The 56410-nt window shown below is 71.9% G+C and carries 52 protein-coding genes and 1 pseudogene (1 of these 53 cut by a window edge); 31 read left to right on the forward strand and 22 right to left on the reverse strand.

Translation table 11 applies throughout. From position 1 onward, the window contains the following. Nucleotides 1-579: 579 nt before the first annotated feature. From FYX01_RS23365 to FYX01_RS23385, 5 genes are all read left to right on the forward strand, one after another. Nucleotides 580-3261 carry a glycoside hydrolase family 48 protein gene (locus FYX01_RS23365; protein ID WP_150245087.1) on the forward strand — a complete coding sequence of 894 codons (2682 nt, stop codon included), beginning with the start codon at nt 580-582 and terminating at the stop codon, nt 3259-3261. Nucleotides 3262-3332: 71 nt separating this feature from the next. Continuing rightward, entirely contained in the window at nt 3333-4793 is a 1461-nt protein-coding gene (locus FYX01_RS23370) for an endo-1,4-beta-xylanase (protein ID WP_150245090.1), read from the forward strand. 198 nt (nt 4794-4991) lie between these two features. Beyond that, nucleotides 4992-6353, forward strand: coding sequence for a cellulase family glycosylhydrolase (locus tag FYX01_RS23375; RefSeq protein ID WP_150245093.1), 1362 nt, complete (start codon nt 4992-4994; stop codon nt 6351-6353). Nucleotides 6354-6470: 117 nt separating this feature from the next. After that, on the forward strand, nt 6471-7559 hold the full coding sequence (locus FYX01_RS23380) for a lytic polysaccharide monooxygenase (RefSeq protein WP_150245096.1): 1089 nt from the start codon (nt 6471-6473) through the stop codon (nt 7557-7559). Nucleotides 7560-7669: 110 nt separating this feature from the next. Beyond that, complete coding sequence (locus tag FYX01_RS23385) at nt 7670-8338, forward strand: DinB family protein (RefSeq protein WP_150245099.1); 669 nt, start codon at nt 7670-7672, stop codon at nt 8336-8338. 33 nt (nt 8339-8371) lie between these two features. Here the strand turns inward: FYX01_RS23385 and FYX01_RS23390 are convergent, their stop codons facing one another. Further along, nucleotides 8372-8965 (reverse strand): flavin reductase family protein, encoded by a 594-nt coding sequence (locus FYX01_RS23390; RefSeq protein WP_150245102.1) that lies wholly within the window; start codon nt 8963-8965, stop codon nt 8372-8374. Between the two features lie 156 nt (nt 8966-9121). Next, nucleotides 9122-9586: a DUF1801 domain-containing protein gene (locus FYX01_RS23395; protein ID WP_150245105.1), complete on the reverse strand. Its 465-nt coding sequence runs from the start codon at nt 9584-9586 to the stop codon at nt 9122-9124. Nucleotides 9587-9978: 392 nt separating this feature from the next. On the opposite strand from FYX01_RS23395, the gene FYX01_RS26885 reads away from it, so the two are divergent. Next, complete coding sequence (locus tag FYX01_RS26885; RefSeq protein WP_223830618.1) at nt 9979-10176, forward strand: carboxymuconolactone decarboxylase family protein; 198 nt, start codon at nt 9979-9981, stop codon at nt 10174-10176. Between the two features lie 36 nt (nt 10177-10212). On the opposite strand, the gene FYX01_RS23405 is transcribed toward FYX01_RS26885, so the two are convergent. Together FYX01_RS23405 and FYX01_RS23410 are read right to left on the reverse strand one after the other, a co-directional pair. After that, nucleotides 10213-10665, reverse strand: a complete 453-nt coding sequence (locus tag FYX01_RS23405) for a PPC domain-containing DNA-binding protein (RefSeq protein WP_150245108.1) — start codon at nt 10663-10665, stop codon at nt 10213-10215. Nucleotides 10666-10852: 187 nt separating this feature from the next. Beyond that, nucleotides 10853-11038, reverse strand: a complete 186-nt coding sequence (locus tag FYX01_RS23410) for a hypothetical protein (RefSeq protein ID WP_150245111.1) — start codon at nt 11036-11038, stop codon at nt 10853-10855. An 880-nt stretch (nt 11039-11918) separates the two neighbouring features. Between FYX01_RS23410 and FYX01_RS23415 the strand changes: the two genes are divergently transcribed. Continuing rightward, nucleotides 11919-13046: a DNRLRE domain-containing protein gene (locus FYX01_RS23415; RefSeq protein ID WP_223830611.1), complete on the forward strand. Its 1128-nt coding sequence runs from the start codon at nt 11919-11921 to the stop codon at nt 13044-13046. A gap of 544 nt (nt 13047-13590) precedes the next feature. Further along, nucleotides 13591-14811 carry a DUF3500 domain-containing protein gene (locus FYX01_RS23420; protein ID WP_150245114.1) on the forward strand — a complete coding sequence of 407 codons (1221 nt, stop codon included), beginning with the start codon at nt 13591-13593 and terminating at the stop codon, nt 14809-14811. Between the two features lie 153 nt (nt 14812-14964). Here the strand turns inward: FYX01_RS23420 and FYX01_RS23425 are convergent, their stop codons facing one another. From FYX01_RS23425 to FYX01_RS23435, 3 genes are read right to left on the reverse strand one after another with little or no spacing between them, the layout of a single operon-like run. Further along, nucleotides 14965-17277 (reverse strand): FtsX-like permease family protein, encoded by a 2313-nt coding sequence (locus tag FYX01_RS23425; RefSeq protein WP_150245118.1) that lies wholly within the window; start codon nt 17275-17277, stop codon nt 14965-14967. Next, nucleotides 17274-17990, reverse strand: a complete 717-nt coding sequence (locus FYX01_RS23430; protein ID WP_150245121.1) for an ABC transporter ATP-binding protein — start codon at nt 17988-17990, stop codon at nt 17274-17276. The genes FYX01_RS23425 and FYX01_RS23430 overlap by 4 nt, the downstream gene beginning before the upstream one ends. Continuing rightward, the gene (locus FYX01_RS23435) at nt 17987-18508 is read right to left on the reverse strand and encodes a PadR family transcriptional regulator (protein WP_150245124.1); all 522 of its coding nucleotides are present in this window, start codon (nt 18506-18508) and stop codon (nt 17987-17989) included. The genes FYX01_RS23430 and FYX01_RS23435 overlap by 4 nt, the downstream gene beginning before the upstream one ends. A gap of 187 nt (nt 18509-18695) precedes the next feature. Here FYX01_RS23435 and FYX01_RS23440 point away from each other — a divergent pair, with 187 nt between their 5' ends. Continuing rightward, nucleotides 18696-19652, forward strand: a complete 957-nt coding sequence (locus FYX01_RS23440) for a threonine ammonia-lyase (RefSeq protein ID WP_150245128.1) — start codon at nt 18696-18698, stop codon at nt 19650-19652. 121 nt (nt 19653-19773) lie between these two features. Beyond that, complete coding sequence (locus FYX01_RS23445; RefSeq protein WP_150245131.1) at nt 19774-20553, forward strand: SDR family oxidoreductase; 780 nt, start codon at nt 19774-19776, stop codon at nt 20551-20553. A 42-nt stretch (nt 20554-20595) separates the two neighbouring features. Here the strand turns inward: FYX01_RS23445 and FYX01_RS26890 are convergent, their stop codons facing one another. Together FYX01_RS26890 and purB are read right to left on the reverse strand one after the other, a co-directional pair. Next, nucleotides 20596-20856 carry a histidine kinase gene (locus FYX01_RS26890; protein WP_223830612.1) on the reverse strand — a complete coding sequence of 87 codons (261 nt, stop codon included), beginning with the start codon at nt 20854-20856 and terminating at the stop codon, nt 20596-20598. 199 nt (nt 20857-21055) lie between these two features. Further along, complete coding sequence (gene purB, locus FYX01_RS23455; protein WP_150245134.1) at nt 21056-22486, reverse strand: adenylosuccinate lyase; 1431 nt, start codon at nt 22484-22486, stop codon at nt 21056-21058. A gap of 183 nt (nt 22487-22669) precedes the next feature. On the opposite strand from purB, the pseudogene FYX01_RS26895 reads away from it, so the two are divergent. Beyond that, nucleotides 22670-22899 (forward strand): annotated as a pseudogene (locus tag FYX01_RS26895) (LuxR C-terminal-related transcriptional regulator); the annotation flags it as partial. 59 nt (nt 22900-22958) lie between these two features. Here FYX01_RS26895 and FYX01_RS23465 read toward each other — a convergent pair. Next, nucleotides 22959-23681, reverse strand: a complete 723-nt coding sequence (locus tag FYX01_RS23465) for a nuclear transport factor 2 family protein (RefSeq protein ID WP_150245137.1) — start codon at nt 23679-23681, stop codon at nt 22959-22961. Nucleotides 23682-23888: 207 nt separating this feature from the next. On the opposite strand from FYX01_RS23465, the gene FYX01_RS23470 reads away from it, so the two are divergent. The 4 genes from FYX01_RS23470 to FYX01_RS23485 all read left to right on the forward strand — a co-directional run bounded on the left by FYX01_RS23470 (nt 23889) and on the right by FYX01_RS23485 (nt 27601). Then, complete coding sequence (locus FYX01_RS23470; protein ID WP_150245140.1) at nt 23889-24818, forward strand: oxygenase MpaB family protein; 930 nt, start codon at nt 23889-23891, stop codon at nt 24816-24818. A 237-nt stretch (nt 24819-25055) separates the two neighbouring features. Further along, nucleotides 25056-25274 carry a DUF3099 domain-containing protein gene (locus FYX01_RS23475; protein WP_150245143.1) on the forward strand — a complete coding sequence of 73 codons (219 nt, stop codon included), beginning with the start codon at nt 25056-25058 and terminating at the stop codon, nt 25272-25274. A 150-nt stretch (nt 25275-25424) separates the two neighbouring features. Continuing rightward, nucleotides 25425-25961, forward strand: coding sequence for a GNAT family N-acetyltransferase (locus FYX01_RS23480; protein ID WP_394350504.1), 537 nt, complete (start codon nt 25425-25427; stop codon nt 25959-25961). A 149-nt stretch (nt 25962-26110) separates the two neighbouring features. Next, nucleotides 26111-27601, forward strand: a complete 1491-nt coding sequence (locus tag FYX01_RS23485; protein ID WP_150245146.1) for an aminopeptidase P family protein — start codon at nt 26111-26113, stop codon at nt 27599-27601. A 164-nt stretch (nt 27602-27765) separates the two neighbouring features. Here the strand turns inward: FYX01_RS23485 and FYX01_RS23490 are convergent, their stop codons facing one another. Next, complete coding sequence (locus tag FYX01_RS23490) at nt 27766-28176, reverse strand: RidA family protein (protein WP_150245149.1); 411 nt, start codon at nt 28174-28176, stop codon at nt 27766-27768. A gap of 81 nt (nt 28177-28257) precedes the next feature. On the opposite strand from FYX01_RS23490, the gene FYX01_RS23495 reads away from it, so the two are divergent. Beyond that, nucleotides 28258-28629 carry a winged helix-turn-helix transcriptional regulator gene (locus tag FYX01_RS23495; RefSeq protein ID WP_150245152.1) on the forward strand — a complete coding sequence of 124 codons (372 nt, stop codon included), beginning with the start codon at nt 28258-28260 and terminating at the stop codon, nt 28627-28629. A gap of 194 nt (nt 28630-28823) precedes the next feature. On the opposite strand, the gene FYX01_RS23500 is transcribed toward FYX01_RS23495, so the two are convergent. Next, nucleotides 28824-29849 (reverse strand): phosphotransferase family protein, encoded by a 1026-nt coding sequence (locus tag FYX01_RS23500; RefSeq protein WP_150245155.1) that lies wholly within the window; start codon nt 29847-29849, stop codon nt 28824-28826. Between the two features lie 191 nt (nt 29850-30040). Here FYX01_RS23500 and FYX01_RS23505 point away from each other — a divergent pair, with 191 nt between their 5' ends. The 7 genes from FYX01_RS23505 (at nt 30041) to FYX01_RS23535 (ending at nt 37800) form a co-directional block, all read left to right on the forward strand. Next, on the forward strand, nt 30041-30496 hold the full coding sequence (locus FYX01_RS23505; RefSeq protein ID WP_150245158.1) for a hypothetical protein: 456 nt from the start codon (nt 30041-30043) through the stop codon (nt 30494-30496). 181 nt (nt 30497-30677) lie between these two features. Continuing rightward, nucleotides 30678-32159, forward strand: a complete 1482-nt coding sequence (locus FYX01_RS23510) for an MDR family MFS transporter (RefSeq protein WP_223830613.1) — start codon at nt 30678-30680, stop codon at nt 32157-32159. 148 nt (nt 32160-32307) lie between these two features. Continuing rightward, nucleotides 32308-32868 (forward strand): TIGR03086 family metal-binding protein, encoded by a 561-nt coding sequence (locus FYX01_RS23515; RefSeq protein WP_150245162.1) that lies wholly within the window; start codon nt 32308-32310, stop codon nt 32866-32868. A gap of 168 nt (nt 32869-33036) precedes the next feature. Continuing rightward, a complete protein-coding gene (locus FYX01_RS23520) occupies nt 33037-34074 on the forward strand; it encodes an NAD(P)-dependent alcohol dehydrogenase (protein ID WP_150245165.1) in 1038 nt (345 codons plus the stop codon). Between the two features lie 149 nt (nt 34075-34223). Beyond that, nucleotides 34224-34727 (forward strand): 2Fe-2S iron-sulfur cluster-binding protein, encoded by a 504-nt coding sequence (locus FYX01_RS23525; RefSeq protein ID WP_150245168.1) that lies wholly within the window; start codon nt 34224-34226, stop codon nt 34725-34727. Next, the gene (locus FYX01_RS23530) at nt 34724-35716 is read left to right on the forward strand and encodes an FAD binding domain-containing protein (RefSeq protein ID WP_150245172.1); all 993 of its coding nucleotides are present in this window, start codon (nt 34724-34726) and stop codon (nt 35714-35716) included. The genes FYX01_RS23525 and FYX01_RS23530 overlap by 4 nt, the downstream gene beginning before the upstream one ends. Continuing rightward, nucleotides 35713-37800 carry a xanthine dehydrogenase family protein molybdopterin-binding subunit gene (locus FYX01_RS23535; protein WP_150245175.1) on the forward strand — a complete coding sequence of 696 codons (2088 nt, stop codon included), beginning with the start codon at nt 35713-35715 and terminating at the stop codon, nt 37798-37800. Before FYX01_RS23530 ends, FYX01_RS23535 begins: the two co-directional genes overlap by 4 nt. Nucleotides 37801-37821: 21 nt before the next feature. Here the strand turns inward: FYX01_RS23535 and FYX01_RS23540 are convergent, their stop codons facing one another. Both FYX01_RS23540 and FYX01_RS23545 read right to left on the reverse strand, forming a co-directional pair. After that, complete coding sequence (locus FYX01_RS23540) at nt 37822-38574, reverse strand: YqjF family protein (protein WP_223830614.1); 753 nt, start codon at nt 38572-38574, stop codon at nt 37822-37824. 154 nt (nt 38575-38728) lie between these two features. Next, nucleotides 38729-39634, reverse strand: a complete 906-nt coding sequence (locus tag FYX01_RS23545; RefSeq protein ID WP_150245179.1) for a manganese catalase — start codon at nt 39632-39634, stop codon at nt 38729-38731. A 193-nt stretch (nt 39635-39827) separates the two neighbouring features. On the opposite strand from FYX01_RS23545, the gene FYX01_RS23550 reads away from it, so the two are divergent. Continuing rightward, on the forward strand, nt 39828-40883 hold the full coding sequence (locus tag FYX01_RS23550) for a sodium:calcium antiporter (RefSeq protein ID WP_150245183.1): 1056 nt from the start codon (nt 39828-39830) through the stop codon (nt 40881-40883). A gap of 24 nt (nt 40884-40907) precedes the next feature. Here FYX01_RS23550 and FYX01_RS23555 read toward each other — a convergent pair whose 3' ends face one another. From FYX01_RS23555 to FYX01_RS23565, 3 genes are all read right to left on the reverse strand, one after another. Then, on the reverse strand, nt 40908-41402 hold the full coding sequence (locus FYX01_RS23555; RefSeq protein ID WP_150245186.1) for a metallophosphoesterase family protein: 495 nt from the start codon (nt 41400-41402) through the stop codon (nt 40908-40910). A gap of 59 nt (nt 41403-41461) precedes the next feature. After that, a complete protein-coding gene (locus tag FYX01_RS23560; RefSeq protein WP_150245189.1) occupies nt 41462-42133 on the reverse strand; it encodes a lysophospholipid acyltransferase family protein in 672 nt (223 codons plus the stop codon). A gap of 192 nt (nt 42134-42325) precedes the next feature. Beyond that, the gene (locus FYX01_RS23565; protein WP_150245192.1) at nt 42326-43249 is read right to left on the reverse strand and encodes a threonine/serine dehydratase; all 924 of its coding nucleotides are present in this window, start codon (nt 43247-43249) and stop codon (nt 42326-42328) included. A 103-nt stretch (nt 43250-43352) separates the two neighbouring features. Between FYX01_RS23565 and FYX01_RS23570 the strand changes: the two genes are divergently transcribed. Beyond that, nucleotides 43353-44273, forward strand: a complete 921-nt coding sequence (locus FYX01_RS23570; RefSeq protein ID WP_150245291.1) for a LysR family transcriptional regulator — start codon at nt 43353-43355, stop codon at nt 44271-44273. A gap of 74 nt (nt 44274-44347) precedes the next feature. Here the strand turns inward: FYX01_RS23570 and FYX01_RS23575 are convergent, their stop codons facing one another. Continuing rightward, nucleotides 44348-44980, reverse strand: a complete 633-nt coding sequence (locus FYX01_RS23575) for a trimeric intracellular cation channel family protein (protein ID WP_150245194.1) — start codon at nt 44978-44980, stop codon at nt 44348-44350. 274 nt (nt 44981-45254) lie between these two features. On the opposite strand from FYX01_RS23575, the gene FYX01_RS23580 reads away from it, so the two are divergent. Next, the gene (locus tag FYX01_RS23580; protein WP_150245196.1) at nt 45255-46619 is read left to right on the forward strand and encodes a dihydrolipoyl dehydrogenase family protein; all 1365 of its coding nucleotides are present in this window, start codon (nt 45255-45257) and stop codon (nt 46617-46619) included. A 12-nt stretch (nt 46620-46631) separates the two neighbouring features. On the opposite strand, the gene FYX01_RS23585 is transcribed toward FYX01_RS23580, so the two are convergent. After that, nucleotides 46632-47486 (reverse strand): siderophore-interacting protein, encoded by an 855-nt coding sequence (locus tag FYX01_RS23585; RefSeq protein ID WP_150245198.1) that lies wholly within the window; start codon nt 47484-47486, stop codon nt 46632-46634. 88 nt (nt 47487-47574) lie between these two features. Continuing rightward, nucleotides 47575-48618 (reverse strand): N-acetylglucosamine kinase, encoded by a 1044-nt coding sequence (locus FYX01_RS23590; protein ID WP_150245294.1) that lies wholly within the window; start codon nt 48616-48618, stop codon nt 47575-47577. Nucleotides 48619-49198: 580 nt separating this feature from the next. Here FYX01_RS23590 and FYX01_RS23595 point away from each other — a divergent pair. The 3 genes from FYX01_RS23595 (at nt 49199) to FYX01_RS23605 (ending at nt 52867) form a co-directional block, all read left to right on the forward strand. Then, entirely contained in the window at nt 49199-50134 is a 936-nt protein-coding gene (locus FYX01_RS23595; RefSeq protein WP_150245201.1) for a TauD/TfdA dioxygenase family protein, read from the forward strand. A 132-nt stretch (nt 50135-50266) separates the two neighbouring features. Next, on the forward strand, nt 50267-51532 hold the full coding sequence (locus FYX01_RS23600) for a GNAT family N-acetyltransferase (protein WP_150245204.1): 1266 nt from the start codon (nt 50267-50269) through the stop codon (nt 51530-51532). A 72-nt stretch (nt 51533-51604) separates the two neighbouring features. Further along, the gene (locus FYX01_RS23605; RefSeq protein WP_150245207.1) at nt 51605-52867 is read left to right on the forward strand and encodes a GNAT family N-acetyltransferase; all 1263 of its coding nucleotides are present in this window, start codon (nt 51605-51607) and stop codon (nt 52865-52867) included. A 52-nt stretch (nt 52868-52919) separates the two neighbouring features. Here FYX01_RS23605 and FYX01_RS23610 read toward each other — a convergent pair whose 3' ends face one another. Continuing rightward, on the reverse strand, nt 52920-53978 hold the full coding sequence (locus tag FYX01_RS23610; RefSeq protein WP_150245212.1) for an aminotransferase class V-fold PLP-dependent enzyme: 1059 nt from the start codon (nt 53976-53978) through the stop codon (nt 52920-52922). A gap of 94 nt (nt 53979-54072) precedes the next feature. Continuing rightward, on the reverse strand, nt 54073-54612 hold the full coding sequence (locus FYX01_RS23615; RefSeq protein WP_150245215.1) for a MarR family winged helix-turn-helix transcriptional regulator: 540 nt from the start codon (nt 54610-54612) through the stop codon (nt 54073-54075). Nucleotides 54613-54970: 358 nt separating this feature from the next. Between FYX01_RS23615 and FYX01_RS23620 the strand changes: the two genes are divergently transcribed. Both FYX01_RS23620 and FYX01_RS23625 read left to right on the forward strand, forming a co-directional pair. Continuing rightward, nucleotides 54971-55933, forward strand: coding sequence for an MBL fold metallo-hydrolase (locus tag FYX01_RS23620; RefSeq protein ID WP_150245218.1), 963 nt, complete (start codon nt 54971-54973; stop codon nt 55931-55933). A gap of 71 nt (nt 55934-56004) precedes the next feature. Continuing rightward, on the forward strand, nt 56005-56410 hold the 5' portion of the coding sequence (locus FYX01_RS23625; RefSeq protein WP_150245221.1) for an FAD-dependent monooxygenase. Its footprint extends 1349 nt past the window's final position; the window shows 406 of its 1755 coding nt (coding positions 1-406); the start codon lies at nt 56005-56007; its stop codon lies beyond the right edge, outside the window.

The raw sequence follows: 56410 nt of genomic DNA on the forward strand, positions 1-56410 counted from the left end.
CCTATGAGGGCAACCCGCGTAACGGCAACAACCTGAGCGGGGCGCTGGCCAACGCTCCGGTGTCGGGTCACTGGTTCTCCGAGCAGTTCCAGGAGCTGCTGGCCAACGCCCACCCGCCCATCCAGTAGGCAACCGAAGGCCCACACGAGGGCCACGTGGAAGGGGTGCCCGCCCCACGGCGGGCGGGCACCTCCGTCCCGTGCTGCCCTCCGGGCCCGCCGGGGCGAGTCCGGCCCGCCCCGGTCGCCCCGGAAATTTCCGGAAACTTAACGAGAAGTAACTTGGTGCACACCCATTGTCTCCGCGTGACGTCGGTGTTAATTTCGGCCCACACGCAATGGGAGCGCTCCCGGAGGCGTGTGTGAAAGCAGGCATGCGCTTTCCGGGACCCACCGAGACGACACGTAAGGCCCATCCCGGGCCCTGAGCCCCCGAGTGGCAGCGCCGCCACCGGCTCCCTCCGCAACACCCGCACTCCGACCCGGCCGCTCCCCAAGCAGCCCCCGCTCCCGGTGACGCCTCCTCCGGTGTCCACGCGGCGGGACGGCACGGGAAGGAGAACCTGTCCAAGGAGGACACGTGATCACCCCCCGCCCCGATCCGAGCCGCATACGCTGGCGCAGATCCTCGTCCGCACTCTTCGGCGCGGCGCTCGTCGCCGCACTCCTTCCGGCCAGCCCCGCACAGGCGGCGCCGATTTGCTCGGTCGACTACCAGACCAACGACTGGGGCTCGGGCTTCACCGCCGAGGTCTCGGTCACCAACGAGGCCGAGTCCCTCTCCAGCTGGGAGCTGGGCTGGGAGTTCCCGGGCGACCAGCAGATCACCAACTCCTGGAGCGCCGAGGTCTCCCAGAGCGGCAGTTCCGTGACCGCCCAGGGCCCGGCCTGGTCGTCGGGTCTGGCCAGCGGGCAGACCGCGACGTTCGGCTTCCAGGCCACCTACTCCGGAAGCAACTCCGCCCCCACCGGGTTCACCCTCAACGGCCGCGACTGCGCGGGCGACGGGGAGGAGCCCGGGCCCGAGGACGCGACCCTGGTCGTGGACCCCGACTCGGTCAGCCTGGACCCCGGCGGTGAGACCGCCTTCGACGTCGCGCTGTCCGAGGCCCCCGGCGGCGACGTCTCCGTCAGCGTGGAGCGCACGTCCGGCAGCGAGGCCCTGTCCGTGGCCTCCGGCGGCTCCCTGACCTTCGGCGACGCCGACTGGGACACCCCCCAGGAGGTGACCGTCGCCTCCTCCAGCGACGGCTCGGGCGAGCCCGCCCAGGCCGAGTTCACCGTCTCCGCCGAGGGCTATGACCCCGTGGTCGTCACCGCGCGCGAACTGACGGGCGCGGCCACCGAGTACGAGGAGGAGTTCCTCGCCCAGTACGAGAAGATCAAGGACCCCGGGAGCGGTTACTTCCGCGAGGTCGACGGACTCCTCGTGCCGTACCACTCGGTGGAGACCCTGATCGTGGAGGCGCCCGACTACGGCCACGCCACCACCTCCGAGGCCTACAGCTACTACCTGTGGCTGGAGGCGACCTTCGGCAGGATCACCGGCGACTGGCAGCCCTTCAACGACGCGTGGGCGTCCATGGAGGCGTTCATCATCCCGGGCACCGCCGACCAGCCCACGAACGGCTCCTACGACCCGGCGGAACCGGCGACCTACATCCCCGAGTCGCTCGACCCGAGTGACTACCCGCAGCCGCTGAACCCCGACGCCCAGGCCGGCCAGGACCCGCTCGCCCAGGAGCTGAGCAGCGCCTACGGCACCGACGAGGTCTACGGCATGCACTGGCTGCTGGACGTGGACAACAAGTACGGCTACGGATTCTGCGGAGACGGAAGCGACGACGTCCCCGCCTACGTCAACACCTTCCAGCGCGGCTCCAACGAGTCGGTCTGGGAGACCGTTCCGCATCCGTCCTGCGAGACCTTCGAGCACGGAGGCGAGAACGGGTTCCTCGACCTGTTCACCGACGACGACGGCTACTCCGAGCAGTGGCGCTACACCAACGCCCCCGACGCCGACGCGCGCGCCGTCCAGGTGGCCTACCTCGCGCACGAGTGGGCCTCCCAGCAGGGCAACGAGGGCGCCATCGCCGAGAACGTCTCCAACGCGGCGATGATGGGCGACTACCTGCGCTACGCCATGTTCGACAAGTACTTCAAGGAGATCGGCGACTGCGTCGGCGCCGAGTCCTGCCCGCCCGGATCGGGCAAGGACTCCGCGCACTACCTCATGGCCTGGTACTACTCCTGGGGCGGTGCGCTGGAGAGCGCCGAGTACCCCTGGGCCTGGCGCATCGGCGGATCCTCCGCCCACCAGGGCTACCAGAACGTGATGGCGGCCTACGCGCTCTCGGAGGTGGACGCGCTCCAGCCGGAGTCGGCCACCGGCACCGAGGACTGGGGCAACAGCCTCGACCGCCAGCTGGAGTTCCTCGAATGGCTGCAGTCCTCCGACGGCGGTATCGCCGGCGGCGCGACCAACAGCTGGGAGGGCACCTACGCCGAGCCGCCCGCGGGCACGTCGACCTTCCACGGCCTGTACTACGACGAGAAGCCCGTCTGGCACGACCCGCCCTCGAACCGCTGGTTCGGGTTCCAGGTCTGGGACATCGAGCGGGTGGCCGAGTACTACCGCATCACCGGTGACGAGCGCGCCGGGGGAATCCTGGACGACTGGGTGCCCTGGGCCATCGAGAACACCACCGTCGGTGAGAACGGCGAGTTCGCCATCCCCGCCGACATGGAGTGGAGCGGCCAGCCCGACGACTGGACGGGCGAGTCCACGGGCAATCCCGGCCTGAACGTCGAGGTCGTCTCGCACGGCCAGGACGTCGGTATCGCCGCGGGCCTGGCCAAGACCCTCATGCACTACTCCGCGGCCACCGGCGACGCCGAGTCCCGCGAGGTGGCCGAGGGCCTGCTGGACGCCCTGATGGCGAACCAGGACGAGCTGGGGGTGGCCGTCCCCGAGGAGCGGGCCGACTACGAGCGCTTCGACGACCAGTTCGACTCCCCGGACGGCGGGCTCTACATCCCCGAGGGATGGACCGGCCAGATGGCCAACGGTGACCCGATCGACTCCGACTCCACGTTCCTGTCCATCCGGTCCTTCTACGAGGACGACCCGAACTGGCCCCAGGTCGAGTCATACCTCGACGGCGGCCCGGTGCCCGAGTTCACCTACCACAGGTTCTGGGCGCAGGTCGACGTGGCCACGGCTCTCGCCACCCACGGCGAGTTGTTCGGCGACGGCTCCTAGCGGGCCGTAGCCGCGAGGGGCGGGCGCCCCGGGGCGCCCGCCCCCACCCTCCGCAGAACGAAAGGAAGAGCATGTCGTTCACCAAGGGGCGAAGACGGCTCCGGGGCAGGACCGTCGGCGCGGTCGCCCTCGCCGTCACCCTCGTCACGGGCGGTCTCGCCGCCGCCGCACACGGCCAGGAAGGCACCCGGGTCTCGGCCGAGGACGCCGTCCAGGCACAGGCGGCCAGCCTGCGGGACCTGGCCGACCAGCAGGGCGTGCGCATGGGCACCGCGGTCGCCTCCCATCTGCTGGACCAGTCCGACTACCGGCAGACGGCCGCCACGGAGTTCAACTCCGTCACCCACGAGAACGACCTCAAGTGGGAGACGGTCCAGCCCCAGCAGGGGCAGTTCAGCTGGTCCAACGCAGACCGGGTCGTGGACTTCGCCGAGCAGAACAACCAGATGATCCACGGCCACACGCTGGTGTGGCACAGCCAGCTGCCCTCCTGGGTGGAGAACGGGAACTTCAGCCAGGACCAGCTGCGGGGCGTCATGCAGGACCACATCAGCACCACGATGGGCCGCTACCGCGGGCAGATCGGCACCTGGGACGTGGTCAACGAGCCCATCGACGACAACGCCCAGTTCCGCGACTCGGTCTTCTACCAGACGCTGGGACAGGACTTCATCGCCGAGGCCTTCCGCATGGCCGACCAGGCCGACCCCAGCGCCCGCCTGTTCATCAACGACTACAACATCGACGGGATCAACGCCAAGAGCGACGCCTACTACGAACTGGTCCGGGACCTGCTGGCGCAGGGTGTGCCGATCGACGGCATCGGCTTCCAGGGCCACCTGATCTCCGGTCAGGTCCCCTCCGACATCCAGCAGAACATCCAGCGCTTCGCCGACCTGGGGCTGGAGGTGATGATCACCGAGCTCGACATCCGCATCCAGATGCCCGCCACCGAGCAGAAGCTGGAGCAGCAGGCCAGGGACTACGAGGGGGTGGTCAACGCCTGCTACGCGGTCAGCGGGTGCTCGGGCGTGATCGTGTGGGGCGTCACCGACGCCCACTCCTGGGTCCCCGACCACTTCGACGGCCAGGGAGCCGCCCTGCCCATCGACAGCGACTACCAGCAGAAGCCCGCCTACTGGGCGATCCACGAGGCGCTCGGGGGAGACCCCGCGGACCCGACCGATCCGCCCACCGAGGACCCCACGGATCCGCCGACCGACCCGCCGAGCGGCGACTGCGAGGCCGACTACAGGGTCACCAACGAGTGGAACAGCGGTTTCCAGGCCGAGGTGACCGTCACCGCCGGAGACAGTCTCACCGGATGGACGGTGACGTGGAACCTGGGCAGCGGTGAGAGCGTCTCGCACGCCTGGAACGCCTCGGTGAGCAGCAGCGGTTCGGCCGTCACCGCGACCGACGTCGGCTACAACGGCACCCTCTCCGCCGGGCAGTCGACCGCGTTCGGCTTCGTCGGCAACCACGGCGGGAGCGTATCGACACCACAACTGACCTGCACCAGCGGGTCCTGACCGCGGCTGACTCCGGCCGAGGAGAGAACGATGTCCAGTACGCGGACGTGACCGCCCCGGAACAGGCCACGCCTGCGTCATGACCGGGCGCCGGGGGACCGTAGCCGCCTCCCCCGGCGCCCACACACCCGCTGTCACAGGACAGCGGTGCCCCCGTAAGTCGACAACGTTGTCATCACTCTCGTCTGGAGTTCCGCGATGGTCAAACGCCTACTGATCGCCCTGGGGTCGGTCCTGACCCTGGTGGTGGCGCTGTTCGCGTACACGTTGCCCGCACAAGCCGACTCAGGCTTCCGAGTCGACGACGGCCGCCTGGTCGACGCCGCCGGAAACGACTTCGTCATCCGCGGTGTCAGCCACCCGCACGCCTGGTACACGCAGGAGACCCAGTCGTTCGCGGACATCAAGTCACTGGGCGCCAACGCCGTCCGCGTCGTCCTCAGCAGCGGTGACCGCTGGACGGAGAACGATGCCGGCGACGTGGCGAACATCGTCGCCGAGTGCAAGGCCAACGGGCTCATCTGCCTCCTGGAGGTGCACGACACCACCGGTTACGGAGAGCAGGACGGCGCCGCCACGCTCGACCAGGCCGTGGACTACTGGCTGCGCGTCCAGGACGCACTGGAGGGCGAGGAGGACTACATCCTCGTCAACATCGGCAACGAGCCCTACGGCAACGACGCGGCGACCAACCAGGACTGGGCCGGCGACACCAGCGCCGCCGTCGACCGCCTGCGCGACGCCGGCTTCGAGCACACCCTGGTCGTGGACGCGCCCAACTGGGGCCAGGACTGGCAGGGCACGATGCGCGACAACGCCCAGTCGGTCTTCGACTCCGACCCGCACGCCAACACGGTCTTCTCCATCCACATGTACGGCGTCTACGAGCAGGAGTCGACGATCGTCTCCTACATGGAGCACTTCGTCGACGCGGGCCTGCCCCTGATCGTCGGCGAGTTCGGCCACGACCACTCCGACGGCGACCCCGACGAGGACGCCATCATGTCCCACGCCGAGCGCCTCGGACTGGGCTACGTCGGCTGGTCCTGGAGCGGCAACGGCAGTCCCGTGGAGTACCTGGACATGGTCGAGGGCTTCGACGTCAACCGCCTGAGCTCCTGGGGCGAGCGCATCTTCAACGGTCCCGACGGGATCGCCTCGACCGCGGTCGAGGCGCCGGTCTACGGCGGCGGTGGCGAGCCGACCGACCCGCCGACCGAGGACCCCACGGACCCTCCGACCGAGGAGCCCACGGACCCGCCGAGCGGTGACTGCGAGGCCGACTACAGGGTCACCAACGAGTGGGGCAGCGGTTTCCAGGCCGAGGTGACCGTCACCGCCGGAGCCGATGTCACCGGTTGGACGGTGACGTGGAGCTTCGGCAGCGGTGAGAGCGTCTCGCACGCCTGGAACGCCTCGGTGAGCAGCAGCGGTTCGGCCGTCACCGCGACCGACGTCGGCTACAACGGCACCCTCTCCGCCGGGCAGTCGACCGCGTTCGGCTTCGTCGGCGACCACGGCGGGAGCCTCTCCACACCCACACTCTCCTGCACCGCCTGATCCACCCCGTACCGCCTGGTTCAAGCCGCACGGTCTGATTCCCACCGAGGAAACAGATCCCACCCCGGCCGCACCGACCGGTGCGGCCGGGTTCCCCCACACAGATTGGAGTGGTCCATGAGGTCACGCAACGCCATCGCCCTGACCGTGGCGCTCGGCGGGCTCGCCGTCAGCACCGCTATCGTCGCGCTGCCCGACAAGGCCGAGGCCCACGGTGCGTTCACCTACCCGGCCAGCCGTACCTACGCCTGTTTCCAGGACGCCACCGGCGGCAGCTCCGGCGGTGCGCTCCAGCCCACCAACGACGCCTGCGCCGACGCCCTGGCCGAGGGCGGGAACTACCCGTTCTGGAACTGGTTCGGCAACCTCATCAGCGACTCCGCCGGCCGTCACCAGCAGTTCGTGGCCGACGGTGAGCTGTGCGGGCCCACCGACGACTTCTCGGCGTTCAACGCGGTCCGCGCGGACTGGCCGACCACCCGGCTGGAGCCGGGTACCACGGTGGAGTTCCACCACAACGCCTGGGCGGCGCACCCGGGCACCTTCTCCACCTACGTCACCGAGGACGGGTTCGACCCCGCCACGGACGCTCTGACCTGGAGCGACCTGGAGCTCATCGACGAGGTGACCAACCCGCCCCAGCGCAGCGGCGGTGTCGAGGGCGCCGAGTACTACTGGGACGTGACCCTGCCCGACAAGGAGGGGCAGCACATCATCTACGTGGTGTGGGAGCGCTCCGACAGCCCAGAGGCGTTCTACAACTGCTCAGACGTGGTCTTCGGCGACAGCACGGGCCCCGACCCCACGGACCCGCCGGAGGAGCCGACGGACCCGCCCGAGGAGCCCACGGACCCGCCGGAGGAGCCCACGGACCCGCCGGAGGAGCCCACGGACCCGCCGCAGGGCGAGTACTGCAGCGCCGAGTACAGCGTGGTCAACGAGTGGTCGACCGGCTTCCAGGCGGAGGTCGAGGTCACCGCGGGTGAGAACGGGGTCGACGGCTGGATGGCGGACTGGGTGTTCGCCAACGGCCAGGAGGTCAACAACTCCTGGAACGCCTCACTCGTCAACCACGGCGCCCACATCGAGGCCGCCAACACCGCTCACAACGGAACGCTCGCGCCCGGGGAGAGCACCAGCTTCGGATTCACCGCGACCCACGGGGGCACGAACATCGACCCCGAGGTGGCCTGCCAGGAGTCATAGAACCCTGAGGTGACTCCTCCCTGGGGACCGTACCCCCCATGCGGGGCCGCACCAGCGGCCCGCGCGGTCCCGCCGCCACGGTACCGAACGCTGTTCGGTACCGTGGCGCCATGAACGCCGCAAGAATCTACACCCGCTGCCAGGACCGCATGCTCGGCCTCGCGGACGGCCTGAGCGCGGAACAGCTCTCCACCCCCGTCCCCGCCCTGCCCGCGTGGAACGTCCAGCAGACCTACGCCCACCTGGTCGGGCTCTGCGCGGACGTGGTCGCGGAGCGGATCGTCCCCCCGGCCGACGACACCGTGACCGCACGCCAGGTGGCCGACCTCGCCCACCTCGACATCGCCGGACTCTGCGCGGCCTGGCGCGAGGACACCCCGGCGCTGCTGCGGGTCTTCGCCACCCAGAAGCGGGCCCGCTACTCCCTGCCCGCCGTGGACGTGTGGCATCACGAGAACGACGTGCGGGGCGCACTGGGCCTGGGGGCCCAGACCCAGGACGCCGACGAACTGGCGGACTTCAACCTCGGCGCGATGAGCCGCGCGTGGTCCCCGGAACTGCCCGGGGTGCGCGTGCTGGCGACCGACACCGGGCAGGAGTGGGCCTTCGGTGAGCGGGCCGACCTGGAGTGGTCCGCCACGGCCTTCGAACTGGTCCGGGCGACCACCGGCCGCCGTAGCGCCGTCCAGACGCGCGCCATGGACTGGAGCGGCGACCCCTCGGCCGTGCTCGACCGCCTGTCGGCGTTCCCGTTCCCGGAGTCCGGCCTGCGGGTCTGACCGCTTCCGGGGTGGTGCGCCGCCCGGAGCGGGTCAGGGCCGGTAGGGGATGCGGTCCAGAGCCCGCACCTCACCCAGCGTGGACCACTCGTTGCGGCCCAGCCGCGCCAGCGGGCGCAGCAGGGCCGCCTCGGGGTGCCCGTCCACCAGCACCGCCTCGTCCACGGCCGCGCGGACCACCCGGCCGAGCACCACGGTGGAGTCGCCCAGCCCCAGCGTCGAGTGCAGCACGCACTCCAGCGCCACCGGGGAGTCCGCGACCCGGGGCGGGCGCACCTCCGTGCTGGCCTCGCGCCCGATCCCCAGCGCGTCGAACTCGCTCACCTCCGGCGGATAGGGGGTGCCGCTGGCGTTCACCTGGTCCCGCAACGGCTCCGGGGCCAGGTTCACCACGAACTCGCCGGTCCGCTCCGCGTTGCGCAGCGAGTCCTTGCGCCGCACCGACGTGAACTGCACGATCGGCGGATCGACGCAGGAGACCGTGAAGAAGGAGTGCGGGGCCAGGTTGTCCACGCCCTCCTCGGACGTGGTGGAGACCCACGCGATCGGGCGCGGCACCACCACGGCCGTCATCAGCTGGTAGAACGCCCGTCCGGGCAGGTCGTCTGGAGTCCATTCGGTACGCATCGGCACCGATTATGCCGCCCCTTACGCCGCCCCGCGCCGACCGCGCCGTGTGGCGGGCGCACCGCGGAGCGCCAGTACGGACACCACCGCGCCGCCGGGGGAACGCGGTCCGGCACGGAGAGGACGGACCGGAAGGACCCGGGCCGGTCCCGGGGCTCAGCTCACGGCCTGCCTGACGAGGGCGGCGATCGTCTCCTCGGCCTTCTCCGTCAGCTCGGTCACGGCGTACGAGGTGGGCCACAGACCGCCGGGATCGTCGAGGTTCGCCTCGGCGGTGAATCCGAATGACGAGTAGCGCTCCTTGTCCGCCTTTCCGCTACGGAAGAAGCAGACCACTTTCCCCTTCCTGGCATAGGCCGGCTGCCCGTACCACAGTTTCGGCGCCAGCTCTGGTGCGGTGCTGGTGATGATGGCGTGGACGCGTTCGGCCACCGCGCGGTCGGATGACTCCATCCCGGCGATCTTCGACAGCACGTCGAGTTCGGCGGCGGCGGCCTTGCCGCCACGACCGCGGCTCGACTCCTTCCTCAGCTCCGCCGCACGTTCCTTCATGGCGACACGCTCCTGATCGGAGAAACCCTCCGACTTCCTGTCGCCCTTCCCCGTGGTGTGCGTGCTCATGGTCGTCACCCTCCTGTCCGTGATCGGTGTGCGGTGCCCGTCACGCTAGCCCCGCCGGGACACCCGGCGCTTCTCGATTCCTGATCGACGCCGCAGGGCCCGTGACCGCTGGACGCCGTCCTCCTCGGAACCGCGGAATCCGCCGGCGGGCGAGCCGCCGTCGGGGCTGCACAAACCGATCAGGGTGCCTACTCCGGACACTTCACCGGCCCCGCGACGGCCACCACCGGATGGTCGCAGCACCCGACCGCTGACCGAGACCGCCGGCACACGGGGCGCTGCCGTCACGGACTCGGCTCTGCCGACGGCGACGCAGGAACTGGTGAAGATCCGCGTCAGCCAGACCAACGGCTGCGGCTTCGTTCACCGAGGCCGAGCGCGCCGCCCTGGAGTTGGCGGAGCAGGGCATCCGTATCGCCGACGCGACCGGGGGTGTCACCGACGTGGCCTGGGCGAAGGCCGCCAAGCACCACGACGAGGACCAGCTGGCCGCCCTGGTGTCCCTCATCGCCCTCGTCAACGCCTTCAACCGTGCGAACGTCATCGTCCGGCAGCCCGTCGACGACTACCAGCCTGGCCAGTTCGGCTGACCACGGGCCCCGGGCCCGGATGCACGGCTCCCGGCCTCAGGACGGGGTGGAGTCGTCCGCGGAGATGAGGGCCAGCCCCGTCTGGGGATCCACCTTCTTGCGCAGGTGGGCGGGTGTCTCGGTGAGGACGACCTCCATGGTCGGGAACACGCGCAACTCCTTCAGGTGCCCGGCCAGGGCGGTGGAGTCCTCGCGTCCCAGGACGATGTGCGCGTGCAGGGCGGCCTTGCCCTGGTTGTCGGCGATGTCGCCGATACAGGAGGCGATCTCCATCTGCTCGTCGAAGCCGGTGTACCGGTACTCGCTGGTGTCGCGGTCGAAGTAGCCGAGGGTGACGTGGCTGGCGGCGCCGATGGCGGTCAGGCTCGCGGCGGTGACGCCGTTGGCTTCGGCGAAACCGGTGATCTGCTCGAACGCCTCGTCGCCCTTGTCCATGACGAGCAGGAACGTGCGCAGCCCGTTCTCCTCCAGCAACCGGGTGGACTTCATCGGTGCCCCCTCCACTGCCCTGACACCGGTCAGGAGAAGACCGGTGCGTACGGAGCGATGTCGTAAGCCTTCTGGGTCGTCTGGGACGTGTCTCGTGTCCGAGGCGTCGGTAGACGTCCTGGCCACCTGCCCATCGACCAGGAGGCATACACCACCGGCGAACACCAGTACCCTCCCGCCCTCCGCGTCACCGACCTCCCAGGACGGTGCGGACGCACCCACCCCAGGGGTCGCGGATCTGTGGCTCCTGTACGTTCAAGCCGAGCACCTGCCGCGCGTGCACGCCGAACATCTGGGTCAGACAGCGGTGCACCCCGATGCCGTCGATGTCGACGTACCGCGTCCACGGCACCCGGGCCATGACGCCGGCCACGGCCGGTGCCACCCCCGGAGCAGGACCGTGATGAGCCGGTCAGGTTCCGTCCGACCTCGCAGGTGCACCGCGGGGGCGATGGCGAGACAGGCGGCGGAGACGGTGCGTCCTCGCGGGTCTCGGCCAGGGTGCCCGTAGGCACCCGACTGCTCCAGACGGAGCCCCGTCGCGTCGCGGCCGGCCTCTTCCCGCGACTCCCCGCGGGCCGCGCCGAATATGCCCTCACCGGAATCCGGGATGGACCCGTAGGGGAGGGCCGGTTCGCCTTTGCGCGGCTCGATGCCCCTTTCGGGGAGGATGACGCGGAGGATCTGGGGACCGAAGGGCCAGGCTGACCAGGTCGACGGTCAGCGGCACGGGGTGGTCGCCAGGTTTCGTTCGGCATGCGACGAGCCTGTCTCCTTGTCAGTTCAGCGGAAATCCCTTCCTGAAAACTGGTTCTCTTTTATGTGCTTTTTATTGGTGCGCCGAAACGGTCGCGGACACGGGTGCCGCCCCGGTGCGAGGACGGCGCTGCGGTGAGCACGTGTCCGCCCTTGGGGATGGCTTATTTTCGGTCCCACGTGAACTCATATTTGGTGGTCGTCGAATAAAGACTGCCCGGGTGTTCGAGTGCGTCTGGCCAGTTGAAGTGGGTTTGTGCGGTGGCTGTGTTCCTGGTGTCATTAATCTTGGTTTTTGGTCTGTATTTATACTCCTGGGGTTTGTGGGTCGCTATGGGAATTTGGTAACTTCCTTGTGGCCGGAGCGGGACGTGGGCGTCTCGCCCGGATTCTTTTTCGGTCATAGATGGAATGTGTAGGCACCACCCGTAATGCGTCGTTCCCTGTTCCGGGCGACGGCGGTTTGTGCGGCTTGCGCTCTGGCTCTTGCGCTGGGGGTGGCTGCTCCCGCCACAGCCGACGAGGAGGCCCCCGCCGCCACCGGCGGCACGGCCGCCTCCGGGGAACGCGGCGCCTCGGGGGAGCGGAGCGGTGAACCGGGCGAGTACGCCTCGGCCGATGGGGGACCCAGCGACGCGACCGGACCCGACGTCCCCTCCGCCGCCGATGGTTCTTCCGCCCCCGTGCGCTCCGGCGGCGGTCGGGCCGAGGCCGAAAGCTCCCTGTGGACCTACGTGGACCGCGCCTTTCCCGACCGGTCCCGCGGCGGTGCGGAGACCGCCAGCGTGGGCACGGGGCGCCTGGCCTGGGACCGTGTCTACACCCGCAGGGCCCTGTTCCGGTTCCCGGTCGAGCTCGGGCCGGGCACCGCCGTGGACTCCGCCGTGCTGCGCACCGAGGTGGTGTGGTCCTACGACTGCGTCAGCGACTCCTTCGCGCAGCTGCACCGGGTCGATCCCTTCGACGGCGGGACCACGTGGAACGACCAGCCCACGGCCCACGCCCTGCTCGACACCCGAAGGGTCCGGGGCGGGCGGGCCGCCTGCCCCGTGAGCGGCGGTGTGGAGTTCGACGTGACCGAGGCCTACCAGCGGGCCGTGGACGACGGAGAACGCCACCTGCACCTGCGGCTCGCCGAACGCGACGAGTCCGGGAGCACGGCATGGCGCCGCTTCGACGTCGAGGGCGATCCGCCGGTGCTGGTGGTCGAGCACAGCACACCGCGGGCCCCGGGAACGGCCTCTGAGCTGACCGGCCTCCCGGCCGGCTCCCGAGCCGGTGCCGCGGACTCCGGTCCGTCCGGTGAGCGCTCCGCCGTCCATGACGAGGGCTCGCCGGGCCTTGCGCCGCACCGGTCCGCAGGAGGGCCCGGCCTTCCCGGCGACACCGTCCCGGGGACCGGGGGAGCCGACGACGTCCGTGTCCATGGCCTCGTTTCCGTCGGTCGGCTCCGGACCGGGGGTGAGCGGGTCCGTTTCCGGCGGGGGGAACGGACCGACCGCCCGACCGCTCCGGTCGGCCGTCGGCGACAGGACGGGGACACGGTCCCCAGGGCCCGGGGACCTCCGGGCATCGCGCCGGTCGGAGACCGCACACCGGTCCACCGGCCGAGGAGAAACGGTTGACGGACGACGGAACCCCTCTCTCCCGATGCGGTATCCGGGCGGGCGGAGGAACCGCGTCGGCGGTAGCCCGAGGGGGTCGGGCAGTCCGCTCCCGGAGCGCCACGGTGGGGCGCGGTGCCCGGAAGCGGGCAAGGAGCCGTCTCATCGCCGCACCGGCCACAGAGCAGGGTGGCCACCTGCGGTGACGGCACGGTTCCGCGCCGGCGAGAGAGGTGTTCGTCCCCGATGCCGGACACACCTACGGCGGAGTCTGGCGGGACTCCGCCGCCGGGAGGCCGCGGTGGTCCGGAACCACCTGTGTGCATGGGCACCACACAGGAGGATTCCGGGCCGCCACCGGCGTCTGCGCGCGGAGGTCGGTCCGGTCCCTCGCGCGGAGTCCGAGGTATCCGGATTCCCCGAAGGGAGAGTCCTGCGGCCCCGAGCCGCGGGGCGGAGGACCGGCGGTGGGGCTTCTCAACCGATCAAGACCGTCCTCCAACCATGCGCTTACCTCGAAGTCCCATGATCGGATCTCGGAAGCTGATCGAGGACGAGGAGTCCGATGTCCACCGACGGGAAGAGCACCACCACGCCCGACGCACCGGCCGCACGGCTCGGAGCCCGTGCGCGCCTGGCACGGTTCGGACGGCACGGTGCCGTCGCCCTGGCCCTGGGGGTCGGCCTGGCACTGACCGGTTGCGCCGCCACCGGGGCGGAGACGACCTCCGCCACCGGGACCGCGGTGAGCACGAGCGCCGGCGGTGCGAACACCGCCGAGGTCGTGGCAGCGGCCGACGCGTTCCTGGACACGTTGTCGGATGAGCAGCGCCGGGCCGTCGTGTACGACTTCGACGACGAGGCCAAGGCGACGGGGTGGTCGAACTTCCCGGTCACCTTCGTGGAGCGCAACGGGATCTCGCTCGCGGACCTGAACGAGGAGCAGGAGGAGGCCGCCCTGGCGGTCATGGAGACGGCCCTCAGCGAGGAGGGCTACCAGGAACTGCTCGACATCCGTACCGCCGACGCCTACCTGGACGCCGACCAGGACGACACGTCCGGGAGCGCCTCCGGGGGACAGGCACCGGACGGGCAGGCGCCCGACGGGGGACGGCCGCCCGAGGGCGGTGGGGGACCGGGTGGCGGCGACCTCTCCTTCGGCGAGGACCTGTACTACATCGCGTTCTTCGGCGAGCCGAGCGAGACCGAGCAGTTCATGGTGCAGTACGGCGGCCACCACGCGGCGTACAACATCACCTACGAGGGCGACGACGTGAGCCTGTCGCCCACCCTGACCGGGACCGAGCCCACGGAGTTCGAGTACGAGGGCGAGTCGTACGCTCCCCTGGCGGGCAAGCGGTCCGGTGCTCTGGAGGCCGTCGCCTCTCTGAGCGAGGAGCAGCTGGCCCGGGCCGAGATCGAGAACGAGGAAGACGACCTCGTGCTGGGCCCGGGTGAGGACGCCCCCTTCCCGGAGGAGGAGGGGATCCTGGTGAGCGACCTCGACCAGGAGCAGCAGGACAAGGTGACGGAGATGCTGCGCGCCTGGGCCGGTGACCTGGACGAGGAGGCGGCCGAGGCGTTGGTCGACAAGTACGTCTCCGAGTACGACCAGACCTACCTGAGCTGGAGCGGCTCCACCGAGCCCGACGACGTCGAGACCTACATCCGTCTCGACGGGCCCTCCGCGTGGATCGAGTACTCCAACCAGCCCGGCGTGGAGACCGACCAGGTCCACCAGCACACCGTGTTCCGCGACCAGACGGCCGACTACGGCTGGGAGTGAGACAGCCACGGGGCCGCTTCGGAGCACGGGGCCCGCGGGGCCGCGGGCCGGTGTCCGCGTCCCCGCCGCCGAGTACCGGGCCGGGCGGCCCCTCCGGCGGCCGCCCGGCCCGGCACCGCGTCGGGACGCACCCGGCGGCCGCCGTCGCCGGAGTCACTCGGTACGCAGTCCCTCAGGGCTCGTCATCCGCCACAGGTACGGCAGGCTCGCCAGCGTCACCAGCGCGATCACGCCGAATCCGGCGCCCACGAGCGGGACGAAGCCCCACCAGTCGGTGACCGGGAGGCCGGCCAGCCGCAGCAGGAGGAGGCCGAGTCCGACCCCGCCGGCGACGGCGATCACCAGTCCGAGCACCACCGGGACCGCGGTCTGCCACAGCACCGACGCGGCGAGCGTGGAACGGCCGGTCCCGAAGGCGATCAGCACCGAGAGCTGTCGCCTGCGCTCCCGCAGCTGCTCGACCGTGGAGATGACCATGCTCGCCCCGATCACCAGCATCGTCAGGACGGCACCGGCCCGGAGCGCGTCGCCGATGTCCGCCAGCGCGCTGTTGCCGCTCACTTGATCCAGGGCGCGCAGGTAGATCGCGGGGCTGTCGACACCGACGTGGTTGCGCACGTGTTCGGCGGCGTCCGGGGCGCTCCCGTCGAGGGTGATGAGCACCGTGGACTCGAGGCTCTCCAGCTCCTCGGCGGGAAAGGCCGACGGGGTGAGGAACAGGCCCTGGGGGAGCTGCCCGGCCAGGGCGTCCGCGACCTGGGCCTCACGCACCGGCGGAACGGTCCAGGGGCGGGGCTCGGCGGTGGGATCGCCCGTACGGGCGTTGTCGAGGTCCAGCCGGTCCCCCGGACGCACGGCGGCCCTGTCACCCGCGACGAAGGCGTCACCATCAGAGCAGGAGGAGAACGTGATCAGCCTGTCCAGGGCGGCGCAGTCGGCGACGACGACCGCCCGCGTCTCCTGCGGCCCGTCGGCGCGGGGCGGGACGTCCGCCAGGGGAAGGTGGGCCACGAGGAAGGGGAAGGAGGACTCCACACCCCTGGCGCCGTCGATGCCGTGGGCGAACTCCGTGCCCTCGGCGCCGGTCTCCACCATGGCCGAGGCGAGCATCCGTACCCGTTCCGGGTCCGGGTCGCCGGCGGAGGGGACCTGGTCGTTCATCGCGGAGAACAGCATCTGGAGCGCGATCGCCCCGGCCACGGCGACGGTGACGCCGCTGACGGTACGGGCCGCGATCCCGCTGTTCAACTGCAGGCGCCGCGTGGCCATCTGCCACGACAGCGGACCACCGCGCAGACGGCCCACCACGGCCTCGACGACCCACGGCAGCAGCAGGGCGAACCCCGTCAGGGCCACTGCCACGCCGACGGCGACGGCCCATTCCGCGCCCTCGGAGTTCGTCCCCTGCCCGGGCACGAACAGGACGGCGCAGCCGACGGCCAGGATCACCACGCGCCACCACAGTCGCCGACCGCGGTCGGCGCCCTCCCGGAAGACGCCCAGCGGGCTGACCTCGACCTTGCGCAGCGCGAAGAGCGTCACCAGGACGGCGCTGGCCGGAACGAGCACCACGATGAGGGCGGCGAGCAGCGGCACCGGTGTGAGGTCCGCGGGCAGTACGCCCGAGCCCGGGAGCCGCACGTCGTCGGCGAACGTCCGGGCCACCAGGAAGAACCCGGTGCCGAGAACCAGGCCCAGGACCGCGCCGACGAGGGACTCGCCCGCGGCGATCCTCCGCGTCATCGCCCTGTCGGCGCCCACCAGCCGCAGCGCGGCCAGACGCTGGTCGCGGCTCTCGGCGCCGAAACGCATCGCGGTGAGGACGAAGGCGGCGATCGGCAGCAGCAGCACCACGATGATGACGACGACGAGCAGTACGAGCATCGCGGTCATGCCGCTGGCCGGCCGGTCCGCGCCGAAGCCGGAGACGGCGTACCGGTCCGGGTCCTGGGAGAGGGCGTCCGTGCCCAGGTAGAAGTAGAGCTCCTGCGGACCCCGCAGGCCTTCGGTGCCGATCACGCCGGCGACCGAGGCGCCGTCGAACCGTTCGGCGAGCAGGGCGCCCTCCGGGGAGCCCAGGAGGGCGCGCAGGGCCGGGGAGACGTAGAGTTCGCCCGCCTTCGGCAGCCGGTCGATCCCCGGCGGGTGGACGTCCGCGCGCGGGTTCCCGAGCGGTTCGAGCAGTATGCCCGTGAACATGTCGCCCCGGTACTCGACGATCTCCGGGTTCGCGAGAACCGTGTCCTCGGCGGCCCGCGCCCCCTCCTCCAGATACGCCGGTGCCCGCGCCTCCATCCGGTCCTGGGCCGCGGCGCGCACCGAGGGCGCCGCGGACGCCAGCAGGAGCACCATCACCCCCAGGCCCACACCCAGTGCCGTGAGCAGTGTTCCCGTCCAGCCCGCCCACCCGCCGTTCAGGGTGAACCTGGCTCCCATGGCCAGATCGCGGTACCACCGGCCGATCACGGCGCACCTCCGATTCCGGTGGCGGCGTCGAGGGCCTGGCCGTCGCGGACGACGACCTCGCGGTCCGAGTAGGCCGCGACCCGTACGTCGTGGGTGACCAGGACGACCGCGGCCCCGGTGTCGCGTGCGGCGCCCGTGAGCAGTTCCATGACGCGCTCTCCGTTGAGCGAGTCCAGTGCGCCGGTGGGCTCGTCGGCGAAGACCAGACGCGGGCCCGCCACCAGCGCCCGCGCGACGGCCACCCGCTGCCTCTGTCCGCCGGACACCTGGCCGGGGCGCTTGTCGCGGACGTCGTCCACTTCCAGGCGGGCCATCCACTCCATGGCGGAGGACTCCGCCTTCCCGCGCCCCACACCGGTCAGGCGCAGGGACAGCGCGACGTTCTCGACACAGGTCAGCTCCGGGACGAGCTGGCCGAACTGGAAGACGAAGCCGAAGTCGCCGCGCCTGAGCCTGCTGCGTTCGGCGTCGGACAGGGCCGACAGCTCGCGGCCGTCGTAGTGCACCGTTCCACCGTCGGGTTCGAGGATGCCCGCCAGGCAGTGCAGCAGTGTGGACTTGCCGGATCCGGACGGTCCCATGACGGCGACGACCTCGCCGGAGTCGATGGTGAACCCCGCTCCGTTCAGCGCGGCGGTCGAACCGAAGTACTTGCGAAGCCTGGTGGCGGTGAGCAGGGCTCCCGTGTTTCCGGCTGCGGTGGTGCCGCTCATGCGACCTCCCCGGCGAGCCGGTCGAGGCGGTCGGTGGCCAGTTCCAGCCACCGGATGTCGGCCTCCAGGTGGAACAGGGCGTGGTCGCAGACGAGGCGGTCGGCGAGGTCGCCCTCCGTCTTGCGGCGGGTGAGCTCGCGCATCAGGCGCAGGTGCTCGTTCCGCTGGACGTCCAGCAGGCCGGCGGCGTCACGGCCGGTGAGCAGCGCCAGCACGACCTTGGCGTAGAGGGTGTTCTGCAGGTACGGCTCGGGCTTCTCCGGCGTGGCGAGCCAGCGGCCGACATCGGTGATACCGGCGTCGGTGATGGCGTAGCGCTTGCGCTCGGGACCGCTTCCCGCCTCCACGCCGTCCACCTCGACGAGGCCGTTCCTCAGCAGGCGCGACATCGTGGAGTAGACCTGGCCGTAGTGCAGCGGGCGGTCGTGTCCGAACCGTTCGTCGAAGAGGCGCTTGAGGTCGTAGCCGTGGCGGGGGCCCGATTCGAGCAGACCGAGCAACGTGTTACCGATAGACATGACGGTGACTATACACAATATGTATACATGAGGTGTATAGAGGGTGCGGGTCGATGGCTGAAGAGTGCCCCGTGTCCCCGCCGGTGCGCCCCGGCGGCGCGAAGGTTCGGCCGGTCGACGCCACCACTGGTGGGGGCCTTGGATATCCGGGGTGAGTGACGGGGCCCGGACCGGGCATACACGCCGCATGGAACTGATCACCGCGGACGACGTCCGCGCCGCGCAGACCCGCCTGCAGGGGCAGATCGTGCGCACTCCTCTGACGGTGGGGCCGTCGGACGGACCGCCCTTCCTCCTGAAGCCGGAGAGCCTCCAGCCCACCGGGGCCTTCAAGCTCCGCGGCGCCACCAACGCCGTCGCCCTGCTCGACCCCGCCCAGCGCAGGACCGGCGTGGTGACCCACTCCTCGGGCAACCACGGCCAGGCACTCGCCTACGCGGCGGCCCGGCACGGGGTGCCCTGCACCGTCGTCGTCCCCGAGGGCTCTCCCAAGGTCAAGGTCGACCGCATACGCGCCTTCGGCGCCCGCGTCGTCACGGTGCCGCCCGACCAGCGCGAGACCACCGCCCGCGGACTCCAGGAGAGCGAGATGCTCGCCCTGGTCCCGCCCTTCGACGATCCCCGCGTCATCGCGGGTCAGGGCACCGTGGGCCTGGAGATCCTGGAGCAGTCCCCCGAGGTGACGACCATCGTCGTGCCCGTGGGCGGCGGAGGCCTGGCCTCGGGTGTGGCCACCGCCGCCCGGACCGTCCGACCCCACCACGTCCGCGTCGTGGGCGTGGAGCCCGAGCTGGCCGCCGACGCCGCCGAGAGCCTGCGCATCGGGAGCCTCGTCACCTGGACGCCCGAGCGCACCGGCCGCACCATGGCCGACGGTGTGCGCGTCTGCCTGTCCGAGCGCACCTTCGCCCACCTCAGCGCCCGCCTGGACGACATCGTCACCGTGACCGAGGAGGAGATCGCCCACGCCGTCGCCGTTCTCGCCCACGGATCGCGCCTGGTGACCGAACCCAGCGGTGCCCTGGCCGCGGCCGCCATCCTCACGGGACGCGTGGCCACGGTCCCCGGCCGTTCGGAGGAGACGGTCGCGGTCGTCTCGGGAGGGAACGTGGACCCGGAGGTGTTCGCCCGCCTGGTGGCGTGATCGGCGACCAGCCCTCACGCTCTGACGCATACCGGTGACCACCGGCTCCGGGAGTGCCGGGAGGGCCGGGCCACGGAAAACCGGTGGCCCCGACCGCTGCGGCCACAGAACAATGGAGCCCATGACCCATGTCCGGAATCCTCCTTCCGTCCGCCCGCTCGCCCTGGTCACGGGCGTGGGCCGCACCGTCGGTATCGGCTCCGCCGTCGCCCGCCGGCTGGCGGCGTCGGGCTGGGACACGGCCTTCACCTACTGGACGCCCTACGACGCGCGCATGGACTGGGGCGTCGAACCCGGCGCGGCCGACGCCGTGCTCGCCTCCCTGGCCGAGCACGGCGCCCGCGCCGTCGCCGTCGAGGCCGACCTGGAGGATCCCCACGCCCCCGCCCGCGTCTTCGACACCGTCGAGGAACGACTGGGCGGTGTGAGCGCGCTGGTCATGTGCCACTGCGAGTCGGTCGACTCCGGGCTGCTGGATACCACCGTGGAGAGCTTCGACCGGCACTTCGCCGTCAACGCCCGCGCCACATGGCAGCTGGTCCGCGAGTTCGGACTGCGCTTTCGGGGCGAGCACGGAACCGGGCGGATCATCGCCCTCACCAGCGACCACACCGTCGGCAACCTGCCCTACGGCGCGAGCAAGGGCGCCCTGGACCGCATCGTGCTCTCCGCCGCCCGGGAACTCGCCCACCTGGGAGTGACCGCCAACGCCGTCAACCCGGGTCCCGTCGACACCGGCTGGATGTCGGAGCGGACCAGGGCCGAGTGCGCCGGCCGCACTCCGCTGGGGCGCCTGGGCACTCCGGACGACACCGCGGACCTGGTGGACTTCCTCTGCTCGGTCCGGGGCCGGTGGGTCAACGGCCAGCTGCTGATGAGCGACGGGGGCGTCTCCGCCTGACGGCTGGCGGGAAGAAGCGGCACGCCGTCACCGGGTGGGACCTCAGGCGTGGGGCGCGCTGCCGTTGCGTCCGTTCCCGGACTCGGGGGAAACCTGCCAGCGGGCGGAGTCCCGCTGGTGGGCGGGCTCCTGCCGGCGTACGGAGTCCCGCCGGTGCTCGCCGGCCCGGGTGGTCCGGGCGGCGCGGTCCTCGCGGCGGCGCATGGCCATGTCGGACAGGACGGCCAGGCCGAAGGTGACGATGATCGCGGAAACGATCAGCACGGTCCACAGCGCGGTGCCGAAGGAGGACGGATCGGTCACTGGGCTCTCCGAAGGGGGTCGTCGTGGGCATGCCGACACGGCAACCGTAATAGGCGTTAACTTCCGAACCCAGTGTGCGCGTGAGTGAACTGCGCCATATGTGCCGTGACACCACGGCGCGCATGGCGGACGAGCACGACGAAGGGCCCGGGAAGGTGCCGGAGCACCTCCCGGGCCCGAGGCCGGCGGGCGGGAACCGCTACAGGATCGAACCGGGGGAGTAGGCGGCCGCCTCCGGGCGCGCGGCCGTGATCTCCTCGATCCGGGCCACCACGGCCGCCACCTGGTCGGCGGCGGCACCGGTGAAGGTGATCCGGTCGGCCAGCAGCGCGTCCAGCTCCGCGCGGTCCAGGGGGAAGCGCTCGTCCCGCGCCAGACGGTCCAGCAACTGGTTGCCCGCACCCTCCTGGCGCATCGCCAGGGCCGAACCCACGGCGTGCTCCTTGATGAGCTCGTGGGCGGTCTCGCGGCCCACACCGGCGCGCACGGCGGCCATCAGCATCTTGGTCGTGGCCAGGAACGGCAGGTAGCGGTCGAGTTCGGCGGAGACCACCGCGGGGAAGGCCCCGAACTCGTCCAGTACCGTCAGCATCGTCTCGACCAGGCCGTCGAAGGCGAAGAACGCGTCCGGCAGCGCCACCCGGCGCACCACCGAGCAGGACACGTCGCCCTCGTTCCACTGGTCGCCCGCCAGCTCACCGGCCATGGACGCGTACCCGCGCAGGATCACGGTCAGCCCGTTGACCCGCTCGCAGGAACGTGTGTTCATCTTGTGCGGCATCGCCGAGGAACCCACCTGGCCCTCGGCGAACCCCTCGGTGACCAGCTCCTGTCCGGCCATCAGCCGGATGGTCTTCGCCAGGGACGAGGGACCGGCGGCCAGCTGCACCAGCGCGGTCAGCACCTCGTAGTCCAGTGAGCGCGGGTACACCTGGCCCACACTCGTGAACCGCCGCTCGAAGCCCAGGTACGCGGCCACCTCGTTCTCCAGCGAGGTCAGCGCCTCGCGGTCCCCGCCCAGCAGATCCAGCATGTCCTGCGCGGTGCCCACCGGGCCCTTGATCCCGCGCAGCGGGTAACGGGCGATCAGCTCCTCCAGCCGCCCGTGGGCGACCAGCACCTCGTCGGCGATCGACGCGAACCGCTTGCCCAGCGTCGTGGCCTGGGCCGCCACGTTGTGGGACCGGCCCGCCATCACCGTCTCGCCGTACTGGGCCGACAACCCTCCCAGCCGGGCCAGCAGCGCCACCACGCGGTCGCGCGCCAGCAGAAGGCTGTCGCGCACCTGCAGCTGCTCGACGTTCTCGGTCAGGTCACGCGAGGTCATGCCCTTGTGGACGTGCTCGTGGCCGGCGAGGGCGTTGAACTCCTCGATACGGGCCTTCACGTCGTGCCGGGTGACCCGCTCGCGCTCGGCGATGGAGGCCAGGTCCACCTGCTCCAGGACCTTCTCGTAGTCCTCGACCACACCGGCGGGCACGTCCACGCCCAGACGCGCCTGGGCGCGCAGCACGGCCAGCCACAGCCGCCGCTCGGCGACCACCTTGCACTCGGGGGACCACAGCCGGGCCAGCTCCGCGGACGCGTAGCGGGCAGCCAGGACATCGGGGATCAGAGGTTTCGCGCTCACGTCGTCCGACCCTATCGCCCTGAGCTGCTACGTCCGTGCCCCGGCCCGCGCCTTCGGCGACCCGCCCCCCGCCGGTGGGCCCGGCCCCACCCCCGACCGTGGGGCGGAACCGGTTCTCCTCGCCTCCCGGTCTGCCTAACGTTGGGCGCATGACCACGTTCGACGCGTTCACGGGCCCCGGGGCGCCGTCGCGCCGACCCGCCCGCGCGCCGGACCCCGCGCGAGCACGAGGTGCTCGCCCTGATGGCCGAGGGGCACTCCAACGGGGCGACCGCCCGCCGACCCGTGGTCAGCGGCGCCGCCGTCGGCGAGCACGTGGGCAACATCCCGGCCGAGTCGACCTGCCGCCGGACGAGGACGTGCACCGCCGAGTCCCTGCGCTCCTGGCCCACCTCCGAGGCCGTCCGGCCTGAACCGCGGACCGGGCCCGCGCCCTCGGACGGCAGGGACGGGCCCACTCCGGTGGCGGCGCTCACCCGGCGTTGGGCGCGCACCAGTCGACCAGGACGACGGGCTCATCGCCCACGACCCAGGCGTCGTGCCCGGGCGGGACGAACGCGACCTGCCCGGCACGGAGGTCGCGCTCGGTGCCGTCGTCCATCCGGCAGCGCAGGGTGCCCGACACGATGTGGGCGCAGTGGGTCTTCGTGCACGTCTCGGTCCCCTCGATGGGCCGCACGTGCTCGGACCAGCGCCAACCGGGCTGGAAGCTCAGCCGCGCGACGCCCTGGCCGCCGACCCGCACGACGTCGACACGTCCCCTCTCGAACTCCTGGCTCTGCTCGGGCTCATCGAACTCGGCCACCTGGAAGGTGTTCCCGGACTCCTCGTCCCAGGCCTGCACCATGGACTGGTGCGCGATGCGCCCGTCCCGCAGGTCCAGCATGGTCATGCTCATGACCTGGTTGCCGTCGGGATAGGTGCACCGTTCGGTGTAGGCGGCGTGCTCGGGGCTCGCCACGCACTGGAGCACCTCGTGGGTCATCTCGCGCGAGGAGAGGTCCCTCAGGGCCGCTCCGATCTCGTCCCTGCCGTGCAGGACCATGGGCGAGCCGGGCGGGGTGCGCCGGTCGAACATCTCCATCTCGGCGGCGTCGTCGTACTGGGCGATCATGGAGTCGGCGTCGGAGGCCTCCACGGCCCGGGTGTAGCGGTCGACGTCGAAGTGCGCGCGGGGCTGCGTTGGTGCGGACATGGTCTTGCTCCTTCCTCGCCGGGACCCTCTCCGGTGAGGGCGGTCCCACTACCCAGACTGCGCCTGCCGTGTTCCTCGATTCGCTCAAGCCCCGGTCATGGATCGGACTCGTCGTGGACCCGCCCGGGGCCCCGGCGGCACCGGACGTATCGTGGGACCAGAGCCCGACACACGGTGCGAACCCCCTCGCAGCCCGGAGGAGACCGGATGCAGCCGACCGTCGCCGCCCCCGAGAGCGTCACCTGGAAGATCCACCTGGACCGGTCGATGTGGGTGGCGGGTGTGCGGGCCCTGATGCTCCAGGCACTGCACCCGGTGGCCATGCAGGGGGTGTGGCAGCGTTCGGACTTCCGCTCCGACCCCACCGGCCGCCTGCTGCGCACCGCCCACTTCGTGGCCGTCACCACCTACGGCAGTCCCGTCGAGGCCGACGAGCTCGGCGAGCGCATCCGCCGGGTGCACCGCGCCCTGTCCTTCACCGACCCCTCCACAGGGCGCCGCCACCGGGTGGACCAGCACGACCTGCTGGTGTGGGTGCACTGCGCGGAGGTCTCCTCCTATCTGGAGACCGCCCACCGCTCGGGGGTCGCGCTGACCGGCCGGGAGGTGGACCGGTACATCGACGAGCAGTCGCACACCGCCACCTACGTGGGCCTGTCACGCGAGGACGTGCCGCGCGGCCTCGCCGACATGCGCCGCTACCTCGCCTCGGTCCGGCCCGTCCTGCGCGCCACCCCCGAGGCACGCCAGGCGGTGCGGTTCCTGCTGTGGCCCAAGGTGCCCGAACACCTGTCCTGGCTGGCCCCGCTCAGGCCGCTCTGGTTCCCGGTCGGAGCCCTGTCCTACGCGACCCTGCCCGCGTGGGCGCGCAGTGCCTACGGGATCCTGCCCGAGGTGCCCGGCGGGGAGGCCGCGGCCACCGCGTCGCTGCGGGCCCTGCGCACCGCCCTGAACCGGGTTCCCGAGCGCTACTACAACCTCGTCTTCGACGAGGCCACCGTGCGCAGCGCCGACGAGGCCAGGCAGCGCCTGCTGGAGGCCGGATACGAGATCGGGAACGGGTTCCGGGCCCTGCGCGCCCGCACCCTCTTCCGCGCGCCGTCCGTACCGCGTCCCCGCGCTCCGGCCGAGGCCTGACCAGTGCGGTGACCGCAGGGGTTCGTCGGGACATGCCCGACCACGGTGATCTTGCTCCCAGTGGCACTGCCGGCGCTCCACGGTGACGCTGGGAGCAAGATCAACGCAGGGGAACCTCCTGGTTCACACCCACGGCGCTTTCGACCAGTCCACCAGGCGGGGAGCGGTCGCTGCCGGGCACGCGGGGCGTGCTCCGGATAGCGTGGGGAGTTCCCGCTGCTGAGGGGGGCTTCGCCGATGAAGCGCCGGGTACGCCAGTACGGCCTCGTCATGGGAGTGTGCCTGGCCCTGTTCGCCGGTGCGCTGCCCGTGTACTACCTGTTCGGCACCGGATGGGCGGTGGCCATGTGCGCGGTGGCGGCCTTCCTGCCGCCCGTCGCCGTGACCCTGGGCAACCTCGCCGACCCCGACGACCCAGGGGACCACGACACCAGGTACGGGCCCAACGCCGACTGAGCGCGTGCGGCCGGAAGGCGCGCGGGGCCGTGGGCGGGCAGTCCCGCATGGTGCCTCCGGCGCGCCCGCGCGTAGTATTCCGGCGGGATCGGGCACCGTGCGCCGCCGTGGCGACGGGAGCCCGGAGCGGCGCACGGCGGGGGAGACGCGGTGACACACACCAGTACCGGGGGAACCGGGACGGACGGGCGGACCGACGGTGTCCGCATGCTGTGCGTGCACCACGACGATCCCCGGGTGGCGGGGCTGCTCGCGGGGCTGCGGGAGGAGTACACCGAGCGCTACGGCGCCGAGGGCGCGGCCAACGAGATGGCGCGCTACCCGGTGACCGAGTTCGCCGCCCCGCACGGCCGCATCGTGCTGGCCGAGGAGGACGGGGAGGTCGTCGCCGGAGGGGCCGTGCGCCCCTACAAGAAGGACCGCGCCGCGATGGCCGGCACCGCCGAGTTCAAGCGCATCTGGACCTCGAACCGGCACCGCCGCCGCGGCCTGGCGCGCAGGGTGATGACCGCTCTGGAGGAGGCCGCCCGCGACCTCGGTTACACGGGGGTCCTGCTGTTCACCGGTCCCTCCCAGCCCGAGGCGGTCGCCTTCTACGAGCGGATCGGCTACCGGCCGGTCGACCCGGCCGACATCGACGAGCTGCCCTACCGGTCCGCCATCCCCTTCGCCCGCGACCTGGCCTGAGCACCGGGGGCGCAACGGGAACTCGTGCGACGTTGTTATGGGGACCGCTATGCCCACGGGGCGGCCGGGTGTTCGCGCTCCCCCGTACGATGGGCGGCGACGGCCGTCACCAGCGGTCACTCCGATAAATGCGACGAGGAGAGCACGACGTGAGCGAGCAGCAGCGCCCCCGGGACGAGACGAACGCCCCCGTGTTCAGTCCACGCAAGAACGGGCAGGCGCAGTCGGTCTCCGACGAGCTCGCCGCGTGGATGAGCACCGGGTGGGCCGACACCGAACTGCGCGACCTGGAGCCCGTCGAGCAGGCGGAGCACACCGCCCGCCGCCGCGCCGCGATCAGCGCGGCCTTCCCCGGGGACCGGCTCGTGGTTCCGGCGGGACAGCTGATCACCCGCTCCAACGACACCGAGTACCCCTTCCGCGCCGCCACCGACTACGCCTACCTCACCGGTGACACCTCCGACGGCGGCTGCCTGGTGTTCACACCCGGCGCCGGGGGCGGCCACGACGTGGTCCTGTACCTCAAGCCCCGCTCCAACCGCGACAACGGCGAGTTCTGGCTGGGCGGCTACGGCGAGCTGTGGACCGGCCGCCGCAACAGCCTCTCCGAGGCAGCCGACCTGCTCGGCGTGGCCACCGCCGACGTGACCACCCTGGCCGGCGCGCTGCGCTCCGGTGAGGCCACCACCCGTATCGTGCGCGGCCACGACGCCGCGCTCGACGCCCTGGTCGACGAGCTGCGCGCCGACCCCGACGAGGAGTCCCGGGCCAAGTCCGCCCAGCTCGACGAGGACCTCTCCGTCACCCTGGCCGACCACCGCCTGGTCAAGGACGAGTGGGAGGTCGCCCAGCTCCAGCTGGCCGTGGACGCCACCGTGCGCGGCTTCAACGACGTCGTGAAGGCGCTGCCGCAGGCCAAGGACACCTCCGAGCGCTACATCGAGGGCACGTTCTTCCTGCGCGCCCGTGTGGAGGGCAACGACGTCGGCTACGGCACCATCGCCGCCTCCGGTTCCAACGCCACCACCCTGCACTGGACCCGCAACGACGGCCCGGTGCGCGAGGGCGACCTGCTGCTGCTGGACGCGGGTGTGGAGACCACCACCCTGTACACCGCCGACGTCACCCGCACCATGCCGGTGTCGGGCACCTTCACCGACGTCCAGCGCCGGGTCTACGACCTGGTGTACGCCGCCCAGGAGGCCGGGATCGCCGCCGTCGCCCCGGGGAAGCCGTTCACGGCCTTCCACGAGGCGTCCCAGCGGGTGCTGGCCGAGGGCCTCGTCGAGTGGGGCCTGCTGGAGGGGCCGGTCGAGCGCGTCCTGGAACTGGGCCTGCAGCGCCGCTACACCCTGCACGGCACCGGGCACATGCTCGGTATGGACGTGCACGACTGCGCGGTCTCCCGCCAGGAGGTGCACCTGTACGGCGACCTGAAGCCGGGCATGGCGCTCACCGTCGAGCCGGGCCTGTACTTCCAGCCCGACGACCTGACCGTTCCCGAGGAGCTGCGCGGCGTCGGCGTGCGGATCGAGGACGACGTCCTGGTCACCGAGGAGGGCCGCACGGTCATGTCGGCCGGTCTGCCGCGCTCCTCCGCCGAGGTGGAGGCCTGGCTGGCCGAGCGCCTGCCGCGCTAGGCTCATCCCCGCGACGCGTGCGAGGGGCCGCGCCCCACCGCTCCGGTGGGGCGGCCCCTCACCTGTCAGGGATGAGAACCCGCACCGGGCCCGGCCCGCAGCGGGCGCGACTGGCTCCGACGGCCCCGCGTTCACCGGAGCGCGGGGCCGTGTCGCCTCTTCCGTCAGTCGAGGACGGCGAACGCCTCGACCTCGACGAGCACGTCGGGCTCGAACAGGTAGTCGACGCCGATGAGTGACACGGGCGGCCACGGCCGCGGCATCCCGAGCTCGTCGGCGACACGCTCGACGCCCGCCATGAAGTCGTCCATCTTCTCGGGGCTCCAGCGCGTGACGAAGAACCTGAGGCGCACGACATCGGCGAAGCTCGCTCCGGCGCCGGTCAGCCCGAGCGCGGCGTTGCGCAGGGCCTGCGCGACCTGGCCGGTGAGGTCGCCCGGCGCGACGGGGTTCGCCTCGGCGTCGCGCGCGATCTGGCCGGCCACGTGCACCTGGCGGGTGCCCGTGCCGATCGCGACATGGTGGTAGGGCACGGGCTGCATCATGCCCTCGGGGGTGAACAGTCGCACGGTCATGGGAGGTCCCCTCGTTTGTCCATCGGTAGGTATCTAAGGTCTACTTGGTATACGTAGGGAACTTCAACGAAACCAGGTGTCATGCAGGAAACCGGCCACCTCGCGTCCGACGGCCAGATCACCGGGGCGCACCGCGAGCTGCTCGACCAGGTGCTCGACAAATGGTCGCTTCAGGTGCTCGACCAGTTGTGCGAGCAGCCCCTGCGCTTCAACGCGCTACGCCGCGCGATCCCCCTTGTGACACAGAAGTCGCTTACGGCGGCGCTGCGGCGCCTCGAACGCAACGGGATGGTCGAACGCGTCATCGCGAGCTCGCGGCCCCTCGCCGTCGAGTACCGCATCACGCCGCTGGGAAAGACCCTCCAGGATCTGGTCGACGCGCTCCTGCGCTGGTCCACCGTCAACCTGCCCAGCGTGCAGCGCGCACGCGAACGGTTCGATGACGAGGCGTGACGGGAGTCCTTCCCCTTCGGCTCCCCGCGTGGCCTGCCATGAATCTACGTCGTAAAGGTGTTGCTCTACCGAATCACTCTGGTCGCGTGACGGCGACATCCCTCAGAACGGACACCGCCGCACGCGCCGTCGTTTCGCGAAGCAGGGGACACGTTCCACCAGCACCGGCGGGTACCGAACGCCCTGGCCCCGGCTCAGGCCAGCGGGGTGGCGAGCCGGGCCAGGTCGTCCTCCAGGAGCGGTCCGACGAAAGCGCGGGTCCGGGCGGCGGTGTCGCGGTCGTGGCCGCGCGGCGTGGGCTCGGTGAACATGATCAGGTACAGGTAGACCCGGTACAGGGTGAGTCTGCGCAGTAGTTCCGGTGTGAAGTCGACACGGCCGCCCGCCTCGCGGTAGCCCTCCAGGAACGCGGTGTCCTCGCGGATGTCGCCGAAGAGCGCCAGGGACACCAGTTCGGCCGCCGGGTCGCCCCAGAAGGCGCGCTCGGCGTCGATGATCCCCGAGAGGCCGGGGGAGCCCGCCCCGTCGCGGCCGGCGACCAGGACGTTGCCGTCCCACAGGTCGAAGTGCGTGAGCACCGGGGTGCGCACCGCGGCCAGGTGGACGAGGTTGGCCGACACCAGCCGTAGGACCCGTGCCCCGCCGCCGGGCAGCTCGACGGCGAACCGGGAGGCGTCGGCCACCACCGCCTCCACCATCGCGCCGAACGCCTCGGGCCAGGTGTGTGCCCGCGGTCCCGCCTGCGCCGGGTAGCCGAACCCGTGTCCGGTGACGGTGTGCAGGGCCGCCACGGCCCGTCCCAGTTCGCGGCGGACCGGGGCCAGCCGCCGCGGGGCCAGGCCGGACCGGACGTCGTTCAGGGGTGTTCCGGGCAGGTGGCTGAGGAACAGGTACTCGCGGCGCGGGTCTCCGGGCACCGTGCCCGCGTGCAGGACCTCGGGCACGAGCGGACCGGCCACGGGGCGGACCCGCTCGTAGGCCATCGCCTCGGTGCCCATGATGCCGTGCTCGTAGGTGAGCCGGGGGCGGTCGGGAGGGGGAGCCAGTTTGAGTACCGAGCGGCGGCCGTCGTGCAGGAGGAGGCGGCGCACGGTGTTGTAGGTGCCTCCGGTGAGCACCGCCTGTTCGCGTACACGGGCGTCCTCGCCGAACGCGGCGCGCACGAGTGCGTCCAGGGTGGCGTCGTCGGGGGGCAGTCCGGTGGGGGACGAGGGCGTCATGTTCCTAATTTAGGCGGGCCGGAACATCGGAGATAGATCCCGTCCGTCCTGGATCCGGTTTTCGGGGCCCGTCCGGCCTGCGGGGCCGCGCGTCCGGGGTCGTGTCGTCGTGAGGTTTCGCGGGGGCCGATCGGGATAGCCGGGATGGGGAGGGGCCGCGGACGGCGGCCACGGCAGAGGAGGGGGAGGACATGGGTGCGTTCTCGGGATCGGCCATGGTCCGCACGGTGATGCTCGGCCTCGCCGCGGGGTCGCGCGGCACACTCGGGAGCGCACCGTTGTGGGCCGTCTCCGGGCCGGGCAAGCGTGTGTCCATGGCGCTGGTCGTCCTGGGGGAGTTCTCCGGGGACAAGGTCCCGGGCATTCCCAGTCGCCTCGCCTGGCCGAGCCTGGCGGCCAGGGTCGCCAGCGCGGGTACCGGCGGGGCCCTGCTGGCCCGCTCCCTTGGCGCGCCGGCCGCTCTGGGGGCCGTGATCGCGGCCGGGGCCTCCCCGGTGGGTGCCGCCGCGGGTGTGGGGTGGCGCCGGTACTGGAACGGTACCGGGCGTCCTGGGTGGATCGGCGGTGTCCTGGAGGACGCCTGCGTGGTCGCGCTCGCCGGGGCCGCCTGCCGGGGTGTGTCCGCGGACGCCTCCGCTGAGGACTGAGGCGGTACGGCGACGGAGTCCGCGGGCTGTTTCGCCGCGTTCGGGAGGGCTCGCGTGACTATGGTCAAGAACACCACCGTTCGGGGAACGGGCGGACGGTCTGAGGCGTTGGGATGGCTTTGGGGAGGTTCGTAGGAACCCCCGGCCACATCCGATCGACCATCACGACCAGAGGACACCTGTGACAGGGCAGCCCAGTTCCCCCGAGGCCGACGGCGGTTCGGTCCAACAGCGCGGCGGCGACGCGCGCGCCAACCGCTTCGTCATCCCGCTGCTCCTGATGTCGGCGTTCGTCGTGATCCTGAACGAGACGATCATGGGTGTGGCCCTGCCCGCCCTGACCCGGGACCTGGGTGTCTCCGTCGCCACCGGGCAGTGGCTGACCTCGGCCTTCATGCTCGTGATGGCCGTGGTGATCCCCGCGACGGGGTACCTGCTCCAGCGTTTCCACGTGCGTCGGGTGTTCATCGCGGCGATGACTCTGTTCAGCCTGGGCACGCTGCTGTGCTTCCTCGCGCCCGGGTTCGGCTTCCTGCTCGTGGGCCGGGTGGTCCAGGCGACGGGAACGGCCATCATGATGCCGCTGCTCATGACGACCGTGCTGAACCTCGTGCCGCAGGACCGCCGTGGCCGCACCATGGGCAACATCTCCATCGTCATGTCCGTGGCGCCCGCGGTCGGCCCGACGATGGCGGGTCTCATCCTCAGCGTGCTCGACTGGCGGTGGATGTTCGGGCTCGTCCTGCCCATCGCCCTCCTGGGCCTGGTCATGGGCGCGCTCTTCATCCGCAACCTCACCGAACCGCGTGCCGCCAGCATCGACCTGCTCTCGCTGCCGGTGTCGGCGCTGGCGTTCGGCGGGCTCGTCTACGGCTTCTCGGGTCTGGGTGAGGGGGAGGCCACCGCCGTGGTCCCGCCCGCCGCGGCGATCGGGGTGGGGGCCGTGTCGCTGGTGCTGTTCGTGTGGCGTCAGTTGCGTCTACAGCGTGAGGACCGGGCCCTGCTTGATCTGCGTGTGTTCCGCTCGACGCAGTTCTCCGTCTCCATCGGCCTGGTCATGATCAGTTTCATGGCCTTGTTCGGCACCCTCATCCTGCTGCCGGTCTACATGCAGAACGTTCTGGGCCACGACACGCTCGTCACCGGTCTGACCCTGCTGCCGGGCGGTCTGGCGATGGGTCTGCTCGCTCCCGTGGTGGGGCGTCTCTACGACCGTGTCGGTCCGCGCCCCCTGGTCATCCCGGGTGCGGCGGTGGTGTCGCTGGTGCTGTGGGGCATGACCCTCTTCGACGCCCACACTCCGGTCGGCCTGATCGTCACCGCCCACGTCCTGCTCAGCGGGGGACTGGGCCTCATGTTCACGCCGCTGCTCACCGGTGCCCTGGGGTCGCTTCGGCCCGAGCTGTACTCGCATGGCAGCGCCGTGGTCGGCACCGTGCAGCAGGTCGCCGGCGCGGCCGGCACGGCGACGTTCGTGGCGGTCATGTCCGCTACCTCGGCGGGCCTGCTCACCGACGGGTTCACGGAGGTCGGGGCCCAGGCGGGCGGCGTTCACGCCGCCTTCCTGCTCGGCGCGGTGGTCTCGGTCGTGGCCTTCGTCCTGACGTTCTTCGTGCGTCGGGTGGGGCCGGGCGTTCCGGAGGGCGCCCCGGCCGTTCGCTAGGGGCGCCGAAGGGTGTGCCGGGGGCCGGACACGGAGGGGCGTCTCCTCCGTGTCCGGCTTCCTCCGTCTTCGGGGCGGGCCGGGTTCGGACCGTCGCGGTGCCGGGTAGGAGGTCGGCGCAGAACCGATACCCGCCCGGGAGAGACTCATGGCACGACTGATCGACCTGCACGGCACCGCGATGGGGGAGTTCGACCGACGGGTGCGTGAGGTCAGGTTGACGGACTGGGCGCTGCCCACGCCCTGCGCCGACTGGGACGTGCACGACCTGGTCAACCACCTGACCACCGAGCAGCTGTGGGTGCCGACCCTGCTGGGCGGCGCGCGTGTGGAGGAGGTCGGTGACCGCTTCGAGGGGGACAACCTGGGGGAGGAGCCCATCACCACCTGGGAGGTCGCCGCCCGTGAGGCCCGTGCGGCCTGGTTGGCGCCGTCCTCCCTGGAGAGCACGGTGCACCTGTCCTTCGGTGACGCGCCGGCCGAGCTCTACCTGTGGCAGATGACCTTCGACCTGACGGTGCACGCCTGGGACCTGGCCCGTGCCCTGGGCGTGGACGAGACCCTGGACCCGGACCTGGCCAAGGAGGTCCACACCTGGGCGAGCGGTCAGGGGTTCGGCCCGGGACCGATGTTCGAGGCGCCTGTGGAGGTGGGCCCCGAGGCAGGTGTCCAGGACCGGCTCATCGCCCTCACCGGCAGGACGCCCTGAGCACGACGGGTTCGGTGCGGAGGCTGGGCGGTGCGGCCCGGCGGCGCGGGGCACGCACCCCGAAGCCGGGAGGGGCGGCAGGTTTGGGCGGTGCGGCCCTCGGTCAGTGCGCCTGGGAGGAGACGCTTTTCCGTCCGGCTCTCGGAGCCGGGAGACCCAGGGGGCAGCATGCGCGCGGTACGGGTACACGAGTACGGTGAGGGCCCTTCCGTCGACGAGGTCCCCGATCCGCGGGTCAGGGGACCGTTGGACGTCCTGGTGCAGGTCAACGCCGCGGGGGTGTGCCGGACCGACCTGCACATCGTCGAGGGCCAGTGGGCCGAGAAGAGCGGGGTCGCCCTGCCCTACGTCCTGGGACACGAGAACGCGGGGACCGTGGTCGAGATCGGCTCGGCCGTCACCAACGTCCTGGTCGGGGACAAGGTGATCCTGCACCCGCTGGTCACGTGCGGGCTGTGCCGTCCCTGCCGTGCGGGCGATGACGTCCACTGCGAGAACTCCTCCTTTCCCGGTGTCGACGCCGACGGCGGGATGGCCGAACTGCTGCTCACCAACGCCCGTTCCTGCGTCAAGCTCCCCGAGGGGCTGGCGCCCGTGGACGTGGCCGCGCTGGCCGACGCCGGGCTCACCGCCTACCACGCCGTGCGCAGGGCGGTCCCGCTGCTCCACCCGGGGGCGCACGCGGTGCTGGTCGGAGCCGGGGGCCTGGGCCACCTCGGGATCCAGGTGCTCACCGCGCTCAGCCCCGCCGAGCTGACCGTCGTGGACCGTTCGGAGGAGGCGCTGCGTGTGGCCGCGGACCTCGGTGCCGAGCACACGGTGTCGGCCGACGGCACCCAGGTCGATGCGGTCGCCGACATCACCGGTGGCAGGGGCGCGCAGGTGGTGCTCGACTTCGTCGGTGAGGGCGGCACCGAGAAGGAGGGCGTGGCCATGACCCGCGACGCCGGGAGCTACTTCGTCATCGGTTACGGCGGTGCGCTCGACATCGCGACCATCGACGTCATCTCTCGTGAGATCTCCGTGGTGGGCAACCTGGTGGGCAGCTACAACGACCTGGACGAGCTCATGCGCCTGGCCGCCCGGGGCAGGGTTCGCCAGCGCACGCGGACCTATTCGCTGGAGGCCGCCCCCGCGGCCTTCGACGATCTCGACCACGGGCGGCTGCCGGGGGCGCGGGCGGTTCTGGAGCCCGCCCCGGGCTGAACCGGGAGCGCCCGCGCCGTGCCGGTGCCGGGGGTCGCGCCGTGTCGGCTTCCGGCCGCCCCGAAGGTGTCACAGACTGTGACGAGTCTTCGACGCGGTGCGTGGAGGGGACTGAGGACATTGACCGCACACGAGGGAGGGCACCGCCGTTGGAGGCCACGATCACTCTGTATGTCGACGGTGGGAGACACGATCTGACCGTCGACACCCGTACCACCCTGCTGGACGCGTTGCGTGACCGGTTGGGGGTGACCTCGCCCAAGAAGGGCTGTGACCACGGCCAGTGCGGAGCGTGCACGGTCCTGTTGGAGGGGCGTCGCGTCGTGTCCTGTCTGGCTTTGGCGGTCGCCCATGACGGGGCCCGTGTCACCACCGCCGCCGGGCTCGCCGAGGAGGGACGGCTGCACCCCGTCGCCCGCGCCTTCGTCGACCACGACGGTTTCCAGTGCGGCTACTGCACGCCCGGGCAGGTCTGTTCGGCGGTGGGCATGTTGGAGGAGGTCGCCGCCGACTGGCCCAGTCACGTCACCGAGGGCCTGGACGCGCCGGTGCGCCTGAGCGATGAGGAGATCCGCGAGCGTATGAGCGGCAACCTGTGCCGTTGCGGCGCCTACGTCAACATCGTCGCCGCGATCAGGGAGGCCGCCCGGTGAAACCGTTCGACTACAGCAGGCCCGCCGAGGCCTCCGCCGCCGTCGCCGCGGTCGCCGGTGATCCCGGGGCCGCCTACATCGGTGGGGGCACCAACCTGGTCGACCGTATGAAGCTGGGTGTCACCGAGCCCACCACGCTGGTGGACGTGCGCAACCTGCTCAGCGACCGGATCGAGGAGTTGCCCGACGGCCGGATCCGCGTCGGAGGCGCCGTGCCCAACAGCGACCTGGCGGCCCATCCGGAGGTGCGCAGGCGCTTTCCCGTCCTCTCCCAGGCCCTGTTGGCAGGTGCCTCCGGGCAGTTGCGCAACGTGGCCACCACCGGTGGCAACCTCCTGCAGCGCACACGGTGTGTGTACTTCCAGAACCGTGCCATGCCCTGCAACAAGCGTGAACCCGGCACGGGTTGTTCGGCGGTGGAGGGTTATGGCCGCTACAACGCCGTCCTGGGCGCCTCCGAGCACTGTGTGGCCACCCATCCCTCCGACATGGCGGTCGCGATGACCGCCCTGGGCGCGCGGGCGCACGTGCTCGGCCCCGCCGGTGAGCGCACCGTGGACCTGCCCGGCCTGCACCGGCTGCCCGGTGCGGAGCCCGAGCGCGACACCGTCCTGGAGCACGGTGACCTGATCACCGCCGTGGACCTGCCCCACCTGCCGTTGGCCCTGCGGTCGACCTACCGCAAAGTGCGCAACCGCGCCTCCTACGCCTTCGCGTTGGTGTCGGTGGCCGCCGCGCTCGACGTCGTGGACGGCACCGTGGTGGACGCGCGGGTGGCTTTTGGCGGTTTGGCGCACGCGCCCTGGCGTGCCCACCGGGCCGAGGAGGCGCTGCGCGGGGGACCGGCGACCGAGGAGGCCTTCCGTGAGGCCGGACGGGTCGAACTCGCCGACGCCGACACCGGGCCGGACAACGCCTTCAAGGTCCCCATGGCCGTCAACACCCTGGCCCTGGTCCTGCGCGGGTTGACCGACGAGGAGGCACGATGACCGAGACGTCGCAGCCGCGGGCCGTGGGGCGGCCGCTGGCCCGGTTGGAGGGTGCGGACAAGGTCACCGGGCGGGCGCCCTACGCCTACGAGCATCCGTTCGACGACCCCCTGTACCTGCATCCGGTGCTGTCCACCTTCGCGCGGGGGCGCGTCACCGGTGTCGACGCCTCGGGGGCCGAGGCGCTGGAGGGGGTGCGTGCCGTTCTGACCTCCGCCAACGCCGAGCGGCTCGCCGACACCGAGGACCGGGAGTTCGCCGTCCTGCAGTCCGAGGAGGTGGCCTTCCACGGCCAGTTCGTCGCCGCGGTCGTCGCCGACACACCGGAGGTCGCCCGGCAGGCGGCCGGACTGGTGCGGGTGGACTCTGAGAGGTCGCCGCACGATGTGGTGCTGACCGGTGACCATGAGGGGTTGTACCGGCCCGGGAGCGAGGACGGGCCCGCCTCCGACACCGAGCAGGGTGATGTGGGGGCGGCGCTGGAGCGCGCCGAGGTTCTGGTCGACCACACCTACCGCACGCCCACGGAGCACAACAACCCCATGGAGCCGCACACCACCGTGGCCCTGTGGGAGGAGGGGGCACAGCGCCTGACCCTCTACGACTCCACCCAGGGTGTGCACGTGGTCCGCGCGTCGGTGGCCACGGTGTTCGGTCTGGAGCTGGATCAGGTCAGGGTGGTCGCGCCCCATGTGGGGGGTGGTTTCGGTTCGAAGGGGGAGGCGCACGCCCACGACGTCCTGGCCGCGATGGCCGCACGTGCCCTGCCCGGGCGGCCGGTCAAGTTCGCGCTGACCCGGCAGCAGATGTTCTGCCTGGTCGGCTACCGCACCCCCACGATCCAGAGGGTGCGCCTGGGCGCCGACCGGAACGGGCGGTTGGGCGTGCTCGTCCACGACTCGGTGGAGCAGACCTCGACCGTCAAGGAGTTCTCCGAACAGAGCGCGATGTGCTCGCGGTGGATGTACGCCGCGCCCCACCGCCGCACCACCCACCGGACGGCCGCTCTGGACGTGCCCGTCAACTTCTGGATGCGTGCCCCGGGTGAGGCGCCGGGGATGTACGCGCTGGAGGCGGCCATGGACGAGCTCGCCCAGGCGTGCGGGCTCGACCCGGTGGAGTTGCGGGTGCGCAACGAGCCCGGGACCGACCCCCAGAGCGGTAACCCGTGGTCGGACCGGCAGCTGGTCAGGTGTCTGCGTGAGGGCGCTGAGCGCTTTGGCTGGTACGGGCGTGATCCCGCTCCCCGGTCCCGCCGCGAGGGGAACTGGATGGTCGGTACCGGTGTGGCCGCGGCGAGCTATCCGCACCTGTTCAATCCGGGTTCGGTGGCCCGTGTCCGTTACGGCGACGACGGTCGTTACGAGGTGGGGATCGGTGCGGTGGACATCGGTACGGGGGCGTGGACCGCGCTCACCCAGATCGCGGCGGACGCCCTGGGCTGCTCCGCGGAGGGGGTGCGGTTGCGCATCGGTGACACGGATCTGCCCACGGCCTCGGTCGCGGGCGGCTCCAGCGGTACCAGTTCCTGGGGCACGGCGATCGTGACCGCGGCCCGTGCCTTCCGCGCGGAGCACGGGGACTCCCCGGCGCCGGGCGCGAGCTCGCAGGCGAGCGCGGCGCAGGACACCGTCGACGAGGGGTATGCGGTCTACTCCTTCGGGGCGCACTTCGCCGAGGTGCGGGTGCACGCCGACACGGGTGAGATCCGGGTGCCGCGCATGTTCGGCATGTTCTCGGTGGGGCGGGTGGTCAATCCGCGCATGGTGCGTTCGCAGTTCCTGGGCGGGATGGTCATGGGGATGTCGATGGCACTGCACGAGGAGAGCTTCCGGGATCCGCGTCATGGCCATGTCGCCAACGGGGACTTCGCCGAGTACCACATCCCCACCAACGCCGACGTGGGTGATCTTCGGGTCGACTGGTTGGAGGGGGAGGATCCGCGTGCCACCCCGATGGGGTCGCGGGGCGTGGGCGAGATCGGCATCGTGGGTACGGCCGCGGCGGTGGCCAACGCCGTGCACCACGCCACGGGTGTGCGGGTCCGTGACCTGCCGGTCACACCGGACAAGGTGTTGGGCTGAGGACCGGGGCGCCGGCCGGAGTCAGGTGCGGGGCGCACTCACCAGGGACGGGCACACGTCCGTGTCCACGCCGGGCGACCACAGGACCGACACGGGCTCGCGGTCGCCGACGTGCACGCCCGCGGCCTGGAGCAGGTCGCCCCGGTAGGTCCAGGAGGGCGCGTGGTACAGGGGCCAGGGCTGGTGTCGCACCCGGATCCACCAGGTGCGGCCCGCGTGGCGGGTGTGCAGGCCCCACCGCGCGGTGACGAAGCGCTCCAGTGAGGAGGGGCGGTCCACGTGTTCGCCCACGGTGACCCGCCAGCGTCCCCGGGCCCCGCCCCGGGGCAGGCGGCGGCGCACCGCGCCCGCGTGCACGTCGCCCCGGGAGCGCAGGGAGACGTCCGACCACATGTAGGGCAGGCCCGTCAGGGTGCGGGCCGCCAGGACGTTGTGGGCCGAGTCGGCGTCCATGGACAGGAAGACCACGCCTTGGCGGCCGTACTCGTCCACGGAGTACAGGCGCACGTTGACCTCGCCGAATCCGCCGACCGGGATCCCTGCGGCCGTGGTGGACGGGACGCGGAAGGCCACGAGTCCGACGTAGGTGAGTCCGTCCAGTACGTCGGGCCGGATGTGCTCGGGCAGCAGCGGCGCCACCCGCTCGGGCGGGAGCGCCCAGTGCGTGAAGACCACCTCGTTCCAGCTCTGCCTGAGCAGCGGCGGTCCGGGCAGCGGAGGCGGCTCGGCGGGGGGCGGTGGCCGCCGGATCGCGTGTGTGGACGGCTCCTGCACAGGCTTTCCCTCCGGGTGTTCGTGGGGCGGTGTGGGGCGCCCGGGGATATGACATCACGGTGCGGGGCGGACACGGCTCCTGGGGCACCGCGAACGCGTGTGTCCGCCCGCCCCCATGGGACGGGCGGACACACGTGCCCGGTTTCCCGAAGGACTACTCCAGGGTGTCCTTGAGCTTGCCCATGACGCCCTCGCCCTTGGTGGCCTTGGACGGGCCCTTGGTCGAGCCCTCGCCGCTGGGCTCACCGTTGGTTCCGTACAGCTTGGGGTCCGCGGGCGGCGCGGAGCCCGGACCGCCGAGGGGCTCGGGCTGGTCGAGGTAGCGCAGTTCGTGCCGGCCGTCGGGAGCGGGCCTGTTCGCCCAGCGGGCCTGGGCGGCGTCGGTGCCGTCGGACAGGCCCCAGATGGTGTTGGCGTGCTCCTGGTTCTCCTCGTCGAAGAGTGCGGTGGGAGCGATCTCGCCCTCCATGCCGTCCTCCTGTAGTTCCTCGATGGCGGCCAGCCACATGTTCTGGTGGACGGTGTCCCGGGCCAGGTTGAACTGGAGCATCGCCTTGACGCCGGGGTCGTCGGTCATGTTGTACAGCCGCGCGGTCTGGAGCCGGCCCTGGGCCTCGGCGGCGACGTTGGCGCGGAAGTCCGCCAGCAGGTTGCCGCTGGCCACGATGTACTTGCCGTTCCAGGGGGTGCCCGCGGAGTCGGCGGGCACGGCGCCGCCTCCGGAGACGATGGCCTGCTGGGGGTTCATACCGCCCACGAGCGCCGCCACCACCGGGTCCTCGACGGCCTTGGCCACGGTGGTGGCCGGGGCGCCCTCCAGCAGGCGCGCCACCATGGTGGCGAGCATCTCGACGTGGCCGATCTCCTCGGTGGCCACGTCCATGATCAGATCCTTGTACTTGCCCTCGATACGGCAGTTCCAGCCCTGGAACAGGTACTGCATGGTGACGGTCATCTCGCCGAAGGCGCCGCCGATGAGTTCCTGGAGCTTCATCGCGAAGAGCGCGTCGGGCGCCTCGGGCTTGGCCTCGAACTGCAGGTGTTTGGTGTGTCGGAACATGGTTTCGCCTCATCACTGGGGGATGTGGTCGTAACACTGTCTGTCGTCGGGCCCGCTACCCGGGTGCCTGGGGCGCATGCGTCGTTGGAGGAGAGTTTGTTCTCCGTGGACCGCCTTCGGGCCCGTGTGGTAGCCGGCCGGTGGCGGGGTAGGCGGTAGTGGTCGTCGAAGGAGTGAAGGAGCGAGGAACGAGATGCTGGAGGCGCTGTCCCCTCCCTGGCCGCTGGGGTGGAGTGTGGGGCTCTTCGCCCTGGTGGCCGTGGTGACGGTGGTGGCCAGCGTCAGGATGGCGGCGCTGGGCGATGTCCTGGCCGATCGCACCGGGTGGGGGGAGGCGGTCTTCGGCGCGGTCTTCTTCGGTCTGGCGACCTCCCTGTCGGGGATCGTGATGACGGCGGTCAGTGCCTCGGTGGACCATCCGGGGCTGGCCTACAGCAACGCCGTGGGGGGCATCGCCGCGCAGACGCTCGCGCTGGCGGTGGCCGACTTCTTCTACCGGCGCGCCAATCTGGAGCACGCCGCGGCCTCCTCGGCCAACCTGCTCTTCTGCTGCATGCTGATCGGGTTGTTGGCGTTGGCGTTGCTGACGGCCTTCGGTCCGGATGTGGTGCTCCTGGGTGTGCATCCGGCCTCGGTCGGGCTGGTGCTGTTCTACGCGGGTGGGCTCTGGCTGATCCGCAAGGAGCACAAGCATCCGATGTGGCGGGCCGTGCGTACCACCGAGACGGTGATGGACGTTCCCGAGGACGAGGGCGCGGACGGTACCGGAGAGGGCGCCGGTGTGGGGACCACCGTGCTGTGGGCGCGGTTCCTGGTGGTGGGTGCCGTCGTGGCCGTGGGCGGGTGGGCTCTGGCCCGGTCGGCCGCGACGATCGTGGAGACCACGGGGCTCAACGCGGGTCTGGTGGGCGCTGTGGCGATGGGCGCGGTCAACGCCCTGCCCGAGACGGTCGCGGCGGTCGCGGCGGTCCGGCGTGGCGCGATGACGCTGGCGGTGGCCGCCGTCATCGGCGGTAACAGCCTGGACGTGCTCAACCTGGCCGTGGGCGACGTCTTCTACCGGCGGGGCTCGCTGTTCCACGCCGCAACGGCGGACGAGTTGTTCCTGACGGCCGGGGCGCTGCTGATGACCGTGGTGCTGCTGGCCGGGCTCATCCTGCGTCAGGTACGCGGTTGGGGCCGGATCGGTTTCGAGGGTGTGCTGTTGATCGCGGTCTACGCGGGGATCGTCGGGGTGCTGGCCTTCTGAGGCGGGGGCGGCTCCGGGGCCCGTTCAGCGCACCTGGTGCAGGCGGACGCTGTGCAGGTGCGCGTCCTGGACGGTCGCCGTCATGTAGGTGTGGTGGGGTTGGCGGCGCCGGTCGGTGGGCGAGCCGGGGTTGAGCAGCCGCAGCCCGGAGGGGGCGGTGGTGTCCCAGGGGATGTGGGAGTGCCCGAACACCAGCACGTCGCAGTCGGCGAAGCGTTCCTGGCAGCGTTTCTCGCGTCCCCGCGCGTCGCCGGTCTCGTGTACGACGGCCAGGCGCACTCCGTCGAGGGTGGTGCGGGCGACCTCGGGCAGGCGCGCGCGCAGGTCGGGGCCGTCGTTGTTGCCGTACACGCCGACCAGGCGCTCGGTCCGCGCCTGGAGGCGTTCCAGGCTGGCCAGGTCGCACCAGTCCCCGGCGTGGACCACCGCGTCGGCTCGTTCGACCTCCCGCCACACCTGGTCGGGCAGGTCGCGCGCGCGGCGCGGGATGTGGGTGTCGGACACGATCAGCACACGCATGTCCGTAGCTTAGGCCAGCCGTGCCCGCTCCCTCGGCCCCTCGGAGCGGAGGACGGTGGTTACTCCTCGCCGCCGAAGGAGTTGTACCCCCTGGCCCGCTCCTGGCCGGACATGGCGTGGATGGCGTCCATGACGTGGTCGGTGATGACCCGTCGGGCCTTGCCCGGGGGGAGGTGGTCGTAGCCGGTGGAGAAGTCCATCGGCGCGCCGAAGCGGATGGTGAAGGAGTGCGGGCGCGGCATGGAGGCGCCGATCGGTTGCACGTCCTGGGTGCCGCTCACGGCCACCGGTACGACGGGGGCCTTGGACTCCATGGCCAGGTGGCCCACGCCGGTGCGGCCCCGGTACAGGCGGCCGTCGCGGGAGCGGGTGCCCTCGGGGTAGATGACGCAGGCCTCACCCGCGCGCAGCTGGTCCAGCATCATCTCCAGGGAGAGCATGGCGCCGCGCGCGTCGGCGCGCCGCACGGGCATGGCTCCCAGGGAGGAGAACACGGTCTTGGTGAGGCGGCCCCTGAGGCCGGTGCCCTCGAAGTAGTCGGACTTGGCCAGGAACCGTACCCGGCGCTGGGTCACCGACAGGGGGATGACGACGCTGTCCACGAACGACAGGTGGTTGCTGGCCAGCAGCACCGCGCCGGTGGCGGGGACGTTCTCACGGCCCTGGATGGTCGGGCGGCACAGGGTACGGGCGAGCACCGATGCTGTTTGCCGCAACGCGCCGTAGAGCACGTGGTCTCCCTCACGAATGGTCGGATGCCGGAGTCCAATGTAAGGGCGACCAGTGGGTAACAACGGTTCGTGGGCGGGGAGAGTGCCCCAGGTCACCGTTCGGGCGGAGCGGTTTCGGGCGGCGGGGCCGGCGCCGTGTGCCTGCTCGGCGGGCAGGCACACGTCGGTCACGTGGGGGCACGCGCGGGTGGGTCAGTCGACGCGCTGCCACTGGGCGTTGGCTCCGCAGATCACCAGGCAGGGGCGTTCGCCGGGGACCCGTCCGGCCAGCCAGGCGGCGAAGGGCACGGCCGCGGCCGGTTCGGTGGCGATCCGGAACTCCTCCCACAGCAGGTCCTGTGCCCGGAGGATCTCGGTGTCGCTGACCAGCGCCGGGGTCACCGGGTGCTCGCGCAGTACCTCGAAGGGGACCCGGCCCAGGGAGGCGGCACCCAGCGCGGAGGAGGCCACCGAGTCCACGGTGCCCTCCACGGGGTGGCCCGCGGCCAGCGCGGCGTGCATGCTCTGGCAGCCCTCGGGCTCGGCGCCCACGACCTGGCGCCCCTGCGCGCCCAGGCGGACGCCGGCGACCAGTCCGCCGCCGCCCACGGCGACGGCGATGGTGTCGCACTCGGGGGCGTCGGCGGCGATCTCCAGTCCGATCGTGCCCTGGCCGGCGACGACGAGGGGGTCGTCGAAGGCGTGCAGGTAGGGCACGTTCTCGGACTCGGAGCGGGCCTTGGCGGCCTCGGCGGCCTCGGCGTAGTGCTCGCCGACCCGGATGATCTCGGCGCCGGTGGCGGCCAGGGGCGCGGCCTTGGCCTGGGGGACGGTCTCGGGGACGTAGACCGTGGCGTGGACGCCGAGCAGGCGGGCGGCGGTGGCCACGCCCAGGCCGTGGTTGCCACCGGAGGCGGTGATCACCCGGTCGGTTTCCGGTCCGCCCATGAGGGCGTTGAGGGCTCCGCGCAGTTTGAAGGCACCGGTGCGCTGCAGGTGTTCCAGTTTGAGCGTCAGCGGCCGTCCGTCGACCTCGGTGTGCAGTACCGGGGTGCGGCGGGCGTGGGGTGCGATGCGTTCGGCGGCGGCACGGACGTCGGTGGCCGTGGGCACGGCATGCGCGGTCTTGGGGCTCATGTGTCCCACTGTGCCGCTACTGGCTATTAACTTAAAGTTGGGTCTGCTAAAGATCATTAACTACAGCTTTGTGTCATGGGTTGTTGGAGAGGGTGTGGTCGCCGTGCTGGACGCCAACCGGCTGCGTGTGCTCGTGGAGATCGCGCACGCGGGGTCGATCGCGGCCGCGGCCGAGCGGCTCTCCTTCACTCCGCCCGCCCTGTCCCAGCAGCTCACCAAGCTGGAGCGTGAGGTGGGCTGCCGTCTGGTGGAGCGCGGCCGTACCGGTGCGGTCCTGACCGGGGCGGGCCGTGTCCTGCTCGAACACGGTGAGCGGGTGCTGGGGGAGCTGCGCGAGGCCGAGACGGCCGTACGGGCCTTCGCCGGCGCGGCTCCCGAGCGGCTGTCGCTGGGCGCCTTCGCCAGCGCGGGCAAGGTCCTGCTGCCCGCCACCCTGGCCGCGTTCGGTCACGAGCACCCCCAGGTGCGCCTGTCGCTGTCCGACATCGAACCTCCAGGCGGGTACGACCTGGTCACCTCCGGTGAGCTGGACCTGTTGCTGACCCACCGCTACCCGAGTGTGCCCCTGCCCCGTGCGGGTGGGCTGCACCGCGAGCGCGTCCTGGTGGATCCGCTGATGGTGGTCGCTCCCACCGGCCATCCGATCACCGACCGCGCCCCCTCACTGGCCGACCTGGCGGGGGAGGAGTGGATCTGCGGTGCACCGGGCATCCACAACCGGATCAGCCTGGACACCGCCGCCGCCGACGCCGGGGTGCGTCTGGGTGTGGCCTATGAGACCCGTGACTACGAGGTGGCTCTGGCGCTCATCGAGGCCGGTGTGGGTGTGGCCCTCATCCCGCTCAGCATCCTGGGGCCGGCCCGCCGGGGCGGTTGGGTGAGCCGTCCGTTGCGCGATGCCCACCTGGCCCGGGAGATCTATGCGGTGCACCGGCGCCGTCCGCCCGATCCGGTGCCGGCGATGGTCACGATCCTGCGCGGTGTCGCGGCCCGGGCCCTGGAGCCGCAGGGCGGGGACGGTTGAGGGACCGGCCGGCGCCCGCTCCGGCCGGCGCCCGCTCCGGCCGGTCACGTCCGCCTGTGCCGTGCCGCGGGGGCTCACAGCGGTGGGGCGCCGGGCGGGCTGGGCGCGCTCCACCGGTACAGCAGGGACAGCAGCCGCACGGTGAAGCACAGCAGGGCCCCCACCACGGCGATCCAGCCCCAGGTCAGGCCCACGGTGTAGGAGATGGCGACCAGGCCCGCGCCCAGCAGGGCCGGGGTGGCGTACAGGTGTGAGTTCGCGCTGAGCACGATCGGTACGCGGTTGAGCAGGACGTCGCGGATGGTGCCGCCACCCACGCCCGTGATGACGCCGAGCAGGGTGGCCTGCAGGGGACCGAAACCCAGCTCCAGGGCCTTGGTCGCACCGATCACGGCGAACAGGCTCAGCCCGGCCGCGTCGAAGACGAGGATCGGTTTGGTCAGGTGGGTGAGTTGGCGGCTGAGGAAGAACGCGGCGGTCGCGCCCATCAGGGCGGTGCAGATGTAGCGCCAGTCCTGGAAGGTGGCGGGGGTCACGCCGAGCAGCAGGTCGCGGATGGTGCCGCCGCCCAGGGCGGTCACGATGCCCAGGGTCAGGACGCCGACGATGTCCACGCGCGCGGTGCGGATGGCGGTCAGCGACCCGTCGATGGCGAAGGCGAGGACGCCGATGAGGTCGAGGATGAGGATCAGGGTCTGGGTGGACATGCGCGTGTGCCGGGGAGGGCGTTTCCTTCCGCGTGGGCCAGCTGGAACCGGTGCCGACCGACCATTCCACCACGTCCCGGGCGCCGTGGACGCTCGTTGGCCCTGTGACGCGCCGCACGGGCCACGTGCCGGGTGGGTTGCGAGGACCCCGTCCGTTCCTGCGCGGTTGCGGTGGCGGCCGGCTCAGGGGTGTGCGACGGCGTGTCGGGCCCCGCCCCGCGGTCCGGGTGGGGACACCATCGGGGGAAGCGGGACGCGGGCGGAGTGAGGGCGTATGGAACACGAACACGTGGACGCGGTCGTCATCGGCATGGGGCCGGGCGGTGAGACCGTCGCGGGCAGGCTGCTCGCCGCGGGCAGGCGGGTGGCGGTGGTCGAGCGCGAGCTCATCGGCGGCGAGTGCGGTTACTGGGCGTGCATCCCCACCAAGGTGCTGCTGCGTCCGCCGGAGGTGGAGCAGGAGGCGCGGGGCGCCGCGGGGCTCTCCCGCCCGGACCTGGAGTGGTCGGGGCTGCGCGAGTACCGGGACCGGATGATCCGCCACCTGGACGACTCCGCGCAGGTGCGGGGGTACCAGGACCAGGGTGCGCTGGTGCTGCGGGGCCCGGGGCGCCTGACGGGCCGCGACCCGTGGCGGGTCGCGGTGGGCGGGGCCGAGCTCACCGCCGACCACGTGGTCGTGGCCACCGGATCGGAGCCCGTGCGCCCGCCGGTCGAGGGGCTGGAGGAGCTGGACTCCTCTGTGGTGTGGACCAACCGGGAGGCCACCACCCTCACCGACGTCCCGGGGCGCGCGCTCGTGGTCGGCGGCAGCGCGGTGGGGGTGGAACTGGGCCAGTTCCTGGCCCGGACGGGTTCGGCCGTGACCGTGGTCCAGCGCGGCCCCCGGCTGGTGGACCGTGAGGAGCCCCGGCTGTGCGAGCTGATCAGCGACCAGTTCGGGCGCGACGGCATCACCGTGCGCCTGAGCACCCAGGTCTCCTCGGTGGCTCGCGGGGGCGAGGGGGTGGAGGCCGTCCTGGACAGCGGTGAGCGCGTGCGCACCGACGTGGTGGTGCTCGCCACCGGGCGCCGCCCCCGCACCGACTGTCTGGGGTTGGCGGAGGCAGGGGTGGAGCTGGACCGCTCCGCCCTGGTGGTGGACGAGCGCTGCCGGGCGGCGCCGGGGCTGTGGGGGGTCGGTGACGCCACCGGTCGGGCGATGTTCACCCACGTGGCCAAGTACCAGGGGCGCGTGGTCGCCGACAACATCCTGGGGAGGGGCCGCGTCGCCGACTACACCGCCGTGCCGCGGGTGATCTTCTCCCACCCCGAGATCGCCGGGGTGGGGATCACCGCGGACCAGGCCCGGGAACAGGGGATCGACACGGTCACCGCCGAGGTCGACCTGCCCCGGTCCCTGGCCCGGCCCTGGACCTATGACACCGACCCGCGCGGCACGCTGGGCCTGGTCGCCGACCGCGGGCGCGGGGTGCTGGTGGGCGCGTGGGCGTTCGCGCCCATGGCCTCGGAGTGGATCCACACCGCGGCGCTGGCGATCCGCACGGGCCTGCCGGTCGCGGCGCTGATCGACTCGATGCCGCAGTTCCCCACGTTCAACGAGGCCTACCTCATCGCCTTGGAGGAACTGGACCTGTGAGGGGGAGGGCGCTCAGCCGCTCGCGGCCAGGGCGGCCTCCTCCTCGGCCTCCACCCCTTGGTTCCACTCGCCCTTGGAGGCCTGCCAGCCGTCCTCGTCGCGTCCCAGACGCCAGTAGCCCGACACGGACAACCGCTCCTTGGGCAGACCGTGGTCCACGCGCAGCAGGCGGCGCAGGTCGCGGACGAAGGCGGCCTCGCCGTGCACGAAGGCGTGGACGCGGCCCTGGGGGAAGTCGAGCGCGCGCACGGCGGGGACCAGGGCCGAGCCGGGGGTGTGGTCCGCGCGGTGCAGCCAGTGCACGTGCACGCCCTCGCCGCCACCGAGGTCCTGTTCCTCCTCGGGGCCCTCGACCTCGACGAACACGTGGGCGGTGGCGTCGGGGGCGAGGTGCTGTACGGCGGCGGCGATGGCGGGCAGGGCGCTCTCGTCCCCGGCCAGCAGGTGCCAGTGGGCGTCGGGGTCGGGGGAGTAGCCGCCGCCGGGGCCCAGGAAGCGCAGCCGGTCGCCCGGCTCGGCGTTCGCCGCCCACACACCGGCCAGTCCCGTCTCGCCGTGGTGGACGAAGTCCAGGGTGAGCCGTCGGGTGTGGGGGTCCCAGGCCCGCACGGTGTAGGTGCGGGTGACCGGCCACTCCTGGCGGGGGCGCTCGGCGCGGACGCGTTCCAGGTCGAAGGGCTCGGGGTCCTCCGGCGCGGGCGGCGGGAAGAGCAGTTTGACGTAGCTGTCGGTGTGGCCGCTGGTGGCGAAGGCCGCGAGGCCCTCCCCGCCGAGTACGACACGGATCATGTGCGGGGTGAGCCGTTCGACCGTCTCCACCCGTCCTGTGTGGACGGTCCTGACGGGTCGTCCTTGCCGCTGAGCCACGGTGCCCCCTTCTGCCGGATTGAGTTAGGCGAGCCTAAGTAAGACATACCGTATGGCATGGGGTACTACCGGGGCAAAGCGCGGGACGTTATCGGGGTAGAACCTGCGCGGGTCGGTCGGTGTGGTCCTGGCCGTGGTCCCGGGAGGTCCGGGTGAACACCGCGTGCAGCCGGTGGTCGTCCTCGGGCGCCCCCGCGCGCAGGGCCGCCAGCCAGGCCGCCCCACCCGCCGTGCACCCGGCCATGGCGATCACGGATCCGGCCGCTCCCATCGCCAGCTTGCGGGTGAGCGCGCACCGCACCGGCTCCGATCCCGCCAGCACCCCGCCCGCCAGGACCACGGGCAGTCTCTCGCCGGGGGTGCGCACCTGGTGCACCTGGTGCACCGAGTGCGCCAGGTGCCCGGCGGCGGTCTCCACGATCACCTCGGCCGCCGGGTCGCCCAGCACATGGGCCCGGCTGACCAGCGGAGCGAGCTCGGCGAGCGTGACCGGGTCGGCGGCGGTCAGGGTCCGGGCGAAGTCGCGGGCGTGCTCCTGGGACAGGTGGCCCTGCCCGTCCTCCGGGCGCTGGCCCGGGATGACCCGCTTGGCCACCGCGCGTGCCAGCGGGCTGAGCGCGCCGCCCCGGGACAGCTGCCTCGCCGTCTCCCGCGCGGCCTGGTGCCCGATCCAAAAGCCCGAGCCCCCGTCGCCGATCAGCCACCCCATCCCGTCCGCGGAGCGGGTCCGCACGCGCTCGTCGATGCGGGTGGCGATGGCTCCGGTCCCGGCGATCAGCACCGTGCCGTGCGCGGTCGGGGTTCCCGAGGCGAAGGCGATCTCGTCGTCGCCGGTGAAGACCCCCAGCCCCGGGGGAAGGCCCGCCTGGGCCAGAGCCCCCTCCATGCGCTCGCGCACCCCCTCCTCGCGCAGTGAGGACACTCCGGCCAGGCCGACCACGGCGGCGGCCACGGCCCCGCGCGCACCCGGCCCCGCCGTGTCCAGGGCGCACCCGACTGCCTCGGCCAGGTGTCGGGCGGCTCCCTCGGCGCCGTGGGCGTTGGGGTTGGCGCCCCCGGCGCGGGCCAGGCCCACCTGCTCCCCGGACAGCGTGGTCACCAGCGCGCGGGTGGTGGTGCCCCCGGCGTCCACTCCCAGGACGAGTCTGGGCCGGTCGCCCGGCCGGTCGGATCGGGTGCGGGACGAGGAGATCGTAGGTGTCACAGCACAGAGGTGCCCCGTGGCGCCGCGTGTTACTCGCGTGGGCGGTCCGGAAGGGACGATCGCTGTGGCGCGGCCCTTCGCCCGGGGCCCGGCTCCCCGCTCCCGGCGGGGAGGTTGACAGGGGAGCGGCCGGTCCACCAGGCTCACAGGTATGGACGCCCTCCCGTTGAACCGCCCGACCGCTCGCCGGTCCGCACGGGTCGACAGGATGCGCCGCGGCACGCCGGGACTCATCCTGCGTCGCGGGCGCCTGGGGTCCCCTCCCCGCGGCTGAGCCGCGGTTCCCCCGCGCCGGCGCCGCTCGCCCTCCGCCGTCGGCCCGCGTGTGCCCCGCCGTCCGGCCGCCCGGCCCCGTCGCGCCCGCGGCTCCGCTGACCGGTGTTCCCACGTACGGCCATGACGAAGATCCGGCACGGTGAGTTCCCGTCCCGCGGTCTCCCGTCCGGAGGCCCCACCCTGTCACCCGTCCCCGCCCATGCCCACCCATGCCCACCGGAAGGTACGCACCATGACAGTGACCGTCGAGAACGCGTCGAGGAGCCTGCGTGACGGCGCGGCCGTCGACAACGCCCTCGTGGAGGGCCCGCGCGCCCTGCGCCGGTTCGCTCCGGAGCAGGTGTCCCGCCCCTACGAGCTGTTCGGGGTCCGCCCGCTCGGTCCCCTCATCGGCGCCGAGATCCAGGGCGTGGACCTGCGTGCGCACGTCAGCGAGGAGCTGCGCGCCGAGCTCCACCGGGCGCTGCTGGAGTTCAAGGTGATCTTCTTCCGCGACCAGCCCATCGACTCCGCGCGTCAGCAGGAGATCGCCCGGATGTGGGGCGAGCTGGAGACCAACCCCTTCATCGACCAGGGGGAGGACGCCCACATCGCCCGCTTCGCCAAGGGCGCGATGCCGCCCAGCTACGAGAACGTCTGGCACACCGACGTCACCTGGCGTGAGGAGCCCGCCCTGGGCGCGATCCTGCGGTTGGTGGAGGTTCCGCCGATGGGCGGCGACACCCTGTGGGCCGACATGGCGGCGGCCTACGACAACCTGCCCGAGGACGTCAAGGAGCGCATCGAGGGGCGCACCGCGGTCCACGACGTCATCCCCGGATTCGCGCGGTTCCTCGACGAGGAGAGGCTCCTGGAGTGGCAGGACCGGTTCCCCCCGGTCGAGCACCCCGTCGTCCGCACGCATCCCGAGACCGGACGCCGGACGCTGTTCGTCAACGTCTCCTTCACGACGCGGATCGTCGGCCTGGACCGTGCGGAGAGTGACGAGATCCTGCGCTTCCTCTTCCAGCAGGCGCACGCGCCCGAGTACCAGGTGCGCTTCTCCTGGGAGCCGAACTCGATCGCGTTCTGGGACAACCGCGCCACGCAGCACTACGCCGTGAACGACTACCACCCGCACCCGCGTGTGGCCGAGCGCGTCGCGATCGTCGGCGACCGCCCGTTCTAGACATCCGGTGACACGTGGCCCAGCCCCGCCGGACACCGGCCTGTGCGTGTGCGGCGGGGCCCGGGACGTGAGCCGGGACGACACCCGGAAAACCACTGGCATTCGTGTCGGGGCGCTTGAGAGAGTCGGTCCATGACAGGTGTGCGACAGTACGGTCCCCCCAGCGACGACGACTCCGTGTGGACCGTGCGCGGCGGTACGGAGCAGGAGTATCCCGAGGCCCTCAGAGTCTTCGCCGAGGCCCTCAACATCCCGGTCCAGGAGGAACTGCGGGGCGAGCGCGAGCATCCCGTCGCCGAGCACGAGCGCACCCTGCTCGCCCTGGACGGCGACCGGACCGTGGGCACCGCCATGGCCCACAGCTTCGAGATGACCATGCCGGGCGGGCCCCGCCCGGTGGCCGGTGTGACGGGTGTGGGCGTATGGCCCACCCACCGCCGCCGGGGCGTGCTCAGCGCCCTCATGCGCCGCCAGCTCGCCGACATCCGCGCCCGTGGCGAGAACCTGGCCGCGCTGTGGGCCTCCGAGGGCGGCATCTACGGCCGGTTCGGCTACGGCGTGTCCTCCCGGGAGATGAGGGCGAGCGTCCAGCGCGTCCACGCCCGCCTGCGCCCCGACGCGCCCCGCGACCCCTCCCTGGCCGTCGAACTGGTCGAGCCCGCACAGGCGCGCGAGGAGATGGAGCGCCTCCACCGGCAGGCCCTCCCCTCGCGCGTGGGGCAGTTCTCCCGTAGCGCCAACTGGTGGAGCCGGATGCTCACGGACAAGCCCGGTCCCGGTGCCGGGCGGACGCGCGTGGCCCTGGTGCGCGGCCCCGACGGGTCCCGGGGCTACGCACTGCACCGCCTCCTCAGCCCCGGGGAGTCGGGTCTTCCCCAGGGGCAGGTCATGGTGCGGGAGCTGGTCACCACCACCCCGGCCGCGCGGGTCGCCCTGTACGAGCACCTGCTGGAGCGCGACCTGATCGCCGAGACGGTCTTCGAGAGCCTGCCCGAGGACGACGCCCTGTCCGCCCTGCTGGCCGATCCCGGGCGCCTGGTCAGGCACGGCTTCGACGAGCTCTGGATCCGCCTGGTGGACGTGCCCGGGGCCCTGTCGGATCGTCCCTACAACCTTCCGGTGGACACCGTGCTGGAGGTCGCCGACCGGTTCGCGCCGTGGAACGCCGGGCGCTGGCGCCTGAGGGCCGACGCCGAGGGCGCCCGCGTGGAGGCCACCGACGCCGCCCCCGACCTCAGCCTGGACGTGTCCCACCTGGGCGCGGCCTACCTGGGCCGCACCTCCCCGACATCCTTCGTGGACGCCGGGGTGGCCACCGAGCACACCCCGGGCGTGGCCGCGCGGCTGGGCACGGCCCTGTACGCGCCGCGCGCACCCTTCTGCGGCACCGGATTCTGACGAGAACGACACTGACACCGACACCACACACCAGCCGTGGCACGGCCGCGGCGCAGTCGACAGGCCTTGAACATGAGAACCCATCCCAGTCCCCGCCCCGAGTGGACCGTGCGGGGAACCGACCGCGACGAGTACATCGAGGTGATGCGCGTCGTCGGCGAGGCGCTGCTGTCCTCGGACTCCCCGCGGGAGCGCGAGCGCTACCTGCGGCCCCTCCTGGACGCCGAGGGCTATGACCGCGTCCTGGTCGCCGTGGACGGCGACGAGATCGTGGGGTCGGTCAACGACTTCGCCTTCGAGATGACCATGCCGGGCGGGCCCCGCCCGGTGGCCGGTGTGACGGGTGTGGGCGTGTGGCCCACCCACCGCCGCCGGGGCGTGCTCAGCGCCCTCATGCGCCGCCAGCTCGCCGACATCCACGCGCGCGGCGAGCGCTACGCCGCCCTGTGGGCCTCCGAGGGCGCCATCTACGGCCGGTTCGGCTACGGGGCGGCGGCCACCGAGATGGAGACGGGTGTCCGCATCCCCCACACCGCGCTGCGCGCCGACGCCCCGAGCGATCCCGGTCTGCGGATCCGCCTGGCCGACCCCGAGCAGGCGCGCCCGGACCTGGAGCGGGTGCACCGCGAGGCCGCCGCCGTCCAGGTCGGCCAGTTCCAGCGGGCCGCGCACTGGTGGGACCGCGTCCTGCGGGACCTGCCCGAGCAGCGCGGCGGCAGGGGGCCGCTGCGCGCCGTGGTGGTCAGCGGCCCCGGCGGACCGCTGGGATACGCCCTCTACCACACCCGTAGCAGGTGGGAGCGCGACGGCTCCCACGGTGAGGTGTACGTCAAGGAGGTCACCGCCACGGCCCCGGCGGCCTGGACCGCCCTGTACGAGCACCTGTTCAACCGGGACCTGGTCAGTGAGGTCGTCTTCGACTCCCTGGCCGTGGACGACCCGCTGCGCCACCTGCTCGCGGACGGCGGCCGGGCGGTGCCCACGCTCTACACCTCCCTGTGGGTGCGGCTGGTGGACGTGCCCGGGGCCCTGTCCGAGCGCTCCTACGCCGCGCCCGTCGAGACGGTCCTGGAGGTCGCCGACCGGTTTGCGCCGTGGAACGCCGGGCGCTGGCGTCTGAGGGCAGGCACCGACGGCGCCCGCGTGGAGGCCACCGACGCCGCCCCCGACCTCAGCCTGGACGTGTCCCACCTGGGCGCCGCCCACCTGGGCCAGAGCACGCTGGACGGCTACCTGCGCGCGGGTCTGCTCACCGAGCACACCCCGGGCGCGGTGGAGCGCCTGGACGCCGCCCTGCACCGCTCCCGGGCACCGTTCTGCGGCCTGGTCTTCTGACCGGAGGCGCCACCGGACCGGCCCCGCGCGACGGCGGGGCCGGTCCGCGTCCTCAGCCCTTCAGTGCCTTGACCAGGCGGTCCACGTCGGACTCGTCGTTGTACAGGTGGAAGGCCGCCCGCAGCCGCCCGTCGCGGGCGGCGGTGGTGATCCCCGCCCGGTCCACGCGCTCCATGGCGTCCTCGGACACGGACAGGGACACGATCGCCGATCCGGTCGGCTCCATGTCCATGGCCTCGCGGAAGCGGTCGCCCAGGGCGGCGCCGTGCTCGCCGACCGTCTCGATCCCCACCTCCTCCAGCAGGGACAGGGACTCCTCCAGGGAGATCCAGGCCGACCACACCGGTGGCAGGTCCAGGCGGCGGGCCTGCTCGGCGAGCCGCAGCGGCCCCCCGTACAGCGACTCCCAACGGTCACCGCCCGCGTACCAGTTCGCGGCCTGGGGTTCGAGCGCGGCCAGGGCCTCGGTGGTGCCGGTCAGCAGGGCCGCCCCACGTGTGCCCAGCAGCCACTTGAAGGTGGAGCACACCGTGTAGTCGATCCGGGCGGCGTCCAGCGGCAGCCATCCGGCGGACTGGGTGGTGTCCACCAGTAGCCGCGCGCCGTGGTCGGCGCAGGCCCCGACCAGGTCCCGCAGCGGGGCGATGGCGCCGTTGGCGGACTGCACGGCGGAGACGGCCACCAGAGTGGTGCCGGGGCCGACCTCCTCGGGCAGGTGTTCCAGGGGGACCTCGCGTACCCGCACTCCGTCCTTGTTGCGGGCCAGGAACGGAAAGACCACGGAAGTGAACTCGTCGCGCGCGAGCAGCACCTCCGAGCCCGGGGCCAGGCCGGCGGCCACCGTGCCGACCAGCTGGGCGACGTGGCTGCCGATGGCCACGCGGTCGGCGGACACACCGCTCATGCGGGCGTAGGCGGTGCGGACCCTCTCGATGGCGGAATCGGTGTCGACGGGGGAGAAACGGCCGGTGGCCACCTCGCGGGTGTGCCGTTCCAGGGCACGCAGCGCCCGGTGGGGTGTCAGGCCGTGTGTGGCGGTGTTGAGGTAGGTGCTCCCGGGGGAGAACTGCTGTCCGGCGGTGCGCAGGCGGGTGCGGCTGGAATCGTCCATGCTCCGATGCTCACAGCCGGGAGGGGGGGCGCTCAAGGTCCATTCCGGCCCGCTGCGGACTGTGTTCTCCGGGGACGCGTCGGGTCCGGGGCCCTCAGCTGCGGAACTTGGCCCTGGCGTTGGTGGAGCCCGCCATGAGTTTGTTGAGCAGGCGTACGAGCTCCTGGCGCTCCTCGGGTTCGAGCTCCTGGGCCCAGGCGCTCTCGCGCCGGTTGTGGGCGCGGAAGCCGCCGAGGATCGCTCCGTATCCGGCCTCGGTGAGGCTGAGCTGGAGGGCTCGCCGGTCGTGGACGGCGCGCTCGCGCACGATGAGTCCGTCGCGTTCGAGGGTGTTGAGCAGCGCGGACAGCGCGGCCCGGCTCATACCGGAGATCTCGGCGGTGGTCTTGGCCTCCATGGGACCGGCCAGCCACAGCGCGAAGATCACCCTGAACCCGGGCCAGGTGAGTCCGCGCGGGCGGTGCACGGATGATTCCAGGTCGTAGATGACCATGCTCGTGGCCCGGTTGAGGGTCAGGACCATGCGCATGGCGTCGGTGTTGACGGAGGGCAGTTCCTGCTCGGCCTTCTGCACCGCGTAGTCCACGAATGACCAGAAGGTGAGATCGCTTGGGGGTGCGGTGTTATGGGTCACGGCGCCCAGCCTAGTGCCTGGGGTACGGGCGCTGTTTACCGCGTTTTTCCTCTCTGATGCCCGTGTGGAGCGGATATGGCCCGGCGTGGGTGTTGTGCGAATAGGTGTTCCTCGGGGGCCGAGGGTTATGGGCATGGCGCGTGTGCGTGGCGGTGTCCGGGCCGACGGGCCCGTGGACCGCCAGGTGGGGGGCTGCGGCCGGGGTGGAGAGTAACCTTGAAGTGTGATCTGCATCACGCCAGAACCGGGGCCACGCCTCTTGGCTCTGTGGTGTGGGGCACGTTATGGTCAGAACCATCAAACCTTTGATCAATTGGGCGGCAGGCGCCGCCCAGAGCGAGTGAAGGGTCCTTCGACCATGGCAGCCAAGCCGTTCGCCTCATCCGCCGACACCGAGGCCAAGCCGCAGACCCTGGAGGTCCTGGCCGACGGGGTCTACGCACTCACCGCCGAGGGCGACCCCAACGTGGGCGCCATCGAGGGCGAGGACTTCCTCGTGGCCTTCGAGGCCCTGGCCACCCCCGCCGCCGCGCGTGACTGGCTCGCCCTGCTGCGCCAGCACACCGACAAGCCCGTCCGCTACCTGGTGCTCTCGCACTACCACGCGGTCCGCGTCCTGGGCGCCAGCGCCTTCGACGCCGAGATCATCCTCACCCACGAGAAGACCCACGAACTCATCCGCGAACGCGGCAAGGAGGACTGGGCCAGCGAGTTCGGCCGCATGCCCCGCCTGGCCAAGGACGCCGACTCCGTGCCCGGCCTGACCTGGCCCACCCAGACCTTCGCCGACCGCACCACCATCGACCTGGGCGGCGACCGCGGCGAGCTGGTCCTGCAGTACTTCGGCCGCGGCCACACCGAGGGCGACGTCGTCGCCTGGCTGCCCAAGCACAAGATCCTCTTCGCCGGAGACCTCGTCGAGGCACAGGCCGCCCTCTACACCGGGGACGCCTTCCACCACGACTGGGCCGGGGCCACCCTGGACGGCGTCAGGGCCCTGGGCGCCGAGATGCTCGTCGGCGGACGCGGCGCCGTCAGCCGCGGCCGTGCCGAGGTCGACGCCGCCATCGAGCAGACCCGCAACTTCCTCAACGTCATGATCGAGAAGGTCGGCGCGGTCCACAGCCGCGGCGGCACCCTCAAGGAGGCCTTCGAGGCCACCCACGCCGCCCTGGTCGGCGACTACGGCCACTGGCCCATCTTCGAGCACTGCCTGCCCTTCGACGTCTCCCGCCTGTGGGACGAGTTCTCCGGCATCGAGCGCCCCGTCATCTGGACCGCCGAGCGCGACCGGCAGGTCTGGGACCAGCTCCAGGGCTGAGGTCCGTCCCACCCCTTCCTCCTTCTTCCGTACGCGCCCCCGCGGGCGCCCACGCCGAACGGAGCCACCACATGCGGCCCCCCGCTCCACGCACCCCCGCCGGTCCCGCCGCCGAGCCCGTCCTGGTACTCGGCGCGGGGCCGGTCGGCCAGACCGCGGCCCTGCTGCTGGCCCGGCGCGGCGTCCCCGTGCTGGTCGTGGACGAGCGCCCCGAACGCGACGCCGTCGGATCCAAGGCCATCTGCCAACAGCGCGACGTGCTCGACGTCTGGGACTGGCTGGGCGCCGGGACCATCGCGAAGGAGGGCCTGACCTGGGACACCGCACGCACCTTCTACCGCGGGCACGAACTGTTCAGCGTGCACCTGGCCGACCCGGCGGCCTCGTCCCTGCCCCCGTTCGTCAACATCTCCCAGTCCCGCACCGAGCAGGTCCTGGACGAGCGCATGGCCCAGGCGGGCGTGCCGGTCCTGTGGA

The sequence above is a fragment of the Nocardiopsis quinghaiensis genome (assembly GCF_008638365.1).
Taxonomy (GTDB): Bacteria; Actinomycetota; Actinomycetes; order Streptosporangiales; family Streptosporangiaceae; genus Nocardiopsis; species Nocardiopsis quinghaiensis.

What these genes read in the sequence shown, in the direction of transcription:
- FYX01_RS23370 (WP_150245090.1), top strand. Translation starts at nt 3,333, where the DNA reads ATGTCGTTCACCAAGGGGCGAAGACGGCTCCGGGGCAGGACCGTCGGC.
- FYX01_RS23375 (WP_150245093.1), top strand. Translation starts at nt 4,992, where the DNA reads ATGGTCAAACGCCTACTGATCGCCCTGGGGTCGGTCCTGACCCTGGTG.
- FYX01_RS23380 (WP_150245096.1), top strand. Translation starts at nt 6,471, where the DNA reads ATGAGGTCACGCAACGCCATCGCCCTGACCGTGGCGCTCGGCGGGCTC.
- FYX01_RS23385 (WP_150245099.1), top strand. Translation starts at nt 7,670, where the DNA reads ATGAACGCCGCAAGAATCTACACCCGCTGCCAGGACCGCATGCTCGGC.
- FYX01_RS23390 (WP_150245102.1), bottom strand. Translation starts at nt 8,965, where the DNA reads ATGCGTACCGAATGGACTCCAGACGACCTGCCCGGACGGGCGTTCTAC.
- FYX01_RS23395 (WP_150245105.1), bottom strand. Translation starts at nt 9,586, where the DNA reads ATGAGCACGCACACCACGGGGAAGGGCGACAGGAAGTCGGAGGGTTTC.
- FYX01_RS23405 (WP_150245108.1), bottom strand. Translation starts at nt 10,665, where the DNA reads ATGAAGTCCACCCGGTTGCTGGAGGAGAACGGGCTGCGCACGTTCCTG.
- FYX01_RS23420 (WP_150245114.1), top strand. Translation starts at nt 13,591, where the DNA reads ATGTCCACCGACGGGAAGAGCACCACCACGCCCGACGCACCGGCCGCA.
- FYX01_RS23430 (WP_150245121.1), bottom strand. Translation starts at nt 17,990, where the DNA reads ATGAGCGGCACCACCGCAGCCGGAAACACGGGAGCCCTGCTCACCGCC.
- FYX01_RS23435 (WP_150245124.1), bottom strand. Translation starts at nt 18,508, where the DNA reads ATGTCTATCGGTAACACGTTGCTCGGTCTGCTCGAATCGGGCCCCCGC.
- FYX01_RS23440 (WP_150245128.1), top strand. Translation starts at nt 18,696, where the DNA reads ATGGAACTGATCACCGCGGACGACGTCCGCGCCGCGCAGACCCGCCTG.
- FYX01_RS23445 (WP_150245131.1), top strand. Translation starts at nt 19,774, where the DNA reads ATGACCCATGTCCGGAATCCTCCTTCCGTCCGCCCGCTCGCCCTGGTC.
- FYX01_RS23465 (WP_150245137.1), bottom strand. Translation starts at nt 23,681, where the DNA reads ATGTCCGCACCAACGCAGCCCCGCGCGCACTTCGACGTCGACCGCTAC.
- FYX01_RS23470 (WP_150245140.1), top strand. Translation starts at nt 23,889, where the DNA reads ATGCAGCCGACCGTCGCCGCCCCCGAGAGCGTCACCTGGAAGATCCAC.
- FYX01_RS23475 (WP_150245143.1), top strand. Translation starts at nt 25,056, where the DNA reads ATGAAGCGCCGGGTACGCCAGTACGGCCTCGTCATGGGAGTGTGCCTG.
- FYX01_RS23490 (WP_150245149.1), bottom strand. Translation starts at nt 28,176, where the DNA reads ATGACCGTGCGACTGTTCACCCCCGAGGGCATGATGCAGCCCGTGCCC.
- FYX01_RS23495 (WP_150245152.1), top strand. Translation starts at nt 28,258, where the DNA reads ATGCAGGAAACCGGCCACCTCGCGTCCGACGGCCAGATCACCGGGGCG.
- FYX01_RS23500 (WP_150245155.1), bottom strand. Translation starts at nt 29,849, where the DNA reads ATGACGCCCTCGTCCCCCACCGGACTGCCCCCCGACGACGCCACCCTG.
- FYX01_RS23505 (WP_150245158.1), top strand. Translation starts at nt 30,041, where the DNA reads ATGGGTGCGTTCTCGGGATCGGCCATGGTCCGCACGGTGATGCTCGGC.
- FYX01_RS23515 (WP_150245162.1), top strand. Translation starts at nt 32,308, where the DNA reads ATGGCACGACTGATCGACCTGCACGGCACCGCGATGGGGGAGTTCGAC.
- FYX01_RS23520 (WP_150245165.1), top strand. Translation starts at nt 33,037, where the DNA reads ATGCGCGCGGTACGGGTACACGAGTACGGTGAGGGCCCTTCCGTCGAC.
- FYX01_RS23535 (WP_150245175.1), top strand. Translation starts at nt 35,713, where the DNA reads ATGACCGAGACGTCGCAGCCGCGGGCCGTGGGGCGGCCGCTGGCCCGG.
- FYX01_RS23545 (WP_150245179.1), bottom strand. Translation starts at nt 39,634, where the DNA reads ATGTTCCGACACACCAAACACCTGCAGTTCGAGGCCAAGCCCGAGGCG.
- FYX01_RS23550 (WP_150245183.1), top strand. Translation starts at nt 39,828, where the DNA reads ATGCTGGAGGCGCTGTCCCCTCCCTGGCCGCTGGGGTGGAGTGTGGGG.
- FYX01_RS23555 (WP_150245186.1), bottom strand. Translation starts at nt 41,402, where the DNA reads ATGCGTGTGCTGATCGTGTCCGACACCCACATCCCGCGCCGCGCGCGC.
- FYX01_RS23565 (WP_150245192.1), bottom strand. Translation starts at nt 43,249, where the DNA reads ATGAGCCCCAAGACCGCGCATGCCGTGCCCACGGCCACCGACGTCCGT.
- FYX01_RS23575 (WP_150245194.1), bottom strand. Translation starts at nt 44,980, where the DNA reads ATGTCCACCCAGACCCTGATCCTCATCCTCGACCTCATCGGCGTCCTC.
- FYX01_RS23580 (WP_150245196.1), top strand. Translation starts at nt 45,255, where the DNA reads ATGGAACACGAACACGTGGACGCGGTCGTCATCGGCATGGGGCCGGGC.
- FYX01_RS23595 (WP_150245201.1), top strand. Translation starts at nt 49,199, where the DNA reads ATGACAGTGACCGTCGAGAACGCGTCGAGGAGCCTGCGTGACGGCGCG.
- FYX01_RS23600 (WP_150245204.1), top strand. Translation starts at nt 50,267, where the DNA reads ATGACAGGTGTGCGACAGTACGGTCCCCCCAGCGACGACGACTCCGTG.
- FYX01_RS23605 (WP_150245207.1), top strand. Translation starts at nt 51,605, where the DNA reads ATGAGAACCCATCCCAGTCCCCGCCCCGAGTGGACCGTGCGGGGAACC.
- FYX01_RS23610 (WP_150245212.1), bottom strand. Translation starts at nt 53,978, where the DNA reads ATGGACGATTCCAGCCGCACCCGCCTGCGCACCGCCGGACAGCAGTTC.
- FYX01_RS23620 (WP_150245218.1), top strand. Translation starts at nt 54,971, where the DNA reads ATGGCAGCCAAGCCGTTCGCCTCATCCGCCGACACCGAGGCCAAGCCG.